Origin of the sequence: Nitrospira sp. (assembly GCA_030653545.1) — a bacterium.
Taxonomy (GTDB): Bacteria; Nitrospirota; Nitrospiria; order Nitrospirales; family Nitrospiraceae; genus Nitrospira_D.
Genome location: JAURZE010000028.1, coordinates 112,543 through 168,666, shown reverse-complemented (window position 1 = coordinate 168,666; position 56,124 = coordinate 112,543). Strand labels below are relative to the sequence as shown.

Genomic DNA, 56,124 nt, shown 5'->3' with positions numbered 1-56,124 from the left:
CCACAACGGTAACTGCGCTACCGAATACCTGATGGGCTTCCGGCGGCCGGCGTGTCAGCAGCGTGACGGCATGACCGTCCCGGCAAAGTGCCAGACACAAGGGCCGACCGATGAATCCCGTGCCGCCTGTCACCACCACGTTCATGGTCGCCTTCTCCTTATTCACAGAAACACGCCTGACAACTGAGCGGATCAATTGTGCCGGGATGCTCCCCCGCTGTCGTCGCCTTCCCGGTTGCCGGAGCCATCAGATTCCCCCTGATCGACTGGCTGCGCGTACTTTCGCTGCTTCGTGCCATACAAAAGATTCGGCGCCGGTCTCTCACGATTCTGAAGAATGACGGGGTCGATGACTTCCCCGCAACTCATGCAGCGCCACGCGGTCAAGCCGATCTGCCCCGTGTCGTCCTGCAAGTCGATGTAGTGCTCCACAACCATCAACCCCCCGCAACGCGCACAGTAGTCGTCGACGGAGTGTAGAGAGACTGGATGCTGGTTTGGTCTCCCATCGGATTCCATGGGACCCCTCGATTCCAATACAAGGTGCCACCCATCTGTTGCTCAGTGCCCGCAGGGCCGTCTCGTTTCGGTCTGCCGCCGAAGCACAACCATCGGTCGCCGCTGTGCGCCTTGTCCCAGACACGTCAACACACCGACTGTCATGACCCACATCATTATCGTCATCATGTTGTGCTCCTCGTGGCTCCCGACGGGACTGCGCCAGTGCCGTGAATCCGCCCCCGCTACCGACCGAGGGGACAGGCCCCTCCGGATTGAGGGACCTGTCGACCTCAGCGAGAGACGCCGTGCGGAGTCGCGGCGCCGCTCTGAGAAGATAGAGACACCACTCTCAGAATTTCTCCATCGCTCCGCTGATCGATTCGCTCGCTCACGCAACACCTCACCCTTCTATTTCTGTTGGCCTTCACCCTCGAGCCCGCGCGCACAGCGGAAGCCTGTGCCGTGGGTTTGCAGCGCAAATCCGCCGCGACCTCTGGCTGAGGCCGTGATGTCGGCCAGCGGGCTGTGCCACGAGCCGCCGCGAATCGAGCGCACCACGCCCTTCTTGTCAGGACCTTGCGGATTCCGATCCGGCGCATGTTTGTAATAGTCCGCGTCATACCAGTCGGACACCCATTCCCGGGCATTGCCGGCCATATCCTTCACTCCGTAGGGCGAGTCGCCGTCGGGCATTGACCCCACCGGGTGCAAGGTCTTCTCCTCTTCCCATTCACGATCAAAGTTGGCACGTTTGATGGTTGCCGGCTCATTACCCCAGGGAAAGAGACGGCCGTCGGTGCCACGCGCGGCCTTTTCCCATTCCGCTTCGGTCGGCAGGCGTTTCTTGGCCCAACTGCAGTAGGCCTTGGCGTCGTACCAGGTCGTCTGCACGACGGGAAGTTGCTCGATCCCCTTCGCAGACTGGAGCGTACCGGTGCCGTACGGATTCGGAGGATTGCGATGGCCCGTGGTCGCGACGAAAGCCAGGTACCGTTCATTCGTCACTTCCACTTGATCGATGGCGAACGCATCGAGATAGACAGATCGCTGCGGCCACTCATCCGCTCGACCTTTTCCTTCCGGATTGCCCATCAAGAATTCTCCGGCTGGAATCGTCACCATGGGAACCGAGTCAAGCTCCTTGGATGCCGGGGCCGCTGCCATAGCGGGCGATTGCATAACCGCCCAAGCGACGGCAATGATTCCCACCAGGACTCTCCGGCTTGCTCCTCTTCTGCCTAGAACTGGTGTCATTTCTTCTGCTCCTTGCTCCCCTCAATGGCGTGGGTCGTATGGATTTTGACTTGGCCGACCAGGCGATCCACCTGACGCTTATCCCCCCGCTCAGCCGCTTCCTGCGCCTGAGTGACGAGGGTCCTGGCCTCGTGCAAATGCTCCTCAATTTCAGCCTGCAGTGCGGGCGACGCCACCGTGCCCCCGAGGGCTGCGCGATGGTAAATTTCCCACGCGTGATCCACGTCGTGTTCCGCTTCATGAACCGCCTTGGCGCTGTCCGGGTGCGAATGGCGGGCCGGATCAAGAGGGCCGGCCTGGACCGTTGCCGCTCCCAGTAACGCACTGAATGAAATTCCGAGGACTATCCTTGTGTACCGTGTCATGTCTACGCCTCCGTCTCGATCCCACCGTCACGACGGACGGTGCCGATTCATTTAAGACTTCTTCATCGACTGCTCGATCAACGGGCTGAGCTCCAACAATTCGATATTCTTCGGGTCAATAGCCAAGCCGCGCGCCACGGCCTGCTGAGCGTCCGAAAACCGCTCGCGCCCCATCTCGACAAGTGCGGTGATGTACGCGTCCCTGATCTGCTGCTCGATTTCCGGCGGGGCGGTCTTGGCACAGCGGAACCCCAGGCCCACGCCATAGCTGTTATTGAGCGGGTGATTCCAGAACCGGTGGGTGGCCTTGACCGTGCCCTCCGGTGCGATCCACGATCCACCGCGAATGACTCGCTTCTCTCCGACCGTCAACCGATCCACATAGGTGCCTGTCCCGCCCATCCAGATAGGTTTAGCCGGACCGGTCGGATTCACCATTGTTTCGAGCCGGCCGTAATAGCGGGGGTCATACCAGTCGGCGACCCACTCAAAAACATTCCCGGCCATATTGTACACACCGTAGTAGCTCACGCTCTCCGGATAGGAATCCACCGGCATCGTGGCATCGTGATTCTTGCCGTAGTTCGCTTTTGCCGGATCGAATTCATTCCCCCAGGGATACAGATTGGCTTTGGGTCCGCGAGCGGCTTTTTCCCATTCCGCCTCGGTCGGAAGACGTTTGCCACGATATTCACAGAAGTCCTTGGCATCCTCCCAATTCACTCCGGCGACCGGCTGCTCGGGTTTGTTAAGGCGGGGATCGTCCCAGTAGGCCGGGGCCGGATGGCCTTTCGCCCGCATGAAGTCGCCAAACTGCTTATTGGACACCTCATACTTGTCGATCAGATACGAATCCAGAAACACCATGTGGGCCGGCCCCTCATCGTTCAAAGCATCGGCGGACCAGGGCGTGTTCATTCGACGCTCATAGGCGGTGGACTTCTTGGACGCAGGCACTTCTTTATCAATGCCCATCACAGAAGGCCCGTGTGCGACATACACCATATCCTGAGGAATCAACGATTCTCCCGCCGCACTTCCGCCGATGGGTATCAGAGCCCCCGTGAGAAACAGTGCTACCGTCATGGTGTTGGAAAGATTCATCATTAACCTCCCGCGTGACGCTCGGTGCCAGGGGGGCGGCAACGCCGCCCCCCTTTCAGTCGATGTGGTTATTTCTTCTTCATGCCCATGCTCTTCTTGATCAGATCACGGGTAGCCAGGTACTCCTTGTTGCCCGGTTCTGAAGCCAGTGCCTTCTCGATGGAGGCCATCGCATCGGCATTCTTCTCCGCGCCCATCGCGACTAACGCTTGAATGAAAGCATCGCGACCGGCCTGCACGGCATCATCGGAAACCGTCTGAGCCGACTTGGCGCAACGGAACCCGAGCCCCACGCCGTAGGAATTGTTCTCCGGCTGATTCCAGAATCGGTGGCTCGTATGCAGAGACGTTTCGGGAGCAAGCCAGGAACCGCCGCGCAGCACTCTGACCGCACCCTGGTTAGCGAAGTTGTAGCCTTTGTCCGGCCCTTTGGGATTCAGTGCCTGGCTGTCCTTATAGGACTTCGGGTCATACCAGTCATTCACCCACTCGAATACATTGCCGGCCATGTTGTAGACCCCGAATCCGCTCACGCCTTCAGGGTAGGAATCGACCGGCATCGTGCGACCCACATTCTGTCCATAGTTGGCTTTCTTCGGATCGAGCTTGTGGCCCCAGGGATAATGGTTATCGCCTGTCGGCCCCTTGGCAGCCCGCTCCCATTCGGCTTCGGTCGGCAGACGCTTCCCATCCCACTTGCAGAACGCCTCCGCGTCGGTCCAGCTTACGCCGACGACCGGCTGATTAGCCTTGCTGAGCCGGGGATCGTCCCAGTAAGCCGGTGCTGGATGGCCGCTCCCCTTCATAAATTCCTTGTACCGCGCATTCGATGCTTCGTACTTGTCGATGAGGTAAGCATCGAGGACGACTTGATGCGCCGCTTCATCGGAATGTTCATGACTCCCCATGGTGAACTCGCCTCTCGGGATCGACACCATATCCTTGTCGCCGGTAGGCGATTCCGCCGCCGCCATGGATATGGTCCCAGCCACTAACGCCACCCCCAATCCGATCTGAAGAACCGTTTGACTCCGCATGAGAAACCTCCTTGGTTTGGAAACACCAGGAACACCCCTGGTTGGTTTAACTAATTATTGTAATCCTTTAGCCTCGAAATTGTCTGAACCGGCCTCGCGACACATCGAACCGTCATGGCGTCCTGCCGAAGGTGACGATTACGCTCAATGACCGGATCGACAACTTCGCCGCATTGCACGCAACGCGTCGCGGCAAACTCCAGTTCACCGGTGCAGTTCAGCAGATCCATACAGAAGTCACTCACCATGAGCCCGCCACATCTGCTGCACGTTGATCCTTGCTTGGCCGCAGAAAACACTTCTCGAATTTCCAGCTGGCCCACTCTCGCTCCCGCTGCCTTCGCTGTTGCCATGGTCACCTCCGTAGGTTGCTGTTCAATGTTTGTATCAACTATGTCTAATGTATAAACCATCTTGTCCAATGTGTCAAGTGTTAAAATGTAAATTATTTGACAAACGTTGGACGTTAAAATATAATGCGTTTAGTAAAATGAATACTCATAGAATTCATAGAGTTGCAAAACTCACCGGGCTCTCAAAAGACGTCATACGGGTATGGGAGCGTCGGTTTGACCTCCTAAAACCGACCAGGGGAGCCAATCGATACCGAAATTATTCTGATGAAGATGTCTCGTTACTGAGATATCTCAAAGAGCAACTCGATGCGGGAGGTTCAATCGGAGAGCTGTCGAAGTTGGGTCGCGACGAATTATTGAGAAGAGCGCGAGCCAGCGCGCCTCAAGTGTCGTTCGTCGATAATACGTTCAGCAGATTGCTTCGTGAATTACTCTCAACACTAGATCCCTTCGATCGCGTCACCTTCGAAAAGCGCTTGAACGGTGCTGTCGCTGTTGTTCCCTTTGAGGAAGCACTGCACGGAATTCTGCTTCCGCTCCAGGAACAGGTCGGCCGGCTCTGGCACGATGGTCACGTGAACATCGCCATCGAACATTACGTGACGAAGCAAATCCAACAAAAGATTTTCTCAGCGATGAATCAGCTACCGGTGACAGAATTCGGCGCCAAGGTAGTCGTCGCGTGCCCGCCAGGGGAAGAACACGACATCGCCGCACTGGCGGTCGCTTATCGATGTCGTGTTCGCGGCTGCCGTGTCTACTACCTGGGCGCCAATGTGCCCATTGCGTCCCTTGCCAATCTCTGCCGCACGGTGAAACCCGATCTGACGCTCATTTCATTTCCCCTCGCTCTGTCCGATGCGAACGCTGCGGAGTTAGTCGATAACCTCACGCGCGAAGTGGCTCCGACATCGCGCGTGGCCGTCGGTGGAAATGGCGCGCTCGACATGCGGGATCTCTTTGAGAAAGCTCATATTGAGATCGTGGAGAGCTTCGCCGAACTGGATATGACGCTGGATCGATTGGCGCGGCAGTCTTTATCCCGAACCTAGCGACAAGGAATGGGACAGATGGCACCCTACCCGCTCACAGTCTTTTTCGACGGAGCCTGTCCCATCTGCGCGCGAGAAATCGCGTTCATGACGCGATTAGACCGGCAACGACAACTGAAATTCAACGACTTCTCGGCGGTTGACTATGACGCGGCATCCATCGACGTTTCCTCTGCAGAGCTGAGCAGAATCATTCATGCCCGTTGGGCTGACGGGAGAGTGATCAGCGGCGTCGAGGTGTTCCGGGCCATGTGGGAAGCTGTCGGTCTTGGAATGCTTGCGAGGCTAAGCCGTCTTTCTCTTCTCGAGCCGATGGTCTTGCGAGCCTACGCATGGTTTGCACGAAACCGCCTCCGACTCACCGGTCGCTCGAATTCCTGCCCGGTAGGCGCCTGCAACTTGAAACATTAGCCAACAGTGGGAATTAATCCTGGAGGGGGGATGGTGCCGAAGGCGGGAGTTGAACCCGCATGACCTTGCGGTCGCTGGTACCTGAAACCAGTGTGTCTGCCATTCCACCACTTCGGCAAGAAGGGTCGAGGGGAGGATTATCCTGAATTCACGCTACCGGCGTCAAGCAACTATGTGCGCAGCCTTAAACGACCGCCGGGGATTCGATCCCGGGGATTGCCCAGCCTTCTCCTGCGGCAAGATCGCGAGGATCCCCACTTAGCACAATGCGCTCACGCACCAACCCCGCCGCCGCCAGCAACATGGTCGCATCGATCTGCGGCGCGTCCTCGACGATGAGCACATCGAACCGCACGCGCGCAAACAGCGGATCACTGGCAATCCGCGCCGGCGTGGAGATCACCAGGCGACGATTCTGGATAAAGGCTTGTCGGTTGGTATTTTCTTCTGCCGCCAATAGTTCGCGAATTTTCTTCGTCCCGCCCAATTTCGTGATGGCCTCTTTGAGGTCATCAAATTCCGGTCGCAAATCTTTCGGAACGGCCGCTTCAGGAACCAATTCGTCGATACGGACCTTGGCGATCTCCAGCTCCTTGGTCAGTTCACCGATCTGCTGCTCGTAGAGCACCCGATATTGCTGGAGCGATTCGACGTTCTTTCCAACGGTCTGCATGCCGATCCGGCGCCAGAGGGGGAGATTTTCGTATTCCGTCAGAATTGCCGTGACATCCTTGATCTTCGCCTGAAACTCGCTCAACTGGGTCAACAGTCGCCACTCCAGCAAACGGACTTCATCCAGATCCTTCTGTTTCTGCCCTTTGTAGGCCAGCAGGGGAGTCAGTTCGCGAAACCGGTCATACTTTCGCCGAAGCGAGGCTTTATCTGCCCTGGACTTGGCATAAAACTGATGCATCTGCGCCTCAAACCCGAGTTCATGGATGGAAATTCCGCTCGTTTGAGAGACGATGCTCATCTCGTAGCGACTGATCCACGTCTTGTAGGTCAATCCGCTGGCTTTCATGGCTTTCGCGATCGTCCCGACCATCTCATCAGACGAGCGATGATCCGGACCGATGAGTAAAATCCGTTTGTTCGCGCGAATCAGCTCAAGCACGAGCGTGGCGATCTTCTGACGACGCAAGGCCTGATCTTCGAGCCATACCGTGGTCAAGATCGCCGAAGAACCGAGGGCGGCTTGGCTTGGATCACCTGACGACACCAAGAGCGGCACCAGGCGCTCCGACGGGCCGAGATTGTACGCATCCGCCTGGCTGATCATGTCTCGCAGCCGCGTCGCGATGGTACCAAGGTGCCCGGCGCGGTCCGGAATGAGCGTCGCGGAAGGAACTGAGGCTCCAATGGCATCCACCGCTTGCACCAGCACCACATTACCCTGACAACTCAGCACCACCCCCTCAGTGGCTTCAATTTCGTCTCCAGGAACAATGGACAGGGGAAGATCGATTGGCAGGAGACATCCGGCCGGGAGGGTGAATTCATACACGTGAAGGCCTCCCACTGTATGAACCAGCCGTCCCCTGGTCACCACAATAGGAATATCCAGTCCGGCGTCGTTCGCTTGCAGGACTTCTTGATCCAGGCTTGCGGCGCACATTTCCAAACAGGCTCTGGCTGTTAACTGCATCTCGCTCCTCTCACCCTCGTCGACCGGTGGGCCATGATATAGGGGCCCCTCGGCACCTGTCCAGGCCGCCAACACAACCCGAAAAAGGATTAGAGAATTGACTTTTCAACCTGATCCCCCGTATCCTCACTTCCTTTCCAACAGAAGGAGTTAGGGCTATGAAAGTCATTTTACAAGAAACGATGGATGGGGTCGGCCATCTCGGCGATCTGCTCGATGTTCGGGACGGATTTGCCCGAAACTTCCTGTTGCCTCGCAAAAAAGCGGTTTTGGCCAACAGCCGCAGTATCAAGGCATTCGAGCACGTGAAGCGTGTCGCAGCGGAGAAGGCGAAAAAAGAGAAGCTCGAAATTGAAGTGCATGCCAAGAATGTTTCTGCTGTCACCCTCACCATTGAGGCACAGGTCGGAAAAGACGACAAGATGTTCGGGTCTGTGACATCCAAAGACTTAGCCGAAGCCTTGGCGGCACAAGGGTTTACTATTGATCGGCGCAAGATCCAGCTGGCCCAGCCTATTAAGGAACTGGGTACCGTCACGGTCCCGATCAAGATGCCACGAGAAGTAACCGCCACCGTGACCGTCCGTGTGGTTAAGAAGCAAGAACAGGAAGCTGCTGCTGAAGCATAACGGGGATACACCGTGGAGGGGTGATGCGCGACGCGATCGGGTCACTAGACGCTCTCAAATCAACTGATCTGGATGTCTACGCCGCAATTGAAGCGGAAGAGACCCGTCAACGTGACAAACTCTTGTTGATCGCGTCTGAGAACTTTGCCAGCCCCGCTGTCTTGGCTGCCCAAGGCAGCTTGATGACCAATAAGTACGCTGAGGGTTATCCCGGCAAGCGCTACTACGGCGGATGCGAGCATGTCGACGCCGTCGAAGCACTGGCGATTCAGCGTGCCAAAGAGCTCTTCGGTGCAGACCATGTCAACGTTCAGCCACACTCCGGTTCGTCCGCAAACATGGCGGCTTATCTCTCCGTCCTCAAGCCTGGCGACACTATTCTCGGAATGGACCTCGCCCATGGCGGCCACCTGACTCACGGCAGTAAAGTAAGTTTCTCGGGGATGATCTTCAAGGCCTTCGCGTACGGAGTGGATCGACAGACTGAGACGATCGACTACGATGCCGTGCAAAAACTGGCGGAAGAATGCCGCCCACGAATGCTCGTCGTCGGTGCGAGTGCGTATGCGCGCGTTCTCGACTTTCCCCGTTTCCAACAGATCGCCAAATCAGTCGGTGCCTATCTTATGGTGGATATCGCCCATATCGCTGGACTGATCGCCGCGGGGCTCCATCCCAGCCCGGTCCCCTTCGCCGACTTCGTCACGACGACCACCCACAAGACTCTCCGTGGTCCCCGTGCCGGTATCGTAATGTGCAAAGCCGAGCACGCCAAGGCCGTCGATAAGATTATCTTCCCGGGACTTCAGGGTGGACCTTTGATGCATGTGATCGCGGCCAAAGCCGTGGCCTTCAAAGAGGCCTTGTCGCCCTCCTTTAAAAAATATCAGCAGCAGGTGGTCGCGAACGCCCGTGCCCTTGCACAGGGGCTCGTCGATCGCGGCTACAAGATTGTCTCCGGCGGAACCGACACCCATCTGTTCCTGGTAAACCTCACCAACAAGGGCATTACTGGGAAAGAGGCCGATGCCGCGTTAGACGCCGCAGGAATCATCGTCAATAAAAATGCCGTTCCTTATGACGAAAAGCCCCCGTCCGTGGCCAGTGGCATCCGGCTTGGCACGCCGATTGTCTCCACGCGCGGCATGCGAGAGGCAGACATGAAAGAAATCGTGGCCCTCATCGACCGCGTCCTACAGCACCGCCACGATGCCACCGTCCTGGAAGAGGTCCGTGCTCAAGCGAAGGCGTTGTGCAACCGCTTTCCTATTTTTCACTCCTACTAGCCCACAGGCATAAGGGCAGGGTCGCCACCAGTGAAATGTCCGTTCTGCGACGAGCTCGAAGACAAGGTGGTGGACTCGCGTATGGCCAAGGAAGGCGAGGTCATTCGCCGGCGCCGCGAGTGTCTCGGCTGTAAACGCCGCTATACGACCTACGAGCGGGTTGAAGAAATTCTCCCGGTAGTCGTGAAGAAAGACGGGCGGCGCGAGTCGTTCGACCGCACGAAAATCTTGTCCGGCCTCAAGAAAGCCTGCGAGAAAAGACCCATCAGCACGGCCACGATCGAGGACGTCACGGATCGCATCGAGAAGCGGATCCAGGAGATGGGAGAAAGTGAAATTGAAAGTCGGATCGTCGGCGAAGAAGTCATGAAGGAGTTGCACCAACTCGACCAGGTTGCCTATGTCCGGTTCGCGTCTGTCTATCGCGAGTTCAAGGACATTGATCAGTTCATGGACGAACTCAAATCCCTGGCTCAGCAGCGTCGAGAGCGGTGACGGCAGGCTCCTCAGCCCCTCGCTCTGCTTCCTCTCCTTCGTCTCTTCCCTTCGATTTCTCAGCTCAGCAATCAACTTGTACCCCGGCAACCAACACTGGTTCATAGAACCATGACATCTACGAAACGCCGTTCCACCAAAGTCCGGAGTAAGTCGTCGAAGGTTGGCGCCACCAATGTCGCTATTATCGGCGCCGGGCGTGGGGGAACCGCGCTCATGGAGATTTTCGCGAACGATCCGCTCGTGCAGATCGTGGGAATTGCCGAGGTCAACACGCAGGCGCCCGGTGTCACGCTCGCAAAACAACTCCAGATTCCCGTGACGCGTGACTATCGCAAACTCTTAGCGATGGAGCGGGTAGACCTTGTTATTGATGTATCCGGCGATGCTGAAGTCTGGCAATTCCTGCAGGACTTTCACCGGATGGGCGTCACCATCATCGGCGGAGCCAGCGCCAAGTTCATGTGGGAGCTCATCGGTGCGCGCATCCGTGCCACTGCAGAAATCGAGAACACGCTCAATAAGTACCAGTCTCTCTACCGGCTATATGTCAAAGAAACCGGCGCGGCGGTCACTGAAGAACGGACACGCATTGCCTGCGAAATCCACGATGGGCTCGTCCAAAGTCTTGCGGGTGTCAATTTCAAGCTCGACTTGTGCCAGCAACTTGTGCGCAAGAACCCGAAAGCAAGCCTCGCCACGATCAAGGAAAGCAAAGCCCAGCTGAAACTCGCCATCCAGGAAGCCCGACAAGTCATCTTCAATTTACGGCCACTCCACTATGACAAAATGGAGCTGATTCCCGCGCTGACCAACTACCTCAAGTCCTACGAAACTCAGGCCCGCATCAAAGCGCAGTTCACCGTGACCGGGGATGAACAAATTTTGTTTCCCCGAACGAAGATCTTCCTCTTTCGGATTATTCAGGAAGCCTTGAGCAACGTCCAGAAGCATGCGAAGGCCGATCGTGTCTCGATCAAATTGGAGATCAACCTGGAGATGTTGCGGGTGACCATTTCAGACAATGGCATCGGATTCGATATGGACGCCGTGTTGCGCGATCCGGACAAATGGGATCACTTTGGCATTCGAGGTATTATTGAGAGGGCCAAACTGGTCGGTGGCGAAGGACACATCGATTCCAAGCAGGGGAGAGGCACGACAATCACAGTCGAAGTCCCCCTCATGAATAAGGAGACTAGCGAACATGGACAAGATTAAAGTCCTCATTGCCGATGACCATCGGGTCGTTCGAGAAGGGCTGGCCGCCATTCTCAAAACCAAAGAAGATCTCCATATCGTGGGAGAAGCCCAGGATGGAATGGAAGCCGTTGAAAAAGCCAAAGCGCTGGTTCCCGATGTCATTCTTATGGATGTCAGCATGCCTCGCATGGGGGGCGTCGAAGCCACGAGACAAATCAAACGCGAGTTTCCCCACATCGGAATCGTGGCGCTGACGATGTACGAAGAACAGCAGTACATTTTCGATCTGGTTCGTGCCGGTGCCACCGGCTACCTCCTGAAAGACTCCGAATCCTCCCAAATCGTCGCGGCGATTCGCGCAATCTACCGAGGCGAATCGTTGATTCACCCGTCAGTTGCCAGCAAAATTCTCGCTGAGTTTTCCCTTATGGCGCAGAAGAAGGGCAAAAAGCCGGGGTGGGTGGAACATGACCTCACCGAACGCGAAATCACGGTTCTCCGGTTAGTGGCTGACGGAAAGACCAACAAGGAGATCGCAAACGCACTGGACCTTAGTGAAAAAACCGTGAAAAATCACGTGCGCAACATCTTCCACAAGCTACAGGTCTATGATCGAACCCAGGCGGCCATCCTTGCAATCCGGAAAGGATTGATTGAACTGGACCCACGGCCCTGAACGATCACCACAGCACCGTTCAAGTTTTATTTTTGAAAATCCACAGTTGTACCTTTTTTACAACACATTGCAATTCCTTAAAGCAACAATTTATGTCCTTTTATCAATGCCTTGCGATACGTCATCCATGGCAAGCCTCTTGCTAAATGACAGACCGTCATTTGAATTTGGAGGCTCTCGTGAGGAATCAGCAAACCCTAGCCGCTCCGATTACCTGCTCTGGCATTGGGCTTCACTCAGGCCAGCCCGTAACTATTACCCTTAGACCAGCACCTGTAAATACGGGCGTCGTCTTCGTGAACCGGAATGGAAAGTCAGGAGCCTCACTCCCTGCATCTATCGAGCATTTGGTGCCAACCGAACTATGCACTGCGATCAACGGCAATGGATTTCAGGTCAAGACGATTGAGCATGTGCTGGCCGCCCTCTCAGGACTGGGAGTTGATAATGTATACATCGACGTCACGGCCGGAGAAATCCCCGTCATGGACGGCAGTGCCGCACCGTTTGTTCGCTTAATCCATTCCGTCGGCCTGACATCACAATCTCGCCGCCAGCCCTACTTGAAAATCATGGCCCCGATCGAAGTGTGCGACGGCCAAAAGCGCGTGCGCATCGAGCCGTCCTCGACGCCAAAAATTACGTACACCATTCACTACAATCATCCGATGATCAAGACGCAGGTCTATACGCACGACTGTTCCGCGGATACCTTTGAGCACGATATTGCAGAAGCCCGCACATTCGGATTCTTGCGCGAGGTACAGGCCCTCTGGGCACGCGGCCTCGGACAAGGCGGAAGCCTCGAGAATACCGTGGTACTCTCAGAGAACGGCATCATGAATGAATCCGGCCTTCGCTTCTCAAACGAATTCGTCCGCCACAAGGTCCTGGATCTGATTGGGGACTTTTCACTTCTTGGCATGCCTTTCATCGGCCACCTCATTGCCGAACGGTCGGGGCATGCGCTCCACACTCGTCTTGTCGAGCAAATCTTGGAACAGCCTGAAAAATGGATTCTACTCAACACAGAGTCCGCTTCCGCTGAATCCAGGAAGTCGCTTTCGATCAGCAGGTCACAACCAGCCGTAGCACTTCAGGCCTCATAACGACTTGTCTCTATTTCAGAGTGATTTCGAACTGGATGGGAGTGGGTTGCTCGCCTTCACAAGGCGCACTCATGAGTAAACGCCGAGAGTGAGTGGCCTCACTCTCGGCGAGTCAAACTCGGCAGGCTACTTCTTCTTCTTCTTTGCTGCTGCTTTCTTCGTTGCCAAGAGTCTCACCCCCCTCCCTTTTAAAGGAATACGACAACCTACACTGCTTGAACCAACACATCCTCGAGCGCCTCAAACGTATTCGGGCCGACTTTCCTAAATCGTTTATCCCGCTTCAGTGAAGTCGCCACAGAGGTCAACGGCGTTTTCCCTTTGATCTGCAGTCCACCTTCAGCAAGCCGTTGCAGCAATTCCTTCGCATGCATGGCACGGTTGGACTCACGCAAGATCTCATACGTCGCTTCAGGAACACTCTTTCCGACGTACTTGCTGCGACCTAAGAGAATTTCGCGCGACTGATCCGTCACGTCCATGACCGGAAGAGTCCGCACACCCTTGTTGTCATCGGTAATAATCTGACTGGAGAGACTGGCAAGCTTCGCTTTATCGGCTTCTACTCGGTAGAGCGTCTCGGCAAGTTCGAGGTACTTCTTGATCGTCGCAATCTCGTCATCGAGTCGACGTTTCTTTTTCTCAAGTTCCTGGAACCTATTTTTGTAGGCATGGATCCGCTGCTCAAGACCTACAAGAATATCTGTTAGTTCTTCCACGACACCCCCAACAGAAGCATGCTTGCTTTATAGCATTGCATACAAGAGCTGTCAACTACCAACGACATACTAAAATACTATGATTATAAAGTAGCTTTCCCTACAGAAGAGAAAGCTGTGACAAGTACATGGACAAGGCTTGTCCGTCGCAGAATAGAAACTTACCATCTCTGCGTTTATAGATGGTTACGATCTGTTTCTTCCCATGCTTTGAATTAATTGCATGTGCCAACACGCCACTCTGCCAACCGTTGTGACTTCAGAAGCTTGAAGATGGCAGGTAGGCCTTATGAGGCCTTGTGCTATGATTCGCCATGCTTGAACCATCACCCACGAATGAACCACCTGTTCCCTTGCTCTTGGAAACAGCCGTTCATGCGGCAAGACAAGCAGGCAAGGTCCTCTCGCGTTACGTACGAGACGGTTTCCGCGTCGAGAACAAGAGCGCTATCGACCTTGTCACAGAGGCAGATCATGCCGCTGAGCAATGCGTCATCGATGTGATCCTGGCCAGCTATCCCGATCACGCCTTCCTCGCGGAAGAGCGGGGACGCATTGGGCAGACTCAGTCACCCTACGTCTGGATTATCGATCCCCTCGACGGCACCACAAACTTTACACATGGCTTTCCTACATATTGCGTATCCATTGGACTTGAGTACAAGGAGCAGTGTGTACTTGGTGTGGTGTACGATCCCACTCGTGATGAACTCTTTAGCGCTACGCGTGGCGGCGGAGCACGGGTCAATGGGCAGCCGCTCCACGTCTCTCAAACAGCACAGTTAGACCAAGCCCTCCTGGTAACCGGCTTTGCTTACAATATTCGCGAAACTCCGAATAATAACCTCGATCACTTTGCTCGGTTTGCACTTCTAGCCCAAGGACTCCGCCGCACAGGATCAGCAGCCCTTGATCTATGCTATGTCGCGGCAGGACGATTCGACGGGTTTTGGGAAGTGAAACTCAGCCCGTGGGATACGGCAGCAGGTGTAGTAATCCTTCGCGAGGCTGGAGGAAGAGTGACGGACTTTTGTGGCCAATCCCACTCACTCTACGGACAGGAGTTGGTTGCAAGCAATGGCCACCTCCACGATTCTATGATCTCAGTGATTCGGGAATCCCAAGACGGCAGACCACCATCTCTCGGATGATCCCGCCAACAATCTCGGGGGAAAACCCCCTGCTGGTGAGCCCGCCACCTCTTCCAAGCCGACACGGCACCCCGTATACAGCAAGCCGATCTGTACGCTAAAATTGCGCAACATTCTTGCTGGAGTACATCACCATGGCAACATCAACACCTCCTTCAGGCCCAATGAGCAGCTCCCCGACAGGTGAAAGCCCAAACGACAAAGCGACATGGGACGTGGAACTGTTGCGCGTCCTCGTGAGCCGGAAGGGAACTCAGGTCGATGCGCAATGGGCGATTCATCCCCAATTGAAGCAGGATCTGCTTCCAGAAGAATGGAAAGAAGTGACCGACCTCATGGCCAAGGTCACTGATATCGTCGGCACTCGTTTCTCCGAAGTCCTCCTGAACGTCGAACCTGATCCTCCCGGTCATGCCTGAGCGAACCTGTTCGCCACAACGTTCTCGACGATCTCTACCGAACCTTTGAACCAACCAGGAGGCTCGTATGGACTCATATTATCATTCACACGATCTCGGCAAGTTCGGAGACATGGGCAAGGGCAACAAAGAGCTCTGGGACAAGTTCATGAACTACTACAGTGCGGTGTTCGCGGAGGGGGCCCTCACGGAGCGGGAGAAATCTCTGATCGCCTTGGCCGTCGCGCATGCCGTGCAATGTCCCTATTGTATCGACGCCTATACGCAGGCATCGCTTGAGAAGGGATCGAATATTGAGGAAATGACGGAAGCGGTACACGTGGCCTGCGCCATCAGGGGAGGTGCGTCACTCGTGCACGGGGTCCAGATGCGGAATGTGGCCGACAAATTGTCGATGTAGAAGCGGACGGTTGTTACTGACGACGGGCCGATGCAGTTCAGAGAAATTGGTTTTCTGGAATCGCCAGAGTGAAATACTTCCCACGCTCTTCGTAGAGAATACGACGGCTCGTCAGAATACTCAGGGCATCATTCAGTTCTTCATCTGACAACGACAGATCACTCTTCGCTTCTTTCAATACCGCGCGAATGTGATCCCTACTCTTCGCAGCCTCGTTGCAGGCTTCAATGATGCCCGAGGCCGGCCAATCAAACCGCTGCCTCGTCGGCACCTGAGGATCCCGCCCGTCGTAGACCGTCACATAATCCATCGATTTGGAATAATACAAAAACGGCCGGTCGCTGCCGCGCGCCCGCCGCTGCCATTCCTCCACGAGACCGACCAGTTCCTGATAGAGATGCGGATCCACCGGCCAGTGATCCAGCTCATACTCGAAATCATAGGCGATCTTCAGCAAATCAAGGCGCGCCGCATCATACACATACTCATAGGCCATCCCCGGCCCCGTAATCCGCACACCATAATCATGCGGACGCGTAAAGTAGGGGCTGAACCGCTGCAGCCAGAACTTCCCAGTCGCCTCCGGCGCCTGCAAATGGAAGAGCGAGGGAAGCAGATCAATCTGTCGCCGATAATCCTCGTTCGTCTCGCCTGGAAATCCGAGCAGAATATTCCAGGACACCGCAACACGGTAGTAGCTACTCCACTTCAGGCACAGGATGTTCTGCATGGGCGTCACGCCCTTGTCCATCGCCTTGAGCTGCGACAGACTGAGACTCTCCAGCCCCGGCTGCATGCACTTCACGCCCCCGACCGCGAGCGTGCGGATCTGACTCTTCTGAAGATTACTCTTAGTTTCGATGAACACATCGAGATCGCAATGCGCCGCGGCAAACTCCCCGAACAGATTCTCGACATACTTCATGTCGATGATGTTATCAACCAGCCTGAACCGAGTCGTGTCGTACCGGCTGGAGAGCGCCGTCATCTCGCGCGCCGCCTGATCCGCCGCTTTCGCCCGGAACTTCATACTCTGAGCATTGAGGCCGCAGAACGTGCAATGGTGCTTCTCCCCCCACCAACAACCGCGCGAGCCTTCGTAGAGGAGAATGCGGTCCAGGCCCTGCGCCGCATCACCGAGCTCGGCCAGCAGATGGTAATAGTCATCGTAGTCCGGAGGCCCGGTCTTCGCGAAATCGGCAAACAGCGCCGGATTCGGCGTAAACCGAATCTGATCCTGCTCTCGGAAGATCACTCCATTCGGAACCGCGTCAGACGTCCCCTCTAGGACATGGCGCACGAGGGAAGGCACCACCTCCTCTCCTTCACCCACCACGACATAGTCGATAAAGGGGAACGCCCGGAAGTATTCCATCCCCATCTCGCCGTCATAGTTCGCCCCGCCGAAGACGATCTTCACCTCCGGATACAGATCTTTGATCATCTTTGCCAAGGTCAGGCTCGCGACATTCTGATCGAATGTCGAGGTAAAGCCGACGAGCTTGTACTGCCCCCAATCGATCGCCGTCATCGCCCAGGTGAGAAACTGCGGCGCCGTCCTCATCGCCATGTCTTCAAAAAATGAGATCGGCTGCCCGCTCTCCTGAGCCACTTGCTCGAAGACCGGCTTAAAGACCCGCGGATATTCCGCGCGCTTGGGGTTGTCACGAAACAGGAGATAGGAAAAGAGCCACTCGCCGAAGAGCGCCCGCTTTTCGCAGATCATTTCATAGAGAGGGACACCGATCTTGTGGGCGAAACGAACATTCAAATGGTGGCAGTCGACCGGGACCCCCTTCGACTTGAGTAGCGCCGAGAGGGTGCCCAGTTGGATCGACGGGTACTTCGAATAACTGAACGGCATATTGACGAGCGCCACCTGCGCCTGATCGCTCATCTGTTGCCTCGTACGTTCAGCATGGCAAGATTGCTAAAATTAGGATGCTGCAGCTCGGAATGGCTCGAACTCCCGGTCGGCTTTTGCCGCGAGATAGAAATCGCTCTCCGTCAAACCGTTGATCTTGTGCGTCCAGATCTCCACCTTGCACTTCCCCCAAGCCAGGTAGAGGTCAGGATGATGGCCTTCGGCCTCGGCGATCGCGCTCACTTTATTCACAAAGGCCAAAGCCTGAGCAAAATCCTTGAACGTATAGAGCCGTTCAAGATGCCCCGATCCGTTCAGCGTCCAACCTCGTCCCAATTCTTCCAGCAGAGCCTGCGCACGATCAGCGGGAACCGGCGGCACACCGCCCCGACAGGGAATGCACTTATTGTCGGCAAGACCCATGTCGGCCTCCTTTGGTGAGAGAGAAGTATTGTAAAGGGGCCATGAGCGGAGAAACAAGGCGGGGGCAGCGTTAGATCGGACACAAATGGAAGAGGCCTGCACAGCACAAAACACCAGGCAGTTGACTAACTTCACCTTGCCTCACAAACCATTTCCGCGCATCATGCCGGCAACTATGCCATCTACCTCGTCGCAACCGGATCAGTCCACGCCTCTGCGCGTCGGCTGGTTCACCGCCTCCTGTGTCCTCGTCAGCAATATCATCGGAGGCGGTATCTTCACGACGACCGGCATTATGGCCCGGGATCTCGGCGATCCGCTGTTGATTCTCCTCTTGTGGTTCATGGGAGCGCTCTTCGCTATCGGCGGCGCGATGATCTATGGCGAGCTGGGCTCACGACTGCCGCACGCTGGCGGGGACTATGTCTACCTGAAAGAAGCCTACGGACCGCTCTTGGCCTTCCTCAGCGGCTGGACATCGTTCACCATCGGATTCGGCGCCGCCGTGGCAGCCTCGGCCATCAGCTTCTCGTCTTATGCGCTGCGCGTCGTTCTGATACCGGATGAATCAGGGTGGATCGCGAAAGGCCTCTCGCTTATGCTTCTTTGGAGCGCGACCTTCATCCATTGTCGAGGCGTCCAAACGGGCGGCCGCCTGCAGCTGATACTCACCACCACTAAAGTCGTGGCCATCGGAGGACTGATTCTCGGCGGACTGTCGGCCGTGATCGGGCAGGGGCGTCCTTTCCTCACCCCACCCATCGCGCAAGCCCCCACGATTGGAACCGCCGCCATCGCCCTCGTCATCGTGACCTACTGCTACCTCGGCTGGAACGTCGCCGGCTACATTGCCACGGATATCGTAAATCCCCAGAAGACCCTGCCCAGAATCATGATCGGAGGAACAGCGTTCGTCGCCGTCATCTATCTCTTGCTGAATGTCGTCTACCTCTCAGCCTTGTCCATCACAGAACTGGCACAGGAACCCATTGTGCCGGTGGCGGAGAAAGTCGCCGCGGCTTTGTGGGGGCGGCAAAGCGGGCAGCTGGTTGCCGCCATTCTCTGTCTTTCCATCGCAGGAGCAGTCAGCGCCATGACCTGGGCCGGACCCCGTGTCTATTGGGCCATGGCGCGCGACGGCATGATCAGCCCCTGGCTCGCCCAGGTGCACCCTCGAACCAATGTGCCGGCCCGCGCAATCGTCTTCCAAAGCCTCTGGGCCTCACTGCTGATCATCAGTGGTACGTTCGAACAACTACTTGTCTATAGCGGCTTGGTCCTCTCGCTCTTCATGGCCCTGACTCTCTCTACGATCTTCCGCCTTCGTCAGACACGTTCCATCCATCCACAACATTTTCGAGCGCCTCTGTATCCGATCTTACCGATCACCCTCGTCTGCGGAGCTGCCGCCCTGGTTATCTCCAGTGTGCTCGAACGACCGACAGAATCGCTGTACGGCGCGGCCACCGTCCTGAGCGGCATCCCGCTCTACTACGTCTGGCGTAGACCTCAGAATCTTCAGGGGTAATCACCCTGACTCGCTCGTCAAAATATTCTTCAACTAGGCGGCAGCGAACGAAATACTGAGCTGTGCTCTTGGTGTACGGCGAAGCATTGAGCGATGCGACAACGACGTTGGAGGATATTTTCACGAGATGAGAAACAGCACGGGCGACCTTGCACTATGGTGGGAGGTCGCCCGTGAGCGGCGCTTAGGACGCCAAGTAATCTTTCTTATGTCACGGCCCGAAAGACCCGTACGATGAGACATGCGTTGAGTTTCTAGTCGGGGGAGACCTCGTCAATCCCAGGTACTGTTATTCCCCGCTCTAGCACAGACTCTCTAGCCTGATCAGGCCGACACCCGATTGGTCATTCGTGCCTCTACGGCACGGCCTGGAGAGAATCGACTAGAACGACCGACGAGAAACCCGCCTTCGCATCGGCGGGCCTGACGGACCAGGTGGCGTTGCATCGCTCATATCCACCCCTCCTCTCTGATAAAGTCAGCGAGAAACCTGGATAGCAGCCGCGCGGTCTGCCCGATCTCCCGCACTTCCGAAAATCACAGGCCGCAATTCCGATCTACGCCCATTAGAAAACCATGTCAATGGGGAAAGCACGAATGTTTACTCGAGACAACAAAGCATAACCTGTGCCCGGAGACGCTTCGCAATATGTCGCCCCAGTCAGAGGTTCGCTTCTATCGCAGCAAATGAAAAGGGGGAACAGCCTGACAGCTATTCCCCCATCCTCGACGTGACCGTCTGACTCTTTTAGTAGCCTGACCCTTGAGCTTTCCGCTTTGCCTTCTCGATTTCTTCCGTCATTTTCCCCTCGGCCTGACCCTTGTGTTGGGCCGCTGTCTCCTCCATCTTCCGCTCAGCCTCGGTCTTCACGTTACTTGCCCCCTGCCGGGCGCTGGACGAAGATTCGGTGGCAGAGCGTTTCGCATTCGCCATCTCCTGGTCAAGCTTCTGCTGCATATCACCAGCCGAGGGCACCTGGGCAGACGCTACGAACGCGGACCCGATAACTAGAGTACAAAGAGTGAGAGAAACAAGAATGGCCTGTCGCATCTGAAGACTCCTTCTCAAGAGATTGTAGGTAGAGCGAGCTCGCAGTTTGAAGCAGCGTACCGAACAATTTACGTACATTCAAGACCCTACCTTTCGAATAACTCTATCTCACCAATATCTACTTCAGGCTACTTCATTTCCTTGTCGTATTAGACGATATTGAGCGTCGAAAAATCGACGCCTTCGGGCCCTGGTGGCGTCTTGAGCTTCAAGCCTTCGAGCGCCTCAACGATGCGCTCCGCCACAACCAGATTGCGGTACCACTTTCGGTTCGCCGGCACGATGTACCAGGGCGCATGCTTGGTGCTGGTCGCCGAGATCACATCTTCGAAGGCCTGCATGTATCCGCCCCACAATTTCCGTTCCTCCAAGTCGCCGGAATTCCACTTCCAGCGCTTTTCCGGATCGGCGATGCGGGCTTCGAGTCGTACCTTCTGTTCGGCTTTCGAAATATGGAGAAAGAACTTCAGGATCACCGTGCCGTTTTCGTGCAGCAGCTCTTCGAACTCCTTGATCTGATTGAAGCGCCGTTTCACGACGGCATCAGGCACCCATCCATGCACCCGCGTGATGAGCACATCTTCGTAATGGGATCGGTTGAAGATGCCGATATGTCCCTTGGGCGGCGCTTCCCTGTGCACACGCCAGAGAAAGTCGCGCGCCAGTTCGTCTTGGGACGGCGCCTTAAAGGCCACAACCTTGCAGCCCTGGGGATTCACGCCGGACATCACATTCCGAATCGTCCCGTCTTTGCCGCTCGTGTCCATGCCTTGCAACACGATGAGCACCGATCGTGTGGCATTGGCATAGAGACGCTCCTGCAATCCTGCGAGCCGAGCGATAAGTCTTGCCGTATCGGCTTTGGCCTTGTCCTTGCCCTGATCCGTTTTCTTGTACTCACCGGTCTCATCTGGATCGTAGGCCTTCAGCTTACACTTCCCAGCAGATGTCACTTGATACTGTTTCATTCTGGGCCCTTTCCACGACATGACCAGGAGGATAGCTAAAGCTTCGCCCTTAGCTACGCGCCACTACCATACGCCGACAGCTTAAAAGATGGAACGGGGGGATAGAACCGGGGCCGAAAGAGCTCTATTCTGAGGGGCGGCCTTTTCCTTTTTCCGAAAGCATCGCTATCAGTTCGCTGAAATTTACAGACGGTTGAGAGGGCTGAGGTGAAGAGGGCAGGAATGTCAGGCTCCCGAAGAGAAAGGCGAAGAAGCCGGAGGCCGCGACACCGATCATGATCAGCAACATGCCGGGTCCGTCGCTGGTCCAATGCGCCTTCTGCCCCACACCGAAGAGAAAGATCATCCCAGCCAAAGAGAGCAGCGTCAGACCACCGGTGATGATCCGAGTCATGACTCGGATCACGCCGTTCCCGCACACCAGACCCCAAATCAGCAGACCGAGCACCGCACCGATGATAAGGATGTTCATGGTTCCCCCTCCATAACCGTGATCCCGCACCATAATGGTACGCATAATCCGCGCCATCGCGAAGGGAAAACACGTTTCGCCATGTACCGCCCGCGTAACCCCACTCGCGAGCCTGTACAATGGACAGGTAGTCCTATCGACGATTTCTACGTGCAAGATTTTCCACGCCTTTGCGATTGACCTCGTCGCATCGACGACTTATCTGTTATCTATGACACTTGCAGGATTCATCCTTCACTACAGAAAGGGCTCATGATGATCAAAGAAGTCACCGGTGACATCCTCCTCTCCAAAGCTGGCGCGGTCGCGCATGGCATTGCTCCCAACGACGACTTTAAGCAAGGGCTCGCATTAGCCCTCCGGGAACAATGGCCAGCCATGTACAAAGACTTCCGCCACTATTGTCAGACCTACAATCCCAAGCCTGGAAGCCTGTGGAGCTGGAAAGGGCCGGGATCGCCCGTTATCATCAACCTGTTTACGCAAGAAGCGCCGGACGGCCATCAGAGCAGGCCAGGGAAAGCGACGGTGCCCAATATCAATCACGTCCTGCATGCGCTGAAGAAAGAAATCCAGGATCAGAAAGTCACGAGCCTGGCCTTGCCGCGCTTAGCCACCGGCGTAGGAGGACTCACCTGGGACGAGGTGCAGCCGTTAATTCAGGCCACACTGAAGGATGCCGGGATTCCAGTCTACGTGTATACGACGTATAAGAAAGGCGTGGCCGCAGGCGAGTAGGGAGAGAACGGTTCCCGATTTGCGATCGGAAGGTGCCTGAGCTGCCTTACGGCAGTTTGGGCACCTCCTGCGCACAGCGAAACCCGACATTCGGATCTTGCTCTGTCGGATCGCCCTTTGTCCGAAACGATGACCGTAGCCGATAGGGGTTGTTGATATACGATCCTCCGCGCTGAACCTTCGATGTCCCTTCGCTCGGCCCTCGGGGATTAATGGCCGGATTCTTGGCAAAGTTGGTATAGAAATCCTCCGCGTACCAATCCATCACCCATTCATAGAGATTGCCCGCCAGATCGTGGGCGCCGTACGCGCTCCTCCCTTTGTCACGATTGCCGATGGGAGAGACCGTCTCGCCACCGCCTTCCTTCAAACCAAACACCGCATGGGCCGGCGTCGGAGCCTCGTTTCCCCAGGGATAGATACGCCCATCCGTCCCGCGGGCCGCTTTCTCCCATTCTGCTTCCGTAGGCAACCGCTTGCCGGCCCAGAGACAATACCCCATCGCATCCATCCAGCTCACCCAGCGTACCGGCCGATCCGCATGAGTCACCGGCGTATCCTTATCCGAAAACCCCCACGGCGGTTCACTCTGGATGGCCTCGACAAACTTGGCGAACCGCCCGTTCGTGACTTCAAACTTGTCGAGATAAAAGGTGTCGACATACACGCGATGTACAGGGGACTCGTCATCATCACCTTTGTCGTTGCCCATCGTAAACTCACTGGCCGGTACCAACACCATGGGAGCCCCATCCTTCCCGGTGATGTCCATAGGCGGCTGAACCACAGGCTTGGAGGCCACCACACCATTGGCTGGATGCGGACCCTTCGCCGGAAGTTTGATCTCGCTTTCCTGCCCTTTAGGTTTGGGCGGCGATGACACGGGGTCCAGCTTTGTTGGACCAGATTCCTTCCCCACGTTATCTACCGGGCCACTAGCAGCCGGCGCCTTCACCGGAGGCTTCTGCTCGCCTTCTTGTAACTTGGGCTTGGATGGCGTTGGAGTAGATTCTATTTTCCCTGGAGCCGGTTCTTTACCGGTACTTTCCGGCGAGGATCCAGGAATCTGAGTCTTGACCGGAGGTCTTCCCTCAGTGTCCTGCGCATGGGATTTTGGCAGGGTTGGGTTGGGCCCTGATACAGGGGGAGTCGCGGGAGCCGGTGTTGGAGTCGATTCTGACTTGGGAACCACAGTCTCATCCGCCCATACGGGGGCAGTGGCACAAGACATTCCCATCATCATCACCATGAACGTGGTAATCGTTGATCGAATGTCCATCCACCAACCTCTCTTGGATTTCAACGACCCGGCGATGAGGCTGCTCAATTGCCTCACATATGCCTTTCAACGTACCGAAAAAAGGCGGGCAAATCTAGGGCATCCACCATCACCACTAAATATTGACGGTCATGTCACAGGCGGGGACGCACCTGCCTACAGACAAAACAACCTCATTCAAAGACACCACGACAGGCTCGAGTAATGAAAACCAGCCATCATTCCATCAGATCGACAACCGCAGATCTATCCGACTCGTTTCACTGTGTTGGCATCAGTATGGTGAAAAATCTCCTTCTGCCCTTTGATCTTCAATTGCGTGTCCTCTCTATAACTGAAACTTTCAGGGCCATGCACGGTGATCTTGAGTTCATACCGAACGGTCTTGAACTCCCGGTCGAGAAACTTATTGGAGCAGATTCCATAGGTATCCGACCCCGCATCCGCAGAAATCTCAAAATCCGTCGCATTGGTGTCGACTGTTCCCCCGGCCAGCACCGTCACCCCACGCGGAACGACGAAACAACGCAGTACCTGCTTGGCAGTGGCATCCCAGAGCCAATAGCCGGTGTCCTCGTGAAACGGCGCGTCTTCACCGAGTCGCCAGGCCATAGTCGAATACCGCAGCCCATAGAGTTCCTGCTCATGATTCTTCACTGGGCCAAACGGCTCGAACGACAGCCGCTCTCGATACGCATTCCGCTCCGTGCCTCGATCGTCTGAAGGAGCCACGTCTGCCCCCTTATCACCCTCCCACACACCGGCGAGCGAAGCCAGAGGGCCGAGATATTTCACAAGATCAGTATTCATAGCGCTCCTTTGTCACCGTCAGAAGGTCTCCACGTTGTCCAACTATCGAAACATGGGAGATAGATGACAGACTTCTAGCAAAGTCAGGCAAAGAGAATCAATTTGCAGCAACGGGGGGAGGAGATGACGAGAAGACTTCGGATGTCGGTCAAGATCGGAAAAACCCTGGAGGGAACTGATCCGCTGGCCTCTATTGAAATAGACAGCCGGCGGGTCGCACCTAGTGCGGTATTACACGATGAACTGCCGAAGGGGGTCCTCCCGTCGCCCGGAACCATTTATATTGGCTCCGGGTCGAGCGGGGTGTTGCAAAGACAGGAAACTCACTGGTGGGGTTTCTCCGGCGCCTTCGATCACGTTAAATCGCAAAAGAGGCGCCGGGTCGCACAAAGTGCGGTTTGGTGGAGGCGAGGGGAGTTGAACCCCTGTCCGAAGACCTTCAGCGCAACGGATCTACATGTTTAGCCGATCGTTTTAGTTTCGCAGCCACCCACGCCCACCGGCTGGCTTAGACTGGCCACTAGCCCAGTATTGTCTCGTCCTCGGCCGCTGAGCACCAGCGTTGGACCAGCCCGCTGTATCGCGCTCCGACCACCCCCGCGGGCCTCAGGTGGAGGAACGTCGCAGTTAATTAAGCTGCGAGTGCCAGTTCTTGATTGGCAGTTACATTTTCCCGGAGGATTTACGAGACCCCGAGAGCTCGACATGCACCGCTGACTTTAGTATCCCCGTCGAAACCGGTCGCCCCCTTTCTTCGCTACAAGGTTAAGGCCAAGGTTCAAGTTGAGCTGCTTCCTCAGCCTCGACCTCAATCTAGGCCTTCCTAAGAGATGCTCATCATACCGCACAGGTCAAGGGGATACTAGGACCACGTGAAATGACTCCGGCTCTCCTCTCGACGATGATTACCATAGCTCCGCGATGCAGAAGGGTTTATGCTGACAAGTGAATGGAAACACACTCGCCAGGTTACGACGTTAAGACCACCGGCTACCGCGTGGGCACAACGACCTTTCAGATTCGGACCCTGCTGGATCAGCGGCAGTTCTCAGACCCTGACGGATCGGCGGAACGGGCGGGCATTTCCGCAACCTCCTGGCCGAACTTCGGCACGGTGTGGCCAGCCGGGCTGGCACTGGCAGAAGAGATGAGCCGGTTCCCCGTCGAAGGCAAGAGTATCCTGGAAGTCGGGTGCGGCATCGGCCTTCCGAGTCTCGTTCTGCAGCAACGCGGCGCCACCATCACCGCGACCGACTATCATCCGCTGGCGGAAGATTTTTTACGGCACAACACCGACCTGAATGCACTCGCGCCGATCCCTTTTTTCAAAGCGGCGTGGATGGAGCCGCATCTCAATAGCGGCCGATTCGATCTGATTATCGGCAGCGACCTGCTCTACGAGCAGGACCATCCCGCTTTACTCGCCGGATTCATCGCAGCCCATGCCAACCCGGCTTGCCAAGTGCTTCTGGTCGATCCAGGCCGCAGCCAGTGCAGCCAATTCAGCAGCCTCATGGCAGCTCAAGGCTACGCACGCACCGAGTCACGCCTCCGCCTACCGGAGAGAAACACGCCGTTCTTCCCCGGACGCCTCTTCAGCTTCGTCCGCGCCACCGCATAGTCGATAGTAATTCTTCCGGTTCGTGGCGAAATCGCAAAGCCGCGTCGCGAGACCGACGCGCGGAGGCGCGAGGGAACGAGGCGTACTCATAGTACGTTGAGAGACTGAGCGACGAGCCCGTCGGCCTGGTCATTTCAGCTATGACCAGGCTTGTCGTAGCAGCGGATCTGCGATCTCGGCCGAACCACTACGCGCTCTTGAATCGCGTCACCTTCGCAAAAACGATCGCGGCCAAAGGCAGGGCTAATCCTAACAACAGCTGCACAATCAGCAATGAACCGAGGTGACTATAGTCCGCAGGTGTTTGGATCGCACCGGTAGCCACATCTTTCACCTCCCGCGTCACCACGTAGACATCATTCAAATATTTGGTCCCGAGCTGGCTCAAGGACAGCGCCAGGTTGGTGAACGAGGCCATGACGGCGAAGAAGGTGGCTTTCAAGTTCGCCGGCGCTGAGTTGGCAATCCATGCCAACATCGGAATCATAGAAATCTGCCCGAGCGGCGATTCCAACGCCGTATCGATCAAGGCAATAAACCGCGCATCGACAAACCCGCCCGTCATTCGTGCGGTCCATTCGTGCAAACCGTAATACATACTCACCACCGGCAACGTCAGGACTGTCCCAATCACCGTCAGAAAACCCACCACGTAGGCGATGGACCGCTCGGCCATGAACCGGCGAAAAATAAACATGCCGGCCAGCGTCAACGTACTCCCGATCAGCGAGAGGATCGACAGAAACTGCTGATCGAACTTCAGGTGATCGATCATCCACCAGGTCGCGCCGGGACCGGTCCCCGGAATCGCGCGGAAGATGAATACGACCACCGCAGTCCCGACCAACGTAAATCGCTTGTCCGGCTCCAGCTCACGCACCAGCCTCGCCATCAGGAACAGCACGATGGCCAGGGAACCGGCAAATACGATTTCCTCACTGTAGGGAAATCCGCCCAATCCGACCGTGACGGTAAATAGTGCGAAGACCAGGCTCCCGCCGAGAATCCACCAATTGGGCGTCGTCGCCTCACTGCCGTCACCCCGGACATTCACCATCTCTTTGGCCTGCGTGGGCGAGAAGCCCTGCTGAATCAGCGCGGCCTTATGCCGTCGCTGCAACATCCAGGCGACGCCCACGCCGAGCACAGACACGAAGGGAATCGCCAACGCCATCAGATACACTTGCTTGTACAGCCGAACCAGCTCCGCCTGCGGCAACCCCTCGGTGCCGCTGAATACATAGACGTTGATCATCGCCACCAGAATGCCGCCGCCCACAATAGCCACGCGCCCGAGCGTCTGCATCGTCGTATGCATGAGCTTGCGCGTCGGTTCGTCAAACAGCTGGCCCTTCTCATCGACGCGCGGCACCGCCTCGACCGTCATCGCATCGGCGACTGCATCCTGGACGACATATCCGATGGGCGAAAGAAGCGCACTGATCACAAACCAGACTTCCGCCGGGAGCATCGCCGTCATCGCCTCGCGATTGCCGATTAGCGCGGCCATGATGCCGAGGCTGGCGGCCAGCAAGCCCGCCCCGAGACCGACGAGCCAGCTCTTCCAGCGCCACAAGAGATCCACCGTGTGCCCGATGGGCATCTTGAGCGCCCAGGGAATACCGGCCCAGAATCCGAGCGCAGCGAGAAACGACGCCGACAGCCCTAAGTAGTCTTTGACAAAGAACGTGCCGACGATCCCCGTCAGACCGGAGATCCCGTACGCCATATAGACCATGAGCGGCGGAAGATAGGACAGCCGCATCTCACGACCCAGGGAAAGAATGTTGCGATCAATCCACTCGTAGATGCCGGTCAATTTCATGAGCTCCCTTCACAGTACCGTCGTCTCCTGTTTCGTCCGATCGGCAGCGCGCCACAAATACCAGGCCGCCGCTGTGCGATACGGCCTCCATCGCTCGCCATAACGCAACACCTCTTTCGGCGACGGCATCGTACGGCGGCGATAGGCGACACGAAACCCGTTGCGCACACCAAAGTCGTCGACCGGCAAGACATCCGGCCGGCCCAGCTGGAAGATCAGCAGCATCTCGACCGTCCAGCGTCCGATCCCTCGCACTTCGACAAGCCGTTCGATAATCGCATTATCGTCGAGCGCCTTGATCTCACGGCCGGTCGGGACCGTCCCATCGAGTGTCCTGGCCGCCAGATCACGCAGTGCCAGAACTTTTGCGCCCGAAAATCCCGCGCCGCGAATGGCGTCGGCATGGGCCGTGAGCAGTTCGGCTGGCCGGGGAAACCGCCGGCCGGGAAAGAGTGCGATGAACCGCTTCAGAATGCTTTCGGCCGCCTTTTCATGAAGCTGTTGAAACGCAATCGCCCGGGCCAGGGACTCAAAGGGAGTACGCCGTACTCTCGGAATCAGAGCAAACGGCCCCACGTCGCGGATCAACCGGCGCATCACCGGATCCACCCTGGCCAAGTGTCGAGTTTGCGGAGAATATTTCATCCTAGACCAAGCACCTGCCTCGTAGACAGTGCTACAGGATGCTCAAACAGGCCACGGTTCTCACCCGCCCAACCCCGGCGCGCCGAGACGCGCCGTTCCGCGGGCAAGGCCGCAGCGAGCGAAGAGGCGAGACGTACTCGCTGCTGTACGTTGAGCCTCCGAGCGACGCGAGAACGCCGCTGGCGGCCTGTTTCAGCATCCTGCTAGTGCGGTGCGATCGCATCCGCTTCGATCTCGACTAACATGTCCGGATCGATCAACCGCTTCACTTCCACCATGGTCGTCGCGGGCCGGATATTCCCGAAGACTTCTCCGTGCGCCCGGCCGACCGCCTGCCACTGATCGATATTGGCCATATAAATTCTGGTCCGCACGACATCGGCGAGCGACACCCCGGCTTGGCGCAACGCCGCCTCGATGGTCTTGAGCGTCTGAATCGTCTGCGCATAGGGATCACCTTTGCCCACCAGGCCGCCGGGCGTCATCGCCGTCGTTCCCGACACCTGCACATGGTCGCCGACACGCACGGCGCGTGAATACCCGATCGTGGCTTCCCAGGGACCGCCGGTAGAAACATTCTGCCGCGCCATGCTCACTCCTTTGTCAGATCGTCGTTAGGTTAGGGGAATGCGGTTCTTGTTGTGTGCGAGCCACGCCTCAAACGTCAGCAGGGCGGGATTGAGGCCGCGCGCGATGGATGGGTTTCGCGGGCCACAAAACGCCTCGTTAAAATCGTGCTTAAACTGAAACATGTTGCCGAGATCGTCGGCGCCGGGAAATCCGAACGCCCGATACTGCTCGGGCGTCACCGCGTTGTACCGCACCGGCTGACCGAACGACTTGGTCATAGCTGCAGCCATCTCGGCTCCGGTCAAGTGCTCACCAGCAATGGCCACGGTCTTACCGATATGCTCACGGCCCTTCTTGAAAATCCCGAACGCGCACTTGCCGATGTCTTCTGCTGCGATGCCGGGCAACATTTTATCGCCCATTGGAAGCGTAAAGGCCAGCGTGCCATCCGGTCCCTTCTTAGGACCCATCCCGAACGAAATCATATTGTCCCAGTAGAACGACGTGAGGAGAAACGTGGTCGGCACGCCGAGCTTCGTAAACTCCTGATCCGCTTCCCCCTTCGCATCGAAATGCGGGACCTTATACTTGCCCATCAGCGTGGGCATCCGGTTGTCCGTCAGCGGCACCCACTTGCGTGTATCCTCCAGCGTCGACCAGACGGCATGTTGCACGCCCGCCTTCTTGGCCGCCGTCGCCTGCGCCTTGACCTGGGCATACTCTTTTTCCGGCGAGAAGTGCTCCCAGAAATTCGTCAGGCAGAACACGCCATAAGCGCCGGCAAAGGCGCGTGCCAGGCTGTCCGCATCGTCGAGATTCGCCGCCACCACGTCAGCCCCGAGCTTCGCCAAGGCCTTGGCCTTATCCGAATTCACATCGCGCGTGATGGCACGAGCCACGAATCCGCTGCCCGGATCCTTCACGATCGCTCTCACCAACCCGCCACCCTGTGCACCAGTCGCACCAACCACTGCGATGATTTTCTTATCGGCCATGATTCACCTCCTAGACCACAAAGGGGACAGCCACCAACCGGAAGGGTGGCAGTCCCCATTACATCACAATGCCGCCGCCGGCTTGAATCGTCTGTCCGGTTATCCATCGGGCCTGCTCACTGACGAGAAATGCGACGACCTCGGCAATATCCTCAGGCGTGCCTAATCGCTTGAACGGCGATAGCTGTATCCCCATCTGCCGATAGGGTTCGGTCAAGATCCCCGTGTCCGTGAAACCAGGCGCCACCGTATTCACCGTGATCCCGCGCGGGGCCAGCTCCTGAGCAATTCCCATGGTAAATTGCTCCAGGGCACCCCGGCTTCCGAGATAGGCTGTGGCTCCGTAGTAGTGCAGCTTCGTCCCCGCACTGGAAATATTCACGATACGCCCCTGATCGCGCATGACCTTCCCCGCTTCCTGCATCGCAAAGTAGGGGCCCTTCGCATGCAAGGCGATCTGCGCGTCGAAGTCCGCTTCCGATGTCTCGAAGAAGGATTTCGGCACGAACTTCCCGGCATTGTTGACCAGAATATCCAAGCGACCGAACTGCGCCGACGTATCGACGACTAACCGCCGTGCATCAGCCGCCACACTCATGTCGGCTTGCACAGCCACTGCTTTCCCACCCTTGCCCTGGATACCGGCCACCACTCCACGGGCCTTGCCCTCGCTCCGGAGATAGTTCACCACGACGATCGCCCCGTCCGCCGCAAGTCGCTCTGCAACGGCCTGCCCGATTCCGCTCGATGCGCCGGTGACGATCGCCACCTTTCCATTCAGGGAGGTCATCGATTCGCTCTCTCACACCAACGGGGATGGAAGGGAATGGCCCCACTGCCCTGAAAAGGCGATCTCGGTCAGCGGCTTCCGTTCTCTCGGCTTCAATTCGCGCTGTTGCAGATAGTCGGGCAGTACGCTCAGCTCGCCGGGGTAGCCCACCGCAATCATAGCGACCGGCTCGTAGCCGGACGGAATCCTGAGGTCGTCCCGCGCCTTCTCGATATCGAAACCCGCCATGGGATGCGCGACGAGCCCGAGCGCGCTCACTTGCAACAGAAGATTCTCCGTCGCCACCCCGACATCGTGGAAGGCATGGCGATTCGGTCGGCTATCCTCCTCAAAATCCATGCGCGCCACAGATAGAATCAGCACCGGAGCGCGATAGGCCCATTTGCGATTACCCTCCAACAGACAGGCCAGAAGCCGGTCATAGTCCGCCGGTTCCTCCTTGGTCGCCACGATGAATCGCCAGGGCTGTTCATTGCTGGATGACGGCGCCCAGCGGGCCGCTTCAAGAAGCACGTGAAGCTTTTCCTGCCCCACCGCCTGTTCAGAAAATGCGCGCGGGCTCCAGCGCTGTGTCAGCAGGTCATGGAGGGGGAATTGCGTATCAGCCGGCTTATTCATCACGCTATCCTTTGCGAGGTTCGGTCTTGCGGTCCATCTCCGGTGACCATCCGCCGCCCAACGCTTTATACAACTGAACGACGGACACGACATGTAACCGGCGCGTTCCGGTCAAGGCCAGCTCGGCCTCGAATAGATTTCTTCTGGATACCAGCACATCGAGATAGTTGGCCAGGCCCCCTTTATAGCGCAGCTCCGCCAGCTTCAGCGCCGACTGGAGCGCCGCGACTTGCTGCATCTGGGCTTCACTCTGCACCCGTGTCGTGCGCACCGCGACGAGCGAGTCCTCCACTTCACGAAACGCCGTGAGCACCGTCTTCTCATACTGGGCCAAGGCTTGCTTCGCCTGCGCCTCGATCGCTTCCTGCTGAAACCCGAGCACCGGCCCACTCAATAGCGGCGCCGCAAACCCCATCCCTCCGACCCCGAAGGAGGCCGGATCGGTAAAGAGCTTCGAAAGCTGGGGGCTCGCAGCACCGAGCAGTCCCGTCAAAGAGATTTTCGGAAATCGTTCGGCCTTCGCCGCACCGATACGGGCGGTCGCCGCCGCCAGTTGCTGTTCCGCGTCGAGCAGATCCGGACGTCGCTGCAGCAGATCGGATGGAAGCCCGGCAGGCACAGCAGGCGGCACCATCTGGTCATTCAACAAACGGCCGCGAGGAATCGCAAACGGCTTCCGGCCGAGCAGCACACTCAGCTGGTTTTCCGCCTGCACCATCTGCCGTTCGAGTTCTGCCGCCCGCGCCGCCGCGTTGGCCCGCTCCGCTTCGAATTGATCCGTATCCAACCGGGACGTCATCCCCTGCTTGAGCCGGGCCTGGGCGATGCGCACCGACTCTTCCCATGAATGCAGGGTCCGCTTAGCGATATCGAGCTGATCGTCGAACTGCAGCAGATTGAAATAGCTCTCGGCCACGCCGCTCACCAGCTGCAAAACCACCGCTCGCCGGTTTTCCTCTTTTGACAGCAGGTCCGCGCGGGCTGCTTCATTCGATCGACGGATCCGACCCCAGATATCGAGCTCCCACGAAAGGTTGCCTTGAAGATAATAGTTGAACGGATTGGCAAAGCCGGGGAACAGAAAGATTGTTTTGCGGCCGAGGTTAGGGGCATTGCCTGACGCGGTGATGCCCGGCAGCCAATCGGACCTGGCGATCAGCGCGCGTGCTTGAAACTCTTCGACGGTGGCCACGGCTTTTTGTAGATCCTTGTTTTCGGCCAGCGCCATCTTGATCAGCGTCTGCAGCTGGTCGTCCTTCAAGAGTTCCCACCAGGGCAGGTTCGCCAACGATGGCGCATCGGCCGGAGTTTCCGCCATCCGAAAGGTATCGCCCGCATCCGTCTTGGGCCGCTCATAATCCGGTCCCACCGCGCAGGAAGCGAACAACAACGAAAGTCCGAGAGCCAATGGCTTACGCATGATGGGACTCATCCTCCGATGAAAGCGGCGTGGGGGGTTCCTCAAGGAGGGCGGATTCGGATGTCCGACGTTGAGTCAACCGCCGGGTCACCACGTAAAAAAGAGGCACGAAGAAGATCGCCAGGAACGTCGCCGCAAGCATGCCTCCCATGACACCTGTGCCGATCGACTGGCGGCTCGACGCACCGGCGCCTCGCGCCACGACCAGGGGAATCATTCCAAAGATAAACGCCATCGAGGTCATGATGATGGGACGGAACCTGAGCTTCGCCGCTTCCATCGCCGCCTCGATCAGCGGGCGGCCCGCTTCATAGCGCGTATTGGCAAACTCGACGATCAGGATCGCGTTTTTGGCCGAGAGACCAATCAACGTCACCAGTCCGATCTGGAAATAGATGTCGTTTTCAAACCCGCGCAGGAAGACGGCGGTGAGGGCGCCGAAGATTGCGAAGGGCACGGCCAGAATCACGGCAAAGGGGACGACCCAGCTCTCGAACTGCGCGGCCAAGACGAGAAACACCATCAGAAGCCCGACGGCAAAGACCACGCCGGACTGTCCTCCCACCCGCCGCTCCTGAAACGAAATATTGCTGTAATCGATCGAATAGCCCTGGGGCACAAGGACCTCTTTCCCGACCCGATCCAGGGCTTCGAGGGCCTGTCCCGAGCTGAAACCCGGCGCCGCCGCACCCAGCACCAGCGCCGTATTGTAGCCGTTGAAGTGATTCACCGGATCCGGCCCGCTCTGATACTCCGTCGTCACGACCGTATCGAGCGTGATCATATTCGTGCCTTGCGGTGTTTGCGCGCGCACGTAGATCTTCGCCAAATCTTGAGGGGTGGCCCGGTATTCCGCTTCGGCTTCGGTCTGCACATGATAGACGCGACCGAATTTCACGAAGTCGTTGATATAGAAATTGCCGAAGTAGGCCTGCAGCGTATCGAAGATGTCGGAGATCGGAATCCCCAGGGCCTTCGCCCGTTCCCGGTTCACATTCACATACAGCCGGGGAGAGGAGACACGGAAATTCGTCCCGACCCGGCCGATCGCCGGCTCCTTCTGCGCCCGTTCGACGAACTGCTGGGCCACCGCGGCGAACTTCTTAAAGTCCCCGCTGTTAGGGTCTTGTAGCTGCGCGGAGAATCCCCCGACCGCCCCCACGCCGCGAATAGCCGGCGCATTGAAGGCCAGGATCAACGCTTCAGGAATTTTCGCGAACTCCGCGTAGGCCGCACCCACCAGCGCCTTCGCATGATTCTGCGGCTCGGGGCGCTCGTCCCAGAGCACGAGCGGCACAAACATCGTCGCCGCATTCGGCCCGCGCGTGCCGAACACAAAGTTCTGGCCGGACAGCGCGTCGGTCGAATGCACCGCCGGATTCGCCTGGAAATAGCGCTCGATCCGTTCGAGCACCGCGTCGGTTCGCTGCTTCGACGCACCGTCCGGCAATTGCGCCACCACAATGAAATAACCCTGGTCTTCCTCCGGAAGAAAGCTTTTCGGCAGGGCCTTGAACAGACCCGTCGAGACGACCAGCAGCACGCCGAAGAGCAGCATAACAAGGACCGGTCTCGCCAGAAACGAACCCACAATCCGGGAAAATCCCTGTTGCGTACGCCCGAAGTTTCGATCGAAGAAGGCCCAGAATCCGCCGCGCGCCTCATGCTGCGGGAGAAGCACCATGGCGCACAAAGCCGGGCTCAACGTCAGCGCCACGAACCCCGACACCGTCACCGAGATGGCGATCGTCGCGGCGAACTGTTTGTAGAGCGCGCCGGTGATCCCGCCGACAAATCCAACCGGCACAAAGACCGACACCAACACCAGTACGATCGCAATAATCGGGGAGGTGACCTCGCTCATCGCCCGCTTGGCAGCAACCTTCGCCGAGACACGGTCTTCGCGCATGTGGCGCTCGACGTTTTCGACCACGACGATCGCATCATCCACCACGATCCCGATGGCCAGCACCATTCCGAAGAGCGTGATGGTATTGATCGAGAAGCCCAGCGCATAGAGCCCGATAAAGGTGCCGATCAACGACACCGGCACGGCGACCGTCGGGATGATCGTCGCCCGCCAGCTCTGGAGAAACACATAGACCACGAGTACGACCAGCACCATGGCCTCAGCCAGCGTCTTGACCACTTCTTTGATCGAGACCTCGATGAACCGCGTCGTGTCATAGGGAATGTCGTAGGACACGCCGGGCGGGAAGTTTTTAGTCAACTCGTCCATCTGGGCGCGCGTCCGCCGCACCGTATCAAGCGCGTTGGCTCCCGGCGAGAGAAACGTCAGAATGAAAGTCGTGGGGGTGCTGTTCCAGCGGCCCTCCAGCGAATAGGACTGCGCGCCCAGCTCGATGCGGGCGACGTCCTTGAGCCGCACCGTGGAGCCGTCCGGCAGCGCGCGCACGATCAACTCCTCGAAATCCTTCACATCGGTCAGCCGGCCTTTCGAGATGATCGGGATCGTCAGCTCGGTACCCTTCGGCGCCGGTTCCCGCCCGATGGTTCCGGCTGGATAGTCGCGATTCTGTTCGCGGATGATCGCGGCGATATCGCTCGGGATCAGGCCCAGTTTCGCCATCTGCGGAGGATTGAGAATGACCCGCATACTGTAATTCTGCTGGCCGAAGACCAGCGCGTCGCCCACACCCTTGACCCGCTTCAAATCATCGACCACACGCAACGTCGCATAATTCGAGAGAAACACCGCGTCGTGGCGGGGGTCGGTGGACTTCAGCACGATGACCGCCACGAGGTCGGGAGACATCTTCTTGACGGACACGCCCTGCCGGATCACTTCCGTCGGCAGCTGCGGCTCCGCCAGCTTTTCACGGTTCTGAGTTTGCACCTGGGCGATGTCGGGATCCGTCCCGATCTCGAACGTCAGCTTGATGGTCACATGCCCGTCGTTGCTGCTGGTCGACTCGAAATAGAGCAGATTGTCGATGCCGGGAAGCGTCACTTCGATCGGCCTGGCCACCGCCTCGGCGGCGACTTCCGCGCTGGCACCCGGATAGTCGGCATCGATCTGGACGACCGGCGGCGTGATTTCAGGAAACTGCGCGACCGGCAGGAACTGCAGGGCGAGGAGGCCCATCACGACAATGATGATGGAGACCACCGACGCGAGAATCGGCCGGTCGATAAAGACGTGCGACGTCACAATCTATCCTTGCTTGGGAGTGGGGGGCACGGGATCCGCCGCCGGCACCGCCGTCGATTTCCACGGCACGGCCTTCACCGGAGCGCCCGGACCGATGGTCATCAACCCGTTGACCACAACACGGTCTCCGGCTTTCAACCCGCCGTCGATCATCCATTGATCGCCCTTCCACGTGGAAGCGACGACGTCGCGGATCTGGACCTTCTCATCCGGACCAACCACATACACGAAGGGCCCTTGTGGCCCCTGCAGCACGGCTCGTTGCGGGATCAGGATGGCATCTGTCTTCGTGTCTCCCGTAAAGCGAACCTTTACGAACTGCCCTGGCAGCAGGGAACGATCCGGATTGGGAAAGGTGATCCGGGTCTGGCGGGAGCCGGTCTCGCTTCGCAACCCCGGCTCAAGCAGATCCAGCACGCCTTCATGCGGATAGGCCGTGTCATCCATCATTGTGAGGCGGCCCCGCAATTGATAGACGCCCGGATGGTGAATTTTCTTCGACTCGATGTCGCGCCGCCGCTTCAGAATAAAGCTTTCCGGCACATTCACGACTACAAACATCGGATCGACGCGATGGACCACCGTCAGCAAATCGGTTTGCGCCGACACGAGCCGTCCCTCGTAGTAACGGCTCCGCTCAATCAGTCCGCTGATAGGCGCCGTGATGAGCGTGTTGTCCAAATCGAATTGGGACTTGATGAGATCCGCCTTGGCCCCCTGGAGGGCGGCTTTCGCAGAAAGCTCTTGCGCCACGGCATCATCGACATCCTTCTGGCTCACGGCTTGTTCGGCAAGCAGCGGCTTTACTCGTTCCAGATCCTGCTTGGCCTGCACCAGCTTAGCTTCCGCCTGGGCAATCTTCGCCTTCGCGCTGGCGGCAGCAGCCTGGAACGGCACCGGATCGATCTGATACAGCCGACTCCCTTTTTTAACGTCCCGACCTTCGGGGTAGAGCACCGCTTTGAGCAAGCCGGTAACCTGAGAGCGGATCTCGACCGGGCGGGAGGCTTCCGCCTGGCCGATGAATTCCGGCTCATCGGGAATGGTTTGTGTCATCACGGTGATGACCTCGACCTGAGCCACCGGCGGCGCCGGCGCTGAACCGGCGTCCTGCTTGCAGCCGGAAACCATGATCCACGATGAGATGACCGCCAGGACGATGAATCGGACAAATATGGGTGATGGAGCAGAAACATTCATATTGAAGATCCCCTACCTACAGAGTCGCTGGGAGTCAGTCTACCTGTTCCCTCTCCTGTTTCTCTACCACCTCAATGCCGTAGGTCGGCATGCGATCTTTACGATTGCGGAAGCCCTTAGACTCACATATTCTTGGCCCTCGGGCAATCGACCCGCTTTACCGGCCGCCCCGCAGGGAGTAGGTACGCTCGTACAATGAAACATGCCTTTGAGTATGCCCTTGTCCGTTTCGCCGATCTGCTGTTCCAGGTGTTGCCACGCTCATGGGCCATCGGGCTGGGCGAACAGCTCAGTCTGGGCATCGCGCACATCATCACCAAACGGCGCGATCTCGTCCTGCACAATCTGGCCCTGTCGTTTCCCGAAAAGTCTGAGGCCGAGCGCGCGCACATTGCCCGGGAGGTCTGGCGCAATCTCGGCCGGCTGGCCGTTGAATTCTCCCGCGTGGCCGACTTTACCGACGGGTCGATCGACCGGTTGGTGGAGATCGAAGGCCGCGAGCATGTGGACTCCGCCCTCAAGGAGGGCAAGGGCATCGTCGGCCTGACCGCGCATTTCACCAACTGGGAACTGACCGGCGCACTGGTGCAGCGCGCCTTTGGGAACATGACCGTCATCGCCCGGACCGTCCGCAATCCGTTGGTCGATCGCTGGGTCTATGAGAAACGCACCGCCAGCGGGCTGACTATCATCCTCCCCAAAGACGCCGTGAAGGCCTCGCTCAAATGTCTCAAGAGCCGGGGCATCATCGGCATGATGATCGATCAGAGCTTGTCGAGCGGCGGCGTCTTCGTCGACTTCTTCGGCCGCCCGGCCTCCTCGACCACACTGCCGGCACTGCTACACATCCGCACCGGCGCGCCAGTCATGTTTGCCTATCTTGTCCGTAACGGGGAGCGCTTCCGACTCGTGTTTGAGCCCGTCGTCTTCCCACCGGTCGAGGATCCCGCAGCACGGATCCAGATCTATACCCAGGTCATGAGCACGCAATTCGAACAAGTGATCCGTCGCCACCCCGAAAGCTGGCTTTGGCTGCACAATCGCTGGAAACGACAGCCGGAAACGACGTAGGACTCACACTCCCTGAAACACGTTACAGCGCTTTATGGGCTCCGTCGCAGAACGGCGGATTCTTGGTCTGCTTGCACTGGCACAACGCCACCTGCTTCTTTTCGGTCGTCGTAAACTCCATGGGGGTGAAATCCGTGCCCTTGTGCGCCCCGTCGCAAAACGGCTGGCTCTTCGAGCGTCCGCAGCGGCACCAATAATAGGTGCCCGGCTCCAACGACAAGACTGCGGGTTGCTTGGCTGCGATGACCGGCTTTTCCATGTGTTGTCCTTCCTTGTGAGGTTATAAATAAAGCGGCTTGATCGGCGACACAACCGCCGCCGGATTGTTCTTCCACAACGATTCATCCGCATCGACATACACTTCGACTTCATTCCCATCGGGATCACGCAGGTACAAACTCTGGCTCACCGTGTGGTCGCTCATCCCGTCTATAGTCACACCCGCCTGCTCCAATTCCTGCTTCGCGGCACGCAATTCCTCCAGGCTGTCTCCCACCTTAATGCCGATGTGATAGAGGCCCCGACGCCGGCCGGTCGACGGGCCGGGCGCGTCACCGACCTGGATCAATAGCAACTCATGATGCGTCCGGCCGGACGTCAACGCCGCCGCCGCACCGTTGAAGATCCGGCCCACCTCTTTGAAGCCCAAGAGATCGCGATAGAAGCCGAGCGATCGCTCAAGATCCTTCACATAAAACACGACATGGCCGAGATAGTGCGCTTTCATTCCTGCACCCCACAGATAGGAGACACGATTCGTAAACACTGCTTCTGCTAATGACCTATCCCATCGGCTCACTATCGAGCTGATGCGCCTTGCGTCCGCCGCGGGCAAGCGGATGGTCAGGGAGCTGACCGCCGATCATGAGTTTCGCCAAATCCGCCGCGCGGACGACGAGTTCTTGCGCCCCCTTCAGAAGTTCCTGGCTGTCCTGTACTTCTTTGACATTCCGTTCCATGTCCTCGGCACTCCAGCCTCTGGAATGGGCGATAAACGGGAACTGCGGGAACTGGCAGCCAACTTCGGCGAAAAAGGTCATAAGTTGTCCCGCCACACCTTGGACATTGTCTTGGCCGCCCATGATGATGAATGCCGCCACTTTGTTTTTGAGCAGGTGTTTATTCGCGATGGTCTCCTGATTCTGGATGCAGTTCATCCGCTCGACCATCTTGTAATACAGGCTGCTGGCGTTGCCCCAGCGGATCGGGGTTGAAATGAGAATGACATCGGCCCAATGCACGATCGCTTCGTACACGCGGTCAAGCTGGTCCGTCGGATCCATCTGCGTGATCGAGCAGGGCCAGGTGCAGGCAGAAGCGGATTTCGAATAGAACCCCTCGCAGGCACGAAAGGTCAGCTCGCGGAGCTTGATGCATTGTGTCTCAAGTTGCAGCGCTTTTGAGGCATGCTCAAGCGCGACGTCCAACATCGCGTCGGACGTGCTGTACCGCGGATGTTCCAGGGTCATAACCGTCGTCGAGATCCCCACGACGCGGATCGGGCCGGCCTGGCGCACCACCGGGCGGGCGAGCAGATGAGGCTCGTGTTTCTGCTTCTTTCGTTTCGTCGCCGAAGCAAGATCCACGTAGAGCCGGCCGTTCTCCACTTTGGTCGCATAGGCCGGAACCTGATCCTGCTCGTACCCCGGCTCTCCTTGCCCGGTTTGGCGATGGAACTTCCAGTAGTGCCAGGGACAGACGACATAGTCGCCGTCAAGGGCGCCGTCGCCCAACGGACCACCGACATGATTGCAAATTCCTGAGATTGCGGAAAACGCCCCATCTTTATACGTCAGTGCGATCGTCGTCTTCCCGGAGGAAACCTCTTGCAGAGGCTTCTGCTTCAACTCATCGACGCTGCCAATGTCCGTCCATTGCGGGTCTGCCATAACAGGCTCCTCTAGTGTGAAGTCTCGCTGACGACCTTGCCCTCACAGATATGGGCAAATAGGTCAGTCAGCGTCGCTTGTCGACTCTCGTGCTCACGACCGTTTCTCCTTGTACGGCTTCCCCGTGAATGTAATCCCGGCCTTCTGCACTTCCTGATAGGGGAGGAGCCAGACCAACGACTCATCACTCAGATCGCCGACTTGAAAACGATTGCCCCAGGGGTCGCGGAAATCGCACCGCAAGCCGGACGCTGGCTTCAGCTTGTACTTGTTGATGAGCTTCTTCCGCACGTCCTTGATCTGTTGCTCGTCCCGAACCATGAGGCCGAAATGCTTCATGCGATCCGGCTGCAACGTGTCCACTTCGAAGATCGCCATGAACTGATGCTCGCCCAGCTTGCACCAGGCCGCGCCTTCACCCCCACGCAACATCTTCAAGCCAAAGACATCCGAATAGAACTTCACGGCCTTCCTGGCATCGGTGACTTCGATCACGATGTGGTTGCATCCGTAGACTTGCACGGCCATTACACACCTGCCTTTCGTTCAGTATGGTCCACCGCCACTCGCTTGAGCGCCGATACAAATGTCTCCACCGGTTGGGCACCCGAAATCGCATACGTCCCGTTCACGAAGAAGTAGGGAACTCCGCGAATCCCGAGCGCATGACCGGCGGCTTCTTCAGCCTTCACCTCCGCCGTGCCCTCCTCACTCTGGAGTACACGTTCCGCGACCTCCTTGCTCAACCCGGCACGCTCAGCCAGTCGGATCAGCGTCGCGCTCGATCCGATCTCCGCTCCCTCCTCGAAGTAACCACGGAACAGCGAATCGACAACCGCGTCCTGGCATCCTTCCCGTTCGGCTAACCAAATCAGTCGATGCGCCAGGAAGGTGTTCGGGGCCCGCGCGATCTTCTCAAATGCGAAAGCAATCCGCTCCGATGCTCCGGCGGCCAGCACATGCTCCTCCAGTTGCCGGAATGAATCCAGGCTCCCGAACTTGGCTTCGAGATAGGCCGTTCGATCCATCCCGTCCTTCGGCATCGTCGGATTCAGCTGGAACGGTCGCCAGGCTATTCGTGCGGCTCCGCCGAACTCCGTCAGCGCTCGTTCCAGTCGCCGCTTCCCGACATAACACCAGGGACAGACGACGTCCGAATACACCTCAATGTGAAGCCCCTTCTCCGTCACGATAAATGTCCCATCTTGCCGGCCTGATAATCCCTCGCCGCCTGCACCAACTCTTCACGGGTATTCATGACAAAAGGACCATAGCGAGCAATCGGTTCATCGATCGGGGTACCGCTCATCACCAGCAGCCGACTTTCCGCGCTCGCGTCGACCGTGATCTGCGAACCGTTCCGCTCACAGACGATGAGTTCGGCTTCGCCGGCCTCGCGTGACCCGTTCACCGAAACACGGCCCTGCAACACGAAGATCGAGCTGTTGTCCCCATCAGGCACCGTCAACGAGGCACGACCGCCCGCGTTCACCTGCACGTCATACAATTGAATCGCCGTGAACGTGCGCGCCGGGCCCTTCTGTCCCCCATTGGATCCGGCGATCACGCGCAACGTCCCGCGACCATCCAGATCGACGACCGGAATATCCGCGTTCAGAATCGTCTGGTAGCCCGGTGCCGACATTTTCGACGCACGCGGCAGATTCACCCATAACTGAATGGCATGGAGCGTGCCGCCCTTCTTCGCAAAGGCCTTCTCGTGAAACTCCTCATGGACGATTCCGGATGCCGCCGTCATCCATTGGACATCGCCAGGACCAATGACGCCGCCGCTGCCGGTCGAGTCACGATGCGCCAGCACGCCTTCATAGACGATCGTCACGGTTTCAAATCCCCGATGCGGATGTTCTCCCACGCCGCGCGGATGGTCTGTGGGGGGGAAGTACTGCGGCCCCGCGTAGTCGAGCATGAGAAACGGATCGACCGCCCGATCGAGATCGTTACTCGGGAAGAGATTCCGCACAGGAAATCCATCGCCGACCATGTGTGCAGATCCGGGCTGATAGACACCGAGCACAGTCTTTGTCTTTGTCGTGTCTGTGGCCATGATGGCCTCCTTTCTTACGCCAGGCTTCGCAAAGCCTCGGCAAGCGTGACGGTGCCCCGCACGAGTCGCTCGGGATGTTCATACCCGATCGCGCCCTTCGCAAAGGCTGCGTACATCTCTTCGAATAAGGTAGCCGCTTCCATGGAGAACCCGAACGACGTGAACATCGGCACCACCGCGTTGAGCGGCGCATGTTGCGCCGACACCGACTTCCCCAAAATCTGTCCGAGTGCGGCTGCCACATCATTGGGACTGTACTCTTCCGGTCCTGCCAGCTCTATAACCTGTTTACCCCGGCCGCCCGCAATCAACTGTTCCGCTCCCGTGCGGCCGATATCCCTGGTCGAAATCATCGGCACCCTGGCTGTCGGTGCGATGAAGGTCGGCAGCAGACCCTGGCCCTTCGCCATGCCGATTCCCGGCGCCCAGTTCTCCATAAAATAACAGGGGCGCAGGATGGTCAGATTCTTCGCGACGGCTCCCAGTGCCTGTTCTCCGTAACGAGCGGCCCGGATCGGCCCGGTGCCCCCCGCAATGTGGCCGCCGACAGATGATAGAAAGACGACGTGCGGGACTCCGCTGGTCTTCACAGCTTCCGCGGCCTGATCCATCCGTTGCCGTTGTTCGGAGAGCCAGGCCGTTGCCCCGTAGTTCGGTGGAACCAGCAGGTAGACGTCGTTCGCGCCCGCCAAGGCTTTGGTCATCGCGGAGATATCTTCCAGCGACGCAACCGCAACGTCCGCCCCCTTCGCTTTCCATGCGGCACCTTTATCCACTGAGCGCACAACGACCCGCACCGGCTGCTTGCGCGCCAGTAACGTTTCCACAACCGCCGATCCTGTGTGTCCGGTAGCACCAAGTACGACAAACATCGCCGTTACTCCTTTCGTGTGTGCGTCAGAACCGTTCCGCCAGCTTCCCGTCCACCGACCATTTCCCGCCCCCGGTTACCAGCAGCGCCGCTGCAATGCCGATCACTAAGAGATGATACTCGTAGCCTTCACCCTGTTGCTGCCCGAACCAGTTCATAAAAAACCCGTGGGGCAGATGGGCCATCGTGACGGCCCCGAGCATGATGACGATGAGAGAACCCGCACTGAACCTCGTCAGGAATCCACTTACCAGACCGAGGCTTCCGAAAAACTCTCCAATGATGACCAGGAGAGCAATGATCCAGGGCAAACCCAGCTTCTGGGTAAAGAACCCCATCGTGCCGTCGAAACCGAATCCACCATACCAGCCAAGCAGTTTCTGCGCTCCGTGCGGGAACATCACCAGACCCAACGTGAGCCGCAGGATCATACCGGACCACCCATCATCTGTTCGAAAGAACGCCTTCATATGGCACCCCCAAAGTGAGTTAGCTGAACGGTCACCCCAGGAAGATAGTTCTAACTAGGACTAAAGTCAAGTCGCAAAAATACCCGTGCCGTTAAGGCCAATTACTCACACTGAATCCAATGCTTATGATCGATGGAAATGGCTCTGCATGCGCCGTGAGCCGTGGGGAATCGGGGCGAAAACCTACTTCCGGTCTTTGATGGCCCGTTCGACCTCGCGTCCGGCTTCGCGCGTCTTGATGGTTTCTCGTCGATCGTAGAGCTTCTTCCCTTTTGCCAATCCAAGTTCCAGCTTCGCGCGACCTCGGTCGTTGAAGTACAGGCGGAGAGGGATGAGCGTCAGCCCTTTCTGTTGCGTCTTGCCGAGCAGCTTGTTGATCTCTTTCTTGTGCAGGAGCAGCTTCCGCACCCGCATCGGATCGTGATTCATCATATTGCCATGACTATAGGGGCTGATATGGCAATGGTGCAGAAAGACCTCTCCGTCGCGCACCGACGCATAGCTGTCCAGCAGATTCACGCGTCCGTCCCGAAGAGACTTGACCTCGGTGCCTAACAGCACAATCCCGACTTCGAACTTCTCTTCGATGAAATAGTCGTGATACGCTTTCCGGTTCGTGACGACGGCTTTGTATTGATCCTCTTTTTCTTTCGACATATCGCTCTGACTCGTTCGATGCCTTGACCCTCTTCGCGCTCCAAGCCTAAGATGGCCTATGGTTAGCTCCGGTCCTCTCGTCTCGTTCGGTACGATCCTCTCCAGCGTGGCCAAACAACTCGGCTTGGAAACGCGGCTCATCGAGGTACGCATCCAGCAACAGTGGCCGGCCCTCGTCGGAGAACCGATCGGCTCGCATACCTGGCCCGTCCAGATCCGCTTCCACAAACTCTATCTGCTCGTCGAAAATTCCGTGTGGCTCCAGCAACTGACGTTCCTTAAGCCCGCCCTCTTAGCCAAACTAAATACCGAGGCCGGATCGGAACTTCTGACGGACATTGTGCTGCGCGTAGGCGAGATTCCTTCGCAGCAACCGGAGCCCGCTCCGGCGGCTCCGACCCCTCAAAACACCGGTGCGTCCGACCAAGAGCTGGCCGAGTTCGCAGCCCATGCCTCTGCCATTCAGGACCCCGGTATCCGCCAGCGCTTTAGAGAGGTGATATCGAATTATCCTTCTCTGGCGATTCCGCTTCCACCGGAAGGGGATCCGTCACGCGTCCCTTGAACAGCACGCGCGTGGCCGCCGAGAGTTCGCCCGCCTTGGGCAGAGGGCCGACGCCACCCTCCTCCTCCTCATCGTGCAGTCGATAATATCCGCGAACGGACTTCTCGAACTCTTTGGCGATCGTGGCGTCGCCGGCCACATATTTCGCGAGCATCTCGGGATCGGTCCACCCGTCATCATCGAACACATACACGAGCATGCGCCGATACCGGCTGCCGGCATCGTCCGGCGTCGTGGGCCGGATCTTCATAGGGCCGAAATCGTGGGTCTGGTGCCCCACCTTTCGAAACCGGTTCAACAAGGTCTCGATCTGCTGGTCGGTGGTTCCCGGAGGCACATGCGTCGCGACAAGATGGCCGTTTTGCGATCCGACGCTATAGGGAGGAATCGACCGGTCCGGGCGACTGAGATACATGCCGCCCCAAATGAGCGCGAACGACCCGACGAAGACCGCGAGCGCCAGTTTCACGACCGTATCCAACGGCTTTTTGGCCTTGGGACCGGCAGGGAGCGTTGAGAAAGGTGCCTGCTCGTGCATGAAAGACTTGTGCGGCGAGACAGGCCGCTGGGCTAGGCCTCCGGTTGATCCTCGGGGATCGCCTCTACCACTTCTGCCAACCGGGCCACCCCCACGACGCGATCATCATCGCCGTCGAGGTCCAGCACCCGTACACCTTGGGTATTCCGGCCGACTTCTCGAATGTCGTCGACTTTACAGCGCAGCAACTTGCCCTTCGCCGCCATCAACATGATTTCGTCGCCTTCGCGCACTTGGAGGAAGCCGACCGCCAAGCCGTTCCGCTCCGTGGTCTTGACGCTGATGATGCCTTTTCCGCCGCGACCTTGGACTCGGTAATCATTCACCGGCGTGCGCTTCCCATACCCGCCTTCCGTGACGGTCAAAATCGCGGTCGTCGAATCGGGTGTAATCGTTTCCATACCGATCACTTCGTCGCCTGGTTCCAGCGTAATACCCTTGACGCCGTGGGCGGTCCGGCCCATCGACCGGACATCTTCTTCTTTAAAGCGGATCGTGATGCCTTGCTTCGTACCCAGCAGCATTTCGCGCGACCCGTCCGTCACATGCACCGCAATGAGCTTATCGCCCTGATCCAGCGATAGGGCAATGATGCCTCCCTGGCGCGGATTGCTGTAGGCCGACAATTCCGTCTTCTTGATCACGCCCTGCTTCGTCGCCATGACTACGAAGCGATCGTCTCGATACTCCTTCACGGGCATCGTGGCTGTCACCTTTTCATCTTTCGACAGCGCCAGCAAATTCACCAGGGCCTTGCCCTTGGCGCCGCGGCTGGCTTCGGGAATCTCGTGCACCTTGAGCCAGAACACTTTCCCGGCATCGGTAAAGAAGAGCAGAGAGTCGTGCGTCGACGCCGTGAACAGCGTCTCGACGAAGTCTTCGTCTTTGATCCCCATCCCGATCTTGCCTTTTCCGCCCCGGCGTTGCGCGCGGTAGAGCGAGACGGCATTCCGCTTGATGTAGCCGGTATGGGAGATCGTGACGACGACTTCTTCTTCGGCGATCAGATCTTCGAGGCTGATCTCCGCTTCTTCTTTGACAATCTGGGTCCGCCGCTCATCTTTATAGGCCTCGCGGACTTCCGCAAGCTCGTCCTGAATGATCTTCCGCACCAGGGCCGGGCTCGCCAGAATGGACTTCAGATACTCGATCTGCTTCAGCACGTCTTTGTATTCCTCGATCAACTTCTGGCGCTCCAGCTGCGTGAGGCGCTGCAGCCGCATTTCCAGAATGGCGGAAGCCTGGATCTCGCTCAACCCGAACTGGCTCATCAATCCCGCGCGGGCTTCGTCGGGCGACTGCGCGCGGCGAATGAGAGCGATCACCGCATCCAGATTGTCGAGGGCAATCTTCAGCCCTTCGAGAATATGGGCGCGCTCCTCGGCCTTTCGGAGTTCGTACGCGGTCCGGCGCACAATCACTTCGCGCCGGTGATCCAGGAAATGGGACAGAATCTGTTTGAGGTTCAGCACCTCCGGACGGTTATTGACCAGCGCGAGCATGATCACGCCGAAGGTCGTTTCCAGCTGCGTGTGCTTGAAGAGATTGTTCAAGACGATCAGCGGGATTTCGCCACGCTTGAGTTCAATGACAACACGCACTCCTTCGCGGTCCGACGATTCATCCCGCAGGTCGGCAATGCCCTTGATCCGTTCATCCTGCACGAGCTCGGCAATCTTCTCGATGAGCTTGGCCTTGTTGACCTGGTAAGGCACCTCCGTAACGATCAGCCGTTCACGGTCGGTACGCTCATCCGACTCCACGTTGACCTTGGCGCGTACCTTCAACAGCCCGCGGCCGGTCTCGTATGCATCCTTGATCCCGCTCATCCCATAAATGAATCCCGCGGTGGGGAAGTCGGGGCCGGGAATCTTCTTCATCAATTGAGCGATGGTCACATCGGGGTTCTCGATCAAGAGCAACAACCCGTCGATGACTTCGCCCAGATTATGCGTGGGAATGTTGGTCGCGTAGCCGACCGCAATCCCGCCGGCCCCGTTGATCAGCAGATTCGGGACTCGCGTCGGAAGCACAAGCGGTTCTTGCAAGGACTCATCGTAGTTGGGACCGAAATCGACTGTCTCCTTGTCGATATCGGCGAGTAGCTCCTCGGCTAGCTTCGTCATGCGCGCTTCGGTGTACCGCATAGCGGCGGCAGAATCGCCGTCCATCGACCCGTAGTTCCCCTGGCCGTCGACCAGCGGATAGCGCATGTTGAAGTCCTGCGCCATGCGCACCAGCGTGTCGTAGATCGCCGAGTCGCCATGGGGATGGTAGTTACCCATGATCTCGCCGACGATCTTGGCCGACTTGCGATAAGCGCGATTGTGGGCCAGGCCCATTTCGTTCATGCCGAAGAGAATCCGGCGATGGACCGGCTTGAGCCCGTCGCGCACATCCGGAAGCGCCCGCCCTACGATCACGCTCATGGCGTAGTCGAGGTACGACGACTTCATTTCATCTTCGATCGCTATATAACCGAGCCGTTCATCTGCGGGCATTCAGAACTCCTCGTAACAAATGACGCGAGTGCGTCACATCACTACACATCTAAATTTCTGACTTCGAGCGCGTGCGCCTGAATGAAATTGCGGCGAGGCTCGACCTCGTCGCCCATCAAGATCGTAAAGATTTCATCCACGCCGGGCACATCTTCCAGCTTCACTTTGAGCAGGGTCCTGGTTTCCGGATTCATCGTGGTCTCCCACAACTGCGACGGATTCATTTCCCCCAGACCTTTGTACCGCTGAATGCCCAGCCCCTGCTTGCCGATCTCAATGATCGTCTTCACCAGGTCGGCCGTGCCGGAGAACTGCTGCTCCTGCCCCTTCGCTTTCAGCTTGTAGGGCGCGCGTCCCAGCCCGATGGTGGAGGGTGCTAGTTTCTGGAGTTCGCGGAAATCGGCCGACCCGACGACTTCGTGCGTCAGATTCATGCTCAGCACGATGCCGTTGCTCGTGATCCGGCAGATCACTTTGTTGGATTGATGCTCCTCGTCCTCGACGATGGTCAGCTCCGCGGTCGCCTTGGGATAGATGGCTTCCAACACCCGCTTGGCATTGGCTACCACTGTCCTGAGCGCCGCCTGATCCTTGAGCAGTTCGCGATCCAGGCCGGGCTCGTCCACGAAGGCCCGAAGGATATTGGCTTCATGATGCTTCTTGTTCAGGCGAGACAGAAACGTTTCAAAGGCGACCAGCTTTTTCAGCACCGGCAGGAGCCGGCGACCCGTGATGTATCCCTGAGTGTTTTCCACATAGACCTCGACCTCCTCGACGGCGAGATCGGCCAGGTGCTCGTTCAGGAGCCCTTCGTCCTTCAAATACTTTTCCGACTTGCCCTTCTTCACTTTGAAGAGCGGCGGCTGGGCGATGTAGATATACCCGCGCTCCAGCAGCTCCGGCATCTGGCGGAAGAAGAACGTCAGCAACAGGGTCCGGATATGGCTTCCGTCGACGTCGGCGTCGGTCATGAGAATGATCTTGTGATAGCGCGCCTTGGCGATGTCGAACGAATCTTTCTCGGGCTTGTCGCCTTCTTCCCGTCGACGGCCGATGCCGGTGCCGAGCGCCATGATCAAGGTGCGGATTTCGTCGCTGGAGAGCATCTTGTCGAACCGGGCTTTTTCCACGTTGAGGATTTTGCCCTTGAGCGGGAGGATGGCCTGGTACTTCCGGTCGCGGCCCTGCTTGGCGGAACCGCCGGCCGAATCTCCCTCGACGATGTAGAGCTCGCTCAGCGCCGGATCTTTCTCGGCGCAGTCCGCCAACTTGCCGGGCAACGAGCCTCCATCAAGCGCGCTCTTCCGGCGAATCAGTTCCTTGGCCTTGCGGGCGGCTTCGCGCGCCCGGGCCGCATCGATGGCCTTGCCGATGATCTTTTTGGCGACCGCCGGATTCTCCTCGAAATAGGTGCCGAGCGCCTCGTTGACCGCCGCTTCGACGATGCCCTTCACTTCGCTATTGCCGAGCTTGGCCTTCGTCTGCCCTTCGAACTGCGGATTGCGCACCTTCACACTGACGACCGCCGTCAACCCTTCACGCACGTCGTCGCCGCTCAAGGATTCAGTCTCTTTCTTGAGCAGATCGTTGGCGTTTGCGTAGCTGTTGATCGTGCGCGTCAGCGCCGCCTTGAAGCCGACGAGATGCGTTCCGCCTTCTTTCGTATTGATGTTGTTGGCGAAAGAAAACAGATTCTCCGCATAGCTGTCGTTGTATTGCAGCGCCAGCTCCAGGATCATGTCGGGCTTTTCGACATTGACATAGATCGGCTTATGGATCGGCGTCTTGGCTTCGTTGAGGTGCTCGACGAAGGAGACGATACCGCCCTTGTACTTGAAAATCTGTTCTTTTTCTTTGTGCTCATCCTTCAGCGAGATCTCCAGGCCCTTATTCAAAAAGGCCAGTTCGCGCAGCCGTTGCGCGAGAATGTCGAAGCTGAATTCAAGCGTCTCGAAGATTTGTCCGTCCGGCTTGAAGGTGACCTGAGTGCCGCGCCGCTTGGTCTTTCCGGTCATCTGGAGCGGGGCATCGGGTTTGCCGCGCTGATACCGTTGTGTAAACACCTGGCCGTCCTGCCAGATTTCCAACTCCAGCCATTCGGAGAGCGCGTTGACCACGGAAATGCCCACCCCGTGCAGACCGCCCGAGACGGTATAGGCGCCCTGCTCGAACTTTCCGCCGGCATGGAGCACGGTCAGCGCCACCTCGGCCGCGGATTTCTTTTGCGTGGAGTGCATGCCGGTCGGAATGCCCCGGCCGTTGTCGACGACGGTGACACTCCCGTCGATGTGAATCGTGACCTCGATCGTCTCCCCGAATCCAGCCATGTGCTCGTCGACGCTGTTGTCGACGACTTCATAGACGAGATGGTGGAGGCCGTCGACGCCGGTGCTGCCGATGTACATCGCCGGGCGTTTCCGCACGGCATCGAGACCTTCGAGGACTTTGATCTGGTCGGCGTTGTAACTGTCTGACTTGGGCTTGCTGATTGACTCGTTCGTGGCCATCCGTCTCCTACTCTCTGGTCGAGTTCCGCTGCGTATGCTCAACGTGCTCATCCGGCAAGGCCGCAGGCAAGAAGAAACCGGAAGCGTACCCTCTGGGGTACGTTGAGGATTTCTTCGAGCCGAGAACGCCGCTGGGGAGCATGTTCAGCATCCAATTAGATTTTAATCGGCATCACGACACACTTGAACCCAGGATTCTCGGCTTCCTGAATCAAGCACGGGCTGAGCGGCGTGTCCATCTGCAACGTGATGGTTTCGCTGTCCATCACACTGAAGACGTCCAGGAGATACCGGGCGTTGAATCCGGTCTGCAGCGCCTCACCGTCATAGGTCGCCGGCAACTCCTCGGTCGCTTCTCCGTAGTCCGGGTTGCTCGAAAACAGGACCATATGGCCCGGCGCAAAAGAGAGTTTCACGGCGTTCGCCTTGTCTTTCGACAGGACCGACACACGCCGCAACGCGCTTTCCAATTCGAGGCGGTTCACACTGATCTTCTTGCCGCCCTCTTTGGGGATGACCTGCTGATAGTTGGGATAGTTCCCTTCCATCAAGCGCGAGGTCATGAGCAGGCCGCTTTTCCGGAAGATCATGAGGTTCTTGGTAAACCCGATCAGCGGTTCGCCTTCGCCCCCCTCTTCCAACAGCCGTCGCATTTCCTGCGCCGCTTTCTTCGGAACAATGGCTTTAATTTCCTGAGGCCCGCCCTTGCCGGCTTTGCCCACTTCCTGTTCCGTCACGGCCAGACGATGGCCGTCGGTACCCACAAGCCGGAGCGAGGTCTTCTTGTCCGTGACGACCAGGGTCACGAGCAGGCCGTTCAGAATATAGCGCGCATCATTGTCCCCTGCGGCAAACAACGTTTTCCGGATCAGTTCCAACAGCCCGGCGCCGGAGAGCGGAATCAAGCCCTCGCGATCGATCACCGGCAGGGCAGGGTACTCGGAACTGGGCAGCCCGACGATCTTGAACTGGCTCTTGCCCGCTTGAATCGTCGTCCAATTGTTGTCGCCCGAGGTCAACTCGATCTCGCCGGCCTTCAACTCCTTGATGATTTCATACAGTTTGCGCGCCGAGACGGTCACACCGCCCGGTTGCAGCACCGTGGCCTTATAGAGTCCGCGCATGCCGATTTCCAGGTCTGTCGCGACAATCTCAACCCCGTCCTGTTTGGCTTCCAGCAGAATGTTGGAGAGAATCGGCATGGTGTTCCGTTTCTCCACCACGCCTTGCACACGCTGGAGACCCGTCAACAGTTCATCGCGCCCGATGCGTACCTTCATAGTGTCTTCTCCCTCAACAGGACGACCTCAACCCCGTAGGATCTGTTCCTTCAGTTTTTCCAACGTCGTCTGCATGGCCGGATCCGCGTCCTTCGCCTTCGCCACCTGGCGGCAGGCATGGATAATCGTCGTATGGTCCTTGCCGCCGAAATGACGGCCGATCTCCGGATACGAGGCATCGGTCAGTTCGCGGCAGAGATACATGGCGATCTGCCGCGGATGGACCAGCGTCTTGCTTCGACGGCGGGACTTCAGCTCGTTGATCTTCACGTGAAACTGGGTGCAGACCACATCCTGGATATCTTCCATCGCCACGATCTTCTTCTTGTCGCCGATGAGATCGCGCAGGACCGTCTTGGCCATCTCCAGCGTAATCTTCTGCCCCGTGAGCGACGCAAAGGCTCCCAATCGCACCAGGCTGCCTTCGAGCTCACGAATATTGCTCTTCAGCGTGGTCGAAAGATACTGGATCACATCCTCGGGAAGCTGGATCCCCTCATCCTCGGACTTCTTCCGCAAGATGGCGATCCGCGTTTCAACATCGGGCGGCTGCAGGTCGGCGATGAGCCCCCATTCGAAGCGGGACCGGAGCCGCTCTTCGATATCCGGCATGTCTTTCGGAAACCGGTCGCTGGAGAGGACGATCTGTTTGTGTCCTTCGTACAACGCATTGAACGTATGAAAGAACTCTTCCTGCGTCCGCTCTTTGCCGGCCAAAAACTGGATGTCGTCGATCATCAGCATGTCGATATGCCGATAGCGCTTCCGCAAGTCCATCATCTTGTCGTAGCGGATCGAGTTGATGACCTCGTTGGTGAATTGCTCGGTCGTCAGATAGGCGATCCGGAGATCGGTTCGTTCCGCCACATGATTGCCGATCGCATTCAGCAAGTGCGTCTTTCCAAGCCCCACCCCCCCATAGATAAAGAGGGGGTTGTACGCTTTCCCCGGCTGTTCAGCAACCGCCATACAGGCGGCATGCGCGAACTGGTTCCCGGCGCCGACGACAAAATTCTTAAAAATGTACTTGGGGTTGAGCTGAATCCCCCGCCGCGGCTTAGGCTGGGTGACGGTCTTGGCAGCCGTCGCGACCGCAGCCTGATCCTGCTGCTTGGCCGATTTCTGATCGACCAGGAAAGAGACGGCGACATCTCCACCTCCACGCGCAGCCGAGACCGCTTCGGCGAGAAGCGGACCATAGTGGGTGCCCAGCCAATCGCCAAAGAACTTATTCGGAACACCAATATGGGCTGTCGAGTCCTCAATCCGATCCAGGTGTACCGGAGTGAACCAGGTGTCGTACACCTGCTTCGGTACCTTCCCTTGGATAAAGTGAAGCGCCTCTTGCCAAACCGTGTCGATACTCATAACCCTTTAAAATTCCTATACACAGGCTTATACACACCTGTGGACAACCTGGCATCCCTCTTCAAAATTCCGAGTAATTTCTGACCTGAAAGGAATCGCTGATTACCACGTACCCCCGTATATTGTCGAGTTGGATTTTCCTTATCCACTTCTACACACACCCTATACCACCCAACTCAGGCGGTTCATACAGAGGAAATCCACAAACTCATCAGACAGGAGTCTGTCTCTATTGTTCTATCTTTCCAACAACGTACGAGCTATTCCCACTATTCTTCTTACTACTACGACTCCGACTACTCCTACGAGTTTCTTATCTTGGTAAAGATAATAAGAAGTCAGAGCAGAATAACCTTCGTATGGGCAAACACCAAATCCAAGAGATCTTGGTCCGCTACCTTGACGGAAGTTAAAGAGTCGTTTCGACCGTCTTTCCGCACATGCTCGGCAAAGCTGGTAGAAGAAGCAGGCAATCCTTCTTCTAGAAGTACATATCCGGACTCCTGAGAGGTGAAAAGACTGGATTCGATCCCCGTTACAGGCTCCCGGAGAAGATACAGACAGGCTGCCACAGCGTTCCCCTTACAGTGAAGATCAAAACACCAGAGTTCGATCGACGTCCGTCAAAAAGTGTCGAATAGAGTCAGCCGTCTGATATTGGACAGCAAACTGACTTTGTATCAACGATCGATCGGCATCCGATTGCACGATAAATGGCATCTCAAGATGTTCAATTGACGGGAGGTACTTTTCTAGAATCTCCATATCAATCACATCGTCGAGATCGTCTGAAAGCAGTCGAACTGCCTCATTGAGAAGTACCACAGTCGTGTCATGGGTCCCGGCGACAAGTCCGAGCGCAATACGCAGGGCTTCCACTGGCCGGTGGGTTTGACGGGGATCTTCTCTGATCACCACAGCAATTTTCTTCGCCATCGTCGGGTAGAGACCTTCAAATCAGGTAAAGGCTAAAAATTGATCACAGGCATCGATAATCCCGGAGAGGACAACCAGTCCGCATAACGAGATCTTGGAATGGATCCCATCGGTCGAGACATGATGCTGTTGGCATCCATAGGCGCAGGCAAAGAGCTTCACACCATCCGTCGCCAGTTCCTGATACCGGGCGTCGGAAATATTCTTTACCCCTTCGTCGATGAGGTACAAATACACCTCGGTCTTGCGCTCAAGAGCCGCGCGTGACAGACGATAGACCGTCTCCACGCTTCTATGTGTCGGAGGGACTGAAAGAAGCAGTCCGAGCTTCTTTGAATTCATAGGTAATTCACAGATATTTATATTAAATAATCAACGACTTATAATAATTATCCAGAGGGTGAGCCTACGAATTTTTGAAGGGAAAGTCAACCGCAAAAACTGGTGAATTAGGAGGTCAGAACTCGTGCGGAAAGAGCGGCGACAATCGTTGGAAGAGGAAGATCTTGTTGATCTTTCGTTTCCATATTTCTGAGAATGGCTGAACCTTTATCGAGTTCGTCATCACCGAGAATAAGGGTATAGCGACAAGTAAAACGATCCGCCTGGCGGAGGTGAGCTTTCAAGGTCGCTGAACGGAAATCCGTCACCGCTCGAATACCGGCCAGACGGAGGTCTTGGAGAATCTTCAATCCTTCAAGGGCGGCACGGTCGCCGAAAGCCGCTACATAGACCGTCTTATCTCCGACAGAGGGCGGAGTAACGGTTTCCGGCAGCATCATAGAGATACGCTCAATTCCCACCGCGAAGCCGACAGCCGGCGTCTTAGGGCCATCCAAGGTCTCAACCAGACCATCATAGCGCCCACCGGCGCCGACCGCGTTCTGAGCTCCTAAACTGGTGGTCGTGACTTCAAACGTCGTCAGGCAGTAATAATCCAATCCCCTGACCAGTCGATGATTCAACTGATAGGGAATGCCGATCGCCTGAAGCCCCTCCAGCACCTTCGTAAAATAGGTCGTGGCCGGTTCCGCCATCGAACCGGCCAGCGTCGGCGCAGCATCTGTGGCGGTTCGACAGGCCGGCACCTTGCAATCCAGCACGCGCAAGGGATTCGTCTCAATGCGCCGGACGCAATTGGCACAGAGCTGGCTTTCCTGTTGGCGGAGATAAGCCACCAGAACCGGTCGATAGGCCTCCCGGTCGCTCGTGTACCCGAGATTATTGATTTCCAGGGTCAGCGCGGGGAGTTGCAGATCGGAAAGCAACTGCCAGAGCAAGGCGATCGTTTCAACATCCGCCCGCGGATCGGCCATGCCGAAGGATTCCACGCCGAACTGATGAAATTGCCGCAAACGCCCGGCTTGCGGCCGCTCGTGGCGGAACATCGGCCCGAGGTAACAATATTTCTGGGGGAGCGGATCGGCCGCGCGATTATGTTCGATGTAGGCCCGGACCGTTCCGGCCGTTCCCTCGGGGCGCAAGGTCAGCGACGTGCCGTCCCGGTCCTGAAACGTATACATTTCTTTTTCGACGATGTCCGTCGACGCCCCGATACTGCGGGCAAAGAGCGTTGTCACTTCGAAAATCGGCACACGGATT

The 56,124-nt window shown here is 57.5% G+C and carries 59 protein-coding genes, 1 tRNA gene and 1 other RNA gene (2 of these 61 cut by a window edge); 16 read left to right on the top strand and 45 right to left on the bottom strand.

The annotated features are described in order from the left end of the window. The 8 genes from Q7U39_15730 to Q7U39_15695 all read right to left on the bottom strand — a co-directional run. Window positions 1-145, bottom strand: the 5' end (the start) of a protein-coding gene (locus Q7U39_15730) for a TIGR01777 family oxidoreductase (protein ID MDO9119411.1). 773 nt of this gene lie to the left of the window's left edge; only the first 145 of its 918 coding nucleotides appear in the window; its start codon is at window positions 143-145; its stop codon lies beyond the left edge, outside the window. A 47-nt stretch (window positions 146-192) separates the two neighbouring features. Beyond that, window positions 193-519 (bottom strand): hypothetical protein, encoded by a 327-nt coding sequence (locus Q7U39_15725; GenBank protein ID MDO9119410.1) that lies wholly within the window; start codon window positions 517-519, stop codon window positions 193-195. A gap of 42 nt (window positions 520-561) precedes the next feature. Further along, on the bottom strand, window positions 562-687 hold the full coding sequence (locus tag Q7U39_15720; GenBank protein MDO9119409.1) for a hypothetical protein: 126 nt from the start codon (window positions 685-687) through the stop codon (window positions 562-564). A gap of 222 nt (window positions 688-909) precedes the next feature. After that, complete coding sequence (locus tag Q7U39_15715; GenBank protein MDO9119408.1) at window positions 910-1,755, bottom strand: SUMF1/EgtB/PvdO family nonheme iron enzyme; 846 nt, start codon at window positions 1,753-1,755, stop codon at window positions 910-912. After that, window positions 1,752-2,120, bottom strand: a complete 369-nt coding sequence (locus tag Q7U39_15710; protein MDO9119407.1) for a hypothetical protein — start codon at window positions 2,118-2,120, stop codon at window positions 1,752-1,754. Before Q7U39_15710 ends, Q7U39_15715 begins: the two co-directional genes overlap by 4 nt. 51 nt (window positions 2,121-2,171) lie before the next feature. After that, complete coding sequence (locus tag Q7U39_15705) at window positions 2,172-3,227, bottom strand: SUMF1/EgtB/PvdO family nonheme iron enzyme (GenBank protein MDO9119406.1); 1,056 nt, start codon at window positions 3,225-3,227, stop codon at window positions 2,172-2,174. Between the two features lie 65 nt (window positions 3,228-3,292). Next, window positions 3,293-4,261 carry an SUMF1/EgtB/PvdO family nonheme iron enzyme gene (locus Q7U39_15700; protein MDO9119405.1) on the bottom strand — a complete coding sequence of 323 codons (969 nt, stop codon included), beginning with the start codon at window positions 4,259-4,261 and terminating at the stop codon, window positions 3,293-3,295. 50 nt (window positions 4,262-4,311) lie between these two features. Then, window positions 4,312-4,614, bottom strand: a complete 303-nt coding sequence (locus tag Q7U39_15695; protein MDO9119404.1) for a hypothetical protein — start codon at window positions 4,612-4,614, stop codon at window positions 4,312-4,314. A 137-nt stretch (window positions 4,615-4,751) separates the two neighbouring features. Here Q7U39_15695 and Q7U39_15690 point away from each other — a divergent pair, with 137 nt between their 5' ends. Both Q7U39_15690 and Q7U39_15685 read left to right on the top strand, forming a co-directional pair. Then, window positions 4,752-5,669: a cobalamin B12-binding domain-containing protein gene (locus tag Q7U39_15690; protein MDO9119403.1), complete on the top strand. Its 918-nt coding sequence runs from the start codon at window positions 4,752-4,754 to the stop codon at window positions 5,667-5,669. 18 nt (window positions 5,670-5,687) lie between these two features. Then, on the top strand, window positions 5,688-6,080 hold the full coding sequence (locus Q7U39_15685) for a DUF393 domain-containing protein (GenBank protein ID MDO9119402.1): 393 nt from the start codon (window positions 5,688-5,690) through the stop codon (window positions 6,078-6,080). A gap of 31 nt (window positions 6,081-6,111) precedes the next feature. Here the strand turns inward: Q7U39_15685 and Q7U39_15680 are convergent. Both Q7U39_15680 and Q7U39_15675 read right to left on the bottom strand, forming a co-directional pair. Then, window positions 6,112-6,197: transfer RNA gene (locus Q7U39_15680), tRNA-Leu, on the bottom strand. Between the two features lie 67 nt (window positions 6,198-6,264). Beyond that, complete coding sequence (locus Q7U39_15675; GenBank protein ID MDO9119401.1) at window positions 6,265-7,725, bottom strand: AAA domain-containing protein; 1,461 nt, start codon at window positions 7,723-7,725, stop codon at window positions 6,265-6,267. A gap of 158 nt (window positions 7,726-7,883) precedes the next feature. Between Q7U39_15675 and rplI the strand changes: the two genes are divergently transcribed. From rplI to lpxC, 6 genes are all read left to right on the top strand, one after another. Further along, window positions 7,884-8,354, top strand: coding sequence for a 50S ribosomal protein L9 (rplI, locus tag Q7U39_15670; protein MDO9119400.1), 471 nt, complete (start codon window positions 7,884-7,886; stop codon window positions 8,352-8,354). Window positions 8,355-8,377: 23 nt separating this feature from the next. Beyond that, window positions 8,378-9,640, top strand: a complete 1,263-nt coding sequence (glyA, locus tag Q7U39_15665; protein MDO9119399.1) for a serine hydroxymethyltransferase — start codon at window positions 8,378-8,380, stop codon at window positions 9,638-9,640. Window positions 9,641-9,670: 30 nt separating this feature from the next. Continuing rightward, window positions 9,671-10,135 carry a transcriptional regulator NrdR gene (gene nrdR, locus Q7U39_15660; GenBank protein ID MDO9119398.1) on the top strand — a complete coding sequence of 155 codons (465 nt, stop codon included), beginning with the start codon at window positions 9,671-9,673 and terminating at the stop codon, window positions 10,133-10,135. A 111-nt stretch (window positions 10,136-10,246) separates the two neighbouring features. Then, window positions 10,247-11,356 (top strand): sensor histidine kinase, encoded by a 1,110-nt coding sequence (locus tag Q7U39_15655; protein ID MDO9119397.1) that lies wholly within the window; start codon window positions 10,247-10,249, stop codon window positions 11,354-11,356. Further along, entirely contained in the window at window positions 11,343-12,014 is a 672-nt protein-coding gene (locus Q7U39_15650) for a response regulator transcription factor (GenBank protein MDO9119396.1), read from the top strand. Before Q7U39_15655 ends, Q7U39_15650 begins: the two co-directional genes overlap by 14 nt. Window positions 12,015-12,160: 146 nt before the next feature. Further along, window positions 12,161-13,123 (top strand): UDP-3-O-acyl-N-acetylglucosamine deacetylase, encoded by a 963-nt coding sequence (lpxC, locus tag Q7U39_15645; protein ID MDO9119395.1) that lies wholly within the window; start codon window positions 12,161-12,163, stop codon window positions 13,121-13,123. A 206-nt stretch (window positions 13,124-13,329) separates the two neighbouring features. Here the strand turns inward: lpxC and Q7U39_15640 are convergent, their stop codons facing one another. After that, on the bottom strand, window positions 13,330-13,842 hold the full coding sequence (locus tag Q7U39_15640) for a winged helix-turn-helix domain-containing protein (protein ID MDO9119394.1): 513 nt from the start codon (window positions 13,840-13,842) through the stop codon (window positions 13,330-13,332). Between the two features lie 314 nt (window positions 13,843-14,156). Between Q7U39_15640 and Q7U39_15635 the strand changes: the two genes are divergently transcribed. The 3 genes from Q7U39_15635 to Q7U39_15625 all read left to right on the top strand — a co-directional run bounded on the left by Q7U39_15635 (window position 14,157) and on the right by Q7U39_15625 (window position 15,812). Further along, window positions 14,157-14,993, top strand: a complete 837-nt coding sequence (locus Q7U39_15635; GenBank protein ID MDO9119393.1) for an inositol monophosphatase family protein — start codon at window positions 14,157-14,159, stop codon at window positions 14,991-14,993. A gap of 134 nt (window positions 14,994-15,127) precedes the next feature. Beyond that, window positions 15,128-15,412 carry a hypothetical protein gene (locus Q7U39_15630; GenBank protein ID MDO9119392.1) on the top strand — a complete coding sequence of 95 codons (285 nt, stop codon included), beginning with the start codon at window positions 15,128-15,130 and terminating at the stop codon, window positions 15,410-15,412. Window positions 15,413-15,479: 67 nt separating this feature from the next. Then, window positions 15,480-15,812 carry an arsenosugar biosynthesis-associated peroxidase-like protein gene (locus Q7U39_15625; GenBank protein ID MDO9119391.1) on the top strand — a complete coding sequence of 111 codons (333 nt, stop codon included), beginning with the start codon at window positions 15,480-15,482 and terminating at the stop codon, window positions 15,810-15,812. Between the two features lie 37 nt (window positions 15,813-15,849). On the opposite strand, the gene Q7U39_15620 is transcribed toward Q7U39_15625, so the two are convergent. Further along, entirely contained in the window at window positions 15,850-17,709 is a 1,860-nt protein-coding gene (locus Q7U39_15620; protein ID MDO9119390.1) for a RiPP maturation radical SAM C-methyltransferase, read from the bottom strand. 39 nt (window positions 17,710-17,748) lie between these two features. Continuing rightward, complete coding sequence (locus Q7U39_15615; protein MDO9119389.1) at window positions 17,749-18,099, bottom strand: 4a-hydroxytetrahydrobiopterin dehydratase; 351 nt, start codon at window positions 18,097-18,099, stop codon at window positions 17,749-17,751. A gap of 175 nt (window positions 18,100-18,274) precedes the next feature. Between Q7U39_15615 and Q7U39_15610 the strand changes: the two genes are divergently transcribed. Then, the gene (locus Q7U39_15610; GenBank protein ID MDO9119388.1) at window positions 18,275-19,627 is read left to right on the top strand and encodes an amino acid permease; all 1,353 of its coding nucleotides are present in this window, start codon (window positions 18,275-18,277) and stop codon (window positions 19,625-19,627) included. Between the two features lie 748 nt (window positions 19,628-20,375). Here Q7U39_15610 and Q7U39_15605 read toward each other — a convergent pair. The 3 genes from Q7U39_15605 to Q7U39_15595 all read right to left on the bottom strand — a co-directional run bounded on the left by Q7U39_15605 (window position 20,376) and on the right by Q7U39_15595 (window position 22,118). Then, on the bottom strand, window positions 20,376-20,585 hold the full coding sequence (locus Q7U39_15605) for a hypothetical protein (GenBank protein ID MDO9119387.1): 210 nt from the start codon (window positions 20,583-20,585) through the stop codon (window positions 20,376-20,378). Window positions 20,586-20,827: 242 nt separating this feature from the next. After that, entirely contained in the window at window positions 20,828-21,646 is an 819-nt protein-coding gene (locus Q7U39_15600) for a polyphosphate kinase 2 family protein (protein ID MDO9119386.1), read from the bottom strand. A gap of 124 nt (window positions 21,647-21,770) precedes the next feature. Further along, on the bottom strand, window positions 21,771-22,118 hold the full coding sequence (locus Q7U39_15595) for a hypothetical protein (GenBank protein ID MDO9119385.1): 348 nt from the start codon (window positions 22,116-22,118) through the stop codon (window positions 21,771-21,773). Between the two features lie 252 nt (window positions 22,119-22,370). Between Q7U39_15595 and Q7U39_15590 the strand changes: the two genes are divergently transcribed. Further along, entirely contained in the window at window positions 22,371-22,856 is a 486-nt protein-coding gene (locus Q7U39_15590; GenBank protein ID MDO9119384.1) for a macro domain-containing protein, read from the top strand. Between the two features lie 46 nt (window positions 22,857-22,902). On the opposite strand, the gene Q7U39_15585 is transcribed toward Q7U39_15590, so the two are convergent. The 3 genes from Q7U39_15585 to ssrA form a co-directional block, all read right to left on the bottom strand. Then, a complete protein-coding gene (locus Q7U39_15585; GenBank protein ID MDO9119383.1) occupies window positions 22,903-23,739 on the bottom strand; it encodes a formylglycine-generating enzyme family protein in 837 nt (278 codons plus the stop codon). Window positions 23,740-24,381: 642 nt separating this feature from the next. Next, window positions 24,382-24,945, bottom strand: coding sequence for a heme-binding beta-barrel domain-containing protein (locus tag Q7U39_15580; GenBank protein ID MDO9119382.1), 564 nt, complete (start codon window positions 24,943-24,945; stop codon window positions 24,382-24,384). 399 nt (window positions 24,946-25,344) lie between these two features. Next, window positions 25,345-25,694, bottom strand: a transfer-messenger RNA (tmRNA) gene (gene ssrA / locus Q7U39_15575). A gap of 200 nt (window positions 25,695-25,894) precedes the next feature. On the opposite strand from ssrA, the gene Q7U39_15570 reads away from it, so the two are divergent. Next, window positions 25,895-26,566: a methyltransferase domain-containing protein gene (locus Q7U39_15570; GenBank protein MDO9119381.1), complete on the top strand. Its 672-nt coding sequence runs from the start codon at window positions 25,895-25,897 to the stop codon at window positions 26,564-26,566. Window positions 26,567-26,753: 187 nt separating this feature from the next. Here Q7U39_15570 and Q7U39_15565 read toward each other — a convergent pair whose 3' ends face one another. From Q7U39_15565 to Q7U39_15525, 9 genes are all read right to left on the bottom strand, one after another. Next, entirely contained in the window at window positions 26,754-28,391 is a 1,638-nt protein-coding gene (locus Q7U39_15565) for a hypothetical protein (GenBank protein ID MDO9119380.1), read from the bottom strand. Window positions 28,392-28,400: 9 nt separating this feature from the next. Continuing rightward, window positions 28,401-28,988 carry a DNA-3-methyladenine glycosylase 2 family protein gene (locus Q7U39_15560; protein ID MDO9119379.1) on the bottom strand — a complete coding sequence of 196 codons (588 nt, stop codon included), beginning with the start codon at window positions 28,986-28,988 and terminating at the stop codon, window positions 28,401-28,403. A gap of 251 nt (window positions 28,989-29,239) precedes the next feature. Next, window positions 29,240-29,626 (bottom strand): RidA family protein, encoded by a 387-nt coding sequence (locus Q7U39_15555; protein ID MDO9119378.1) that lies wholly within the window; start codon window positions 29,624-29,626, stop codon window positions 29,240-29,242. 24 nt (window positions 29,627-29,650) lie between these two features. Next, window positions 29,651-30,601: an NmrA/HSCARG family protein gene (locus Q7U39_15550; protein MDO9119377.1), complete on the bottom strand. Its 951-nt coding sequence runs from the start codon at window positions 30,599-30,601 to the stop codon at window positions 29,651-29,653. Between the two features lie 58 nt (window positions 30,602-30,659). Next, window positions 30,660-31,391 carry an SDR family oxidoreductase gene (locus tag Q7U39_15545; GenBank protein ID MDO9119376.1) on the bottom strand — a complete coding sequence of 244 codons (732 nt, stop codon included), beginning with the start codon at window positions 31,389-31,391 and terminating at the stop codon, window positions 30,660-30,662. 12 nt (window positions 31,392-31,403) lie between these two features. Further along, window positions 31,404-32,009 carry a nitroreductase family protein gene (locus Q7U39_15540; GenBank protein ID MDO9119375.1) on the bottom strand — a complete coding sequence of 202 codons (606 nt, stop codon included), beginning with the start codon at window positions 32,007-32,009 and terminating at the stop codon, window positions 31,404-31,406. A gap of 4 nt (window positions 32,010-32,013) precedes the next feature. Next, a complete protein-coding gene (locus Q7U39_15535; GenBank protein ID MDO9119374.1) occupies window positions 32,014-33,429 on the bottom strand; it encodes an efflux transporter outer membrane subunit in 1,416 nt (471 codons plus the stop codon). Then, complete coding sequence (locus tag Q7U39_15530) at window positions 33,422-36,601, bottom strand: multidrug efflux RND transporter permease subunit (GenBank protein MDO9119373.1); 3,180 nt, start codon at window positions 36,599-36,601, stop codon at window positions 33,422-33,424. The genes Q7U39_15535 and Q7U39_15530 overlap by 8 nt, the downstream gene beginning before the upstream one ends. A gap of 3 nt (window positions 36,602-36,604) precedes the next feature. After that, window positions 36,605-37,801 (bottom strand): efflux RND transporter periplasmic adaptor subunit, encoded by a 1,197-nt coding sequence (locus Q7U39_15525; GenBank protein ID MDO9119372.1) that lies wholly within the window; start codon window positions 37,799-37,801, stop codon window positions 36,605-36,607. 195 nt (window positions 37,802-37,996) lie between these two features. On the opposite strand from Q7U39_15525, the gene Q7U39_15520 reads away from it, so the two are divergent. Then, on the top strand, window positions 37,997-38,872 hold the full coding sequence (locus Q7U39_15520; protein ID MDO9119371.1) for a lysophospholipid acyltransferase family protein: 876 nt from the start codon (window positions 37,997-37,999) through the stop codon (window positions 38,870-38,872). A 22-nt stretch (window positions 38,873-38,894) separates the two neighbouring features. Here Q7U39_15520 and Q7U39_15515 read toward each other — a convergent pair whose 3' ends face one another. From Q7U39_15515 to smpB, 9 genes are all read right to left on the bottom strand, one after another. Then, window positions 38,895-39,131 carry a CDGSH iron-sulfur domain-containing protein gene (locus tag Q7U39_15515; protein ID MDO9119370.1) on the bottom strand — a complete coding sequence of 79 codons (237 nt, stop codon included), beginning with the start codon at window positions 39,129-39,131 and terminating at the stop codon, window positions 38,895-38,897. A 21-nt stretch (window positions 39,132-39,152) separates the two neighbouring features. Continuing rightward, window positions 39,153-39,638 (bottom strand): VOC family protein, encoded by a 486-nt coding sequence (locus Q7U39_15510; protein ID MDO9119369.1) that lies wholly within the window; start codon window positions 39,636-39,638, stop codon window positions 39,153-39,155. A 16-nt stretch (window positions 39,639-39,654) separates the two neighbouring features. After that, a complete protein-coding gene (locus Q7U39_15505; GenBank protein MDO9119368.1) occupies window positions 39,655-40,761 on the bottom strand; it encodes an NAD(P)H-dependent oxidoreductase in 1,107 nt (368 codons plus the stop codon). A gap of 93 nt (window positions 40,762-40,854) precedes the next feature. Next, window positions 40,855-41,289, bottom strand: a complete 435-nt coding sequence (locus Q7U39_15500) for a VOC family protein (GenBank protein ID MDO9119367.1) — start codon at window positions 41,287-41,289, stop codon at window positions 40,855-40,857. Further along, window positions 41,289-41,951, bottom strand: coding sequence for a DsbA family oxidoreductase (locus Q7U39_15495; protein MDO9119366.1), 663 nt, complete (start codon window positions 41,949-41,951; stop codon window positions 41,289-41,291). The genes Q7U39_15500 and Q7U39_15495 overlap by 1 nt, the downstream gene beginning before the upstream one ends. After that, complete coding sequence (locus tag Q7U39_15490; protein MDO9119365.1) at window positions 41,948-42,829, bottom strand: pirin family protein; 882 nt, start codon at window positions 42,827-42,829, stop codon at window positions 41,948-41,950. Before Q7U39_15490 ends, Q7U39_15495 begins: the two co-directional genes overlap by 4 nt. Before the next feature lie 14 nt (window positions 42,830-42,843). Then, window positions 42,844-43,701, bottom strand: a complete 858-nt coding sequence (locus tag Q7U39_15485; protein ID MDO9119364.1) for an NAD(P)H-binding protein — start codon at window positions 43,699-43,701, stop codon at window positions 42,844-42,846. Between the two features lie 25 nt (window positions 43,702-43,726). After that, a complete protein-coding gene (locus Q7U39_15480) occupies window positions 43,727-44,170 on the bottom strand; it encodes a DoxX family protein (protein ID MDO9119363.1) in 444 nt (147 codons plus the stop codon). A gap of 183 nt (window positions 44,171-44,353) precedes the next feature. Continuing rightward, a complete protein-coding gene (smpB, locus tag Q7U39_15475; protein ID MDO9119362.1) occupies window positions 44,354-44,827 on the bottom strand; it encodes an SsrA-binding protein SmpB in 474 nt (157 codons plus the stop codon). Window positions 44,828-44,885: 58 nt separating this feature from the next. Here smpB and Q7U39_15470 point away from each other — a divergent pair, with 58 nt between their 5' ends. Further along, window positions 44,886-45,392 carry a DUF721 domain-containing protein gene (locus Q7U39_15470; GenBank protein ID MDO9119361.1) on the top strand — a complete coding sequence of 169 codons (507 nt, stop codon included), beginning with the start codon at window positions 44,886-44,888 and terminating at the stop codon, window positions 45,390-45,392. On the opposite strand, the gene Q7U39_15465 is transcribed toward Q7U39_15470, so the two are convergent. The 8 genes from Q7U39_15465 to hisS all read right to left on the bottom strand — a co-directional run. Beyond that, complete coding sequence (locus Q7U39_15465) at window positions 45,316-45,930, bottom strand: hypothetical protein (protein ID MDO9119360.1); 615 nt, start codon at window positions 45,928-45,930, stop codon at window positions 45,316-45,318. The two genes, Q7U39_15470 and Q7U39_15465, sit on opposite strands and share 77 nt — an antisense overlap. A 32-nt stretch (window positions 45,931-45,962) precedes the next feature. Further along, window positions 45,963-48,431 (bottom strand): DNA gyrase subunit A, encoded by a 2,469-nt coding sequence (gene gyrA, locus Q7U39_15460; GenBank protein MDO9119359.1) that lies wholly within the window; start codon window positions 48,429-48,431, stop codon window positions 45,963-45,965. A gap of 41 nt (window positions 48,432-48,472) precedes the next feature. Further along, a complete protein-coding gene (gene gyrB / locus Q7U39_15455) occupies window positions 48,473-50,938 on the bottom strand; it encodes a DNA topoisomerase (ATP-hydrolyzing) subunit B (protein ID MDO9119358.1) in 2,466 nt (821 codons plus the stop codon). 155 nt (window positions 50,939-51,093) lie between these two features. Then, window positions 51,094-52,218, bottom strand: a complete 1,125-nt coding sequence (gene dnaN / locus Q7U39_15450; GenBank protein MDO9119357.1) for a DNA polymerase III subunit beta — start codon at window positions 52,216-52,218, stop codon at window positions 51,094-51,096. A gap of 27 nt (window positions 52,219-52,245) precedes the next feature. Continuing rightward, complete coding sequence (dnaA, locus tag Q7U39_15445) at window positions 52,246-53,586, bottom strand: chromosomal replication initiator protein DnaA (GenBank protein ID MDO9119356.1); 1,341 nt, start codon at window positions 53,584-53,586, stop codon at window positions 52,246-52,248. 594 nt (window positions 53,587-54,180) lie between these two features. Further along, a complete protein-coding gene (locus tag Q7U39_15440) occupies window positions 54,181-54,522 on the bottom strand; it encodes a hypothetical protein (protein MDO9119355.1) in 342 nt (113 codons plus the stop codon). 21 nt (window positions 54,523-54,543) lie between these two features. Next, complete coding sequence (locus Q7U39_15435) at window positions 54,544-54,864, bottom strand: DsrE family protein (protein MDO9119354.1); 321 nt, start codon at window positions 54,862-54,864, stop codon at window positions 54,544-54,546. 107 nt (window positions 54,865-54,971) lie between these two features. Next, on the bottom strand, window positions 54,972-56,124 hold the 3' portion of the coding sequence (hisS, locus tag Q7U39_15430; GenBank protein ID MDO9119353.1) for a histidine--tRNA ligase. Its footprint extends 110 nt past the window's final position; 1,153 of the gene's 1,263 nt are visible here — the last part of the coding sequence; its start codon lies beyond the right edge, outside the window; it ends in the stop codon at window positions 54,972-54,974.

What these genes read in the sequence shown, in the direction of transcription:
- Q7U39_15725 (MDO9119410.1), bottom strand. Translation starts at nt 519, where the DNA reads ATGGAATCCGATGGGAGACCAAACCAGCATCCAGTCTCTCTACACTCC.
- Q7U39_15720 (MDO9119409.1), bottom strand. Translation starts at nt 687, where the DNA reads ATGATGACGATAATGATGTGGGTCATGACAGTCGGTGTGTTGACGTGT.
- Q7U39_15715 (MDO9119408.1), bottom strand. Translation starts at nt 1,755, where the DNA reads ATGACACCAGTTCTAGGCAGAAGAGGAGCAAGCCGGAGAGTCCTGGTG.
- Q7U39_15710 (MDO9119407.1), bottom strand. Translation starts at nt 2,120, where the DNA reads ATGACACGGTACACAAGGATAGTCCTCGGAATTTCATTCAGTGCGTTA.
- Q7U39_15705 (MDO9119406.1), bottom strand. Translation starts at nt 3,227, where the DNA reads ATGATGAATCTTTCCAACACCATGACGGTAGCACTGTTTCTCACGGGG.
- Q7U39_15700 (MDO9119405.1), bottom strand. Translation starts at nt 4,261, where the DNA reads ATGCGGAGTCAAACGGTTCTTCAGATCGGATTGGGGGTGGCGTTAGTG.
- Q7U39_15695 (MDO9119404.1), bottom strand. Translation starts at nt 4,614, where the DNA reads ATGGCAACAGCGAAGGCAGCGGGAGCGAGAGTGGGCCAGCTGGAAATT.
- Q7U39_15690 (MDO9119403.1), top strand. Translation starts at nt 4,752, where the DNA reads ATGAATACTCATAGAATTCATAGAGTTGCAAAACTCACCGGGCTCTCA.
- Q7U39_15685 (MDO9119402.1), top strand. Translation starts at nt 5,688, where the DNA reads ATGGCACCCTACCCGCTCACAGTCTTTTTCGACGGAGCCTGTCCCATC.
- Q7U39_15675 (MDO9119401.1), bottom strand. Translation starts at nt 7,725, where the DNA reads ATGCAGTTAACAGCCAGAGCCTGTTTGGAAATGTGCGCCGCAAGCCTG.
- rplI (MDO9119400.1), top strand. Translation starts at nt 7,884, where the DNA reads ATGAAAGTCATTTTACAAGAAACGATGGATGGGGTCGGCCATCTCGGC.
- glyA (MDO9119399.1), top strand. Translation starts at nt 8,378, where the DNA reads ATGCGCGACGCGATCGGGTCACTAGACGCTCTCAAATCAACTGATCTG.
- Q7U39_15655 (MDO9119397.1), top strand. Translation starts at nt 10,247, where the DNA reads ATGACATCTACGAAACGCCGTTCCACCAAAGTCCGGAGTAAGTCGTCG.
- Q7U39_15650 (MDO9119396.1), top strand. Translation starts at nt 11,343, where the DNA reads ATGGACAAGATTAAAGTCCTCATTGCCGATGACCATCGGGTCGTTCGA.
- lpxC (MDO9119395.1), top strand. Translation starts at nt 12,161, where the DNA reads ATGACAGACCGTCATTTGAATTTGGAGGCTCTCGTGAGGAATCAGCAA.
- Q7U39_15635 (MDO9119393.1), top strand. Translation starts at nt 14,157, where the DNA reads ATGCTTGAACCATCACCCACGAATGAACCACCTGTTCCCTTGCTCTTG.
- Q7U39_15630 (MDO9119392.1), top strand. Translation starts at nt 15,128, where the DNA reads ATGGCAACATCAACACCTCCTTCAGGCCCAATGAGCAGCTCCCCGACA.
- Q7U39_15625 (MDO9119391.1), top strand. Translation starts at nt 15,480, where the DNA reads ATGGACTCATATTATCATTCACACGATCTCGGCAAGTTCGGAGACATG.
- Q7U39_15620 (MDO9119390.1), bottom strand. Translation starts at nt 17,709, where the DNA reads ATGAGCGATCAGGCGCAGGTGGCGCTCGTCAATATGCCGTTCAGTTAT.
- Q7U39_15615 (MDO9119389.1), bottom strand. Translation starts at nt 18,099, where the DNA reads ATGGGTCTTGCCGACAATAAGTGCATTCCCTGTCGGGGCGGTGTGCCG.
- Q7U39_15610 (MDO9119388.1), top strand. Translation starts at nt 18,275, where the DNA reads ATGCCATCTACCTCGTCGCAACCGGATCAGTCCACGCCTCTGCGCGTC.
- Q7U39_15605 (MDO9119387.1), bottom strand. Translation starts at nt 20,585, where the DNA reads ATGCAGCAGAAGCTTGACCAGGAGATGGCGAATGCGAAACGCTCTGCC.
- Q7U39_15600 (MDO9119386.1), bottom strand. Translation starts at nt 21,646, where the DNA reads ATGAAACAGTATCAAGTGACATCTGCTGGGAAGTGTAAGCTGAAGGCC.
- Q7U39_15595 (MDO9119385.1), bottom strand. Translation starts at nt 22,118, where the DNA reads ATGAACATCCTTATCATCGGTGCGGTGCTCGGTCTGCTGATTTGGGGT.
- Q7U39_15590 (MDO9119384.1), top strand. Translation starts at nt 22,371, where the DNA reads ATGATGATCAAAGAAGTCACCGGTGACATCCTCCTCTCCAAAGCTGGC.
- Q7U39_15580 (MDO9119382.1), bottom strand. Translation starts at nt 24,945, where the DNA reads ATGAATACTGATCTTGTGAAATATCTCGGCCCTCTGGCTTCGCTCGCC.
- Q7U39_15570 (MDO9119381.1), top strand. Translation starts at nt 25,895, where the DNA reads ATGGAAACACACTCGCCAGGTTACGACGTTAAGACCACCGGCTACCGC.
- Q7U39_15565 (MDO9119380.1), bottom strand. Translation starts at nt 28,391, where the DNA reads ATGAAATTGACCGGCATCTACGAGTGGATTGATCGCAACATTCTTTCC.
- Q7U39_15560 (MDO9119379.1), bottom strand. Translation starts at nt 28,988, where the DNA reads ATGCGCCGGTTGATCCGCGACGTGGGGCCGTTTGCTCTGATTCCGAGA.
- Q7U39_15555 (MDO9119378.1), bottom strand. Translation starts at nt 29,626, where the DNA reads ATGGCGCGGCAGAATGTTTCTACCGGCGGTCCCTGGGAAGCCACGATC.
- Q7U39_15550 (MDO9119377.1), bottom strand. Translation starts at nt 30,601, where the DNA reads ATGGCCGATAAGAAAATCATCGCAGTGGTTGGTGCGACTGGTGCACAG.
- Q7U39_15545 (MDO9119376.1), bottom strand. Translation starts at nt 31,391, where the DNA reads ATGACCTCCCTGAATGGAAAGGTGGCGATCGTCACCGGCGCATCGAGC.
- Q7U39_15540 (MDO9119375.1), bottom strand. Translation starts at nt 32,009, where the DNA reads ATGAATAAGCCGGCTGATACGCAATTCCCCCTCCATGACCTGCTGACA.
- Q7U39_15535 (MDO9119374.1), bottom strand. Translation starts at nt 33,429, where the DNA reads ATGCGTAAGCCATTGGCTCTCGGACTTTCGTTGTTGTTCGCTTCCTGC.
- Q7U39_15525 (MDO9119372.1), bottom strand. Translation starts at nt 37,801, where the DNA reads ATGAATGTTTCTGCTCCATCACCCATATTTGTCCGATTCATCGTCCTG.
- Q7U39_15520 (MDO9119371.1), top strand. Translation starts at nt 37,997, where the DNA reads ATGAAACATGCCTTTGAGTATGCCCTTGTCCGTTTCGCCGATCTGCTG.
- Q7U39_15515 (MDO9119370.1), bottom strand. Translation starts at nt 39,131, where the DNA reads ATGGAAAAGCCGGTCATCGCAGCCAAGCAACCCGCAGTCTTGTCGTTG.
- Q7U39_15505 (MDO9119368.1), bottom strand. Translation starts at nt 40,761, where the DNA reads ATGGCAGACCCGCAATGGACGGACATTGGCAGCGTCGATGAGTTGAAG.
- Q7U39_15500 (MDO9119367.1), bottom strand. Translation starts at nt 41,289, where the DNA reads ATGGCCGTGCAAGTCTACGGATGCAACCACATCGTGATCGAAGTCACC.
- Q7U39_15490 (MDO9119365.1), bottom strand. Translation starts at nt 42,829, where the DNA reads ATGGCCACAGACACGACAAAGACAAAGACTGTGCTCGGTGTCTATCAG.
- Q7U39_15485 (MDO9119364.1), bottom strand. Translation starts at nt 43,701, where the DNA reads ATGTTTGTCGTACTTGGTGCTACCGGACACACAGGATCGGCGGTTGTG.
- Q7U39_15480 (MDO9119363.1), bottom strand. Translation starts at nt 44,170, where the DNA reads ATGAAGGCGTTCTTTCGAACAGATGATGGGTGGTCCGGTATGATCCTG.
- smpB (MDO9119362.1), bottom strand. Translation starts at nt 44,827, where the DNA reads ATGTCGAAAGAAAAAGAGGATCAATACAAAGCCGTCGTCACGAACCGG.
- Q7U39_15470 (MDO9119361.1), top strand. Translation starts at nt 44,886, where the DNA reads ATGGTTAGCTCCGGTCCTCTCGTCTCGTTCGGTACGATCCTCTCCAGC.
- Q7U39_15465 (MDO9119360.1), bottom strand. Translation starts at nt 45,930, where the DNA reads ATGCACGAGCAGGCACCTTTCTCAACGCTCCCTGCCGGTCCCAAGGCC.
- gyrA (MDO9119359.1), bottom strand. Translation starts at nt 48,431, where the DNA reads ATGCCCGCAGATGAACGGCTCGGTTATATAGCGATCGAAGATGAAATG.
- gyrB (MDO9119358.1), bottom strand. Translation starts at nt 50,938, where the DNA reads ATGGCCACGAACGAGTCAATCAGCAAGCCCAAGTCAGACAGTTACAAC.
- dnaN (MDO9119357.1), bottom strand. Translation starts at nt 52,218, where the DNA reads ATGAAGGTACGCATCGGGCGCGATGAACTGTTGACGGGTCTCCAGCGT.
- dnaA (MDO9119356.1), bottom strand. Translation starts at nt 53,586, where the DNA reads ATGAGTATCGACACGGTTTGGCAAGAGGCGCTTCACTTTATCCAAGGG.
- Q7U39_15440 (MDO9119355.1), bottom strand. Translation starts at nt 54,522, where the DNA reads ATGGCGAAGAAAATTGCTGTGGTGATCAGAGAAGATCCCCGTCAAACC.
- Q7U39_15435 (MDO9119354.1), bottom strand. Translation starts at nt 54,864, where the DNA reads ATGAATTCAAAGAAGCTCGGACTGCTTCTTTCAGTCCCTCCGACACAT.